Consider the following 55467-nt stretch of genomic DNA (forward strand, 5'->3'; position numbering starts at 1 on the left):
GAAATCCCCGGTTCAGGCGTCGCGACGCAACGCGCTGGATTCTCGAATCACCAGGTCAGGCTGGAAGATGACCTGCCGATGCCGATGCTGTTCAGGCTCGGCCACCTCCTCCAGCAACAGATCGATCGCGGTCCGCCCCAGCAACTCCCGGGGCTGCCTGATCGAGGACAGAGGCACGGCCGCCGCGGCCGCGAAGTCGATGTCGTCGTACCCGATGATCGCCAGATCCTCGGGCACCCGGAGCCCGTGCGAGGCCATGGCCTGTAAGAACCCCAGCGCCATCATGTCGTTGGCGCAGAAGGCGGCGGTGGGCCGCTCGTCGGGGGGCAGCGCCGCCACCCGCTCCCCGATGGCCCGCCCCTCCGCCACGGTGAGCGTGTGCGCGCTGGAGGTGAGCAGTTCGACGGCGCCGTCGGCGGCGGCGACGGCGCTGGTCACGCCCGCGTGCCGGTCGGCCACCTGTTTGATGGACATCGGCCCGCCGACGAACATGATCCGCCGGTGCCCGCGTTCGATGAGGTGGGCGCCGGCGATCTGCCCGCCCAGCCGGTCGTCGACGGCGACCGAGCACTGCAGCCCGGTCGCCGGGCTGTCGACCAGCACGACGGGGGTGCCGCGGGCGATCAGCTCCTCCACCCAGGGGCTCTCCATCTCGACAGGGGTGATCAGTATGCCCATCACCCGCTGCTGTTCGAGCTGGTCGAGGTGGCGGCGCTCGCGCCCCGTGTCACCGGCGCTGTTGCAGAGCACCACCATCGAGTCGTGGTCGTCGGCGACGGATTCCGCGCCCTGGGCCACGTCCACGAAGAACGGGTTGGACACGTCGAGCACGACGAGCCCGACCGTCCTGCTGCGGCCCACCCGCAGGTGGCGGGCCACCTCATTGCGGACGAAGCCAAGTTTCTTGATCGCTTCGAAGACGCGTTCGCGTGTGGCGGGGGACACGATCTCCGGGCGGTTGAGTACATTGCTCACCGTCCCCACCGAGACGCGCGCCAGCTGCGCGACCTCCTTGATGTTCCTGGTCGCCATCGATCCTCACGAGGCCGTGCTGCTGAAAGTACGGAATCCAGACTGATAAAGCGCAGGACCCGCTGCGTACGAAGAACCGCCAACCGCGGTTCACCGTGAACTTCGGCTCATCATAGCGGCATTCAAGATTCTTTTGAATCGTCTCAAAGACTCGGGGTGGTCACGCTCCGGAAGGCGTGGCGGCGCCCGCCTTCATGCCGTCGAGCATCAGGCGCAGGTATCGCCCCGGGTCGGCGGCCACCGGCGCGGGGAGCTGCTCGGGGTGGCAGGTGAAGACGTTCAGCAGGTGGATCAGATCCTCCACGCCGACGTCGGGCCGCATCGAGCCCTCGGCCTGCGCCCGCCGTACGAGCTCGGCGAACCGCTCCACCCAGCCCGCCCGCACCCCGGCGAACTCGGGCCGCTCCGCGATCGCCTCCGCCGGGAGTACGGCCAGCGCCGTGGACAGCGCGGTGCGGCCGGGCGCGGCGGCCCAGGAGATGAACTCCCAGATCGCGCCCCAGGCGTCGGCGGAGCGCAGGGCCGCGGCGTCCAGCGCCTCCGCCATCGTGTGGATGTAGTGGTGACCGACGGCCGCGATCAGCGCCTCGCGGTCGGGGAAGCGGCGATAGAGCGTGCCGACGCCGACGCCGGCGCGTTTGGCGATGGCCTCCATGGGGGCGTTGACGCCGCGCTCGGCCACGACCTCGGCGGCCGCCTCGACGATCTTGGTCAGGTTCCGCCTGGCATCCGCGCGCACGTACGACTCCCAAGTGGACGACGAGATTCCGCTTAGTGTACCGTCGGGCAACCGGAATGCGATCGTCCACTTATCGTAGGAGGTCCCCGTGATCGTGGTAACCGGCGCCACCGGGTCCATCGGCCGCGCCCTTGTCGAGCGCCTGCGCGGCCACGACGTGCTGGCCGCCGTTCGCCGCCCTGCCGACGAGCTCGCCGCCCCTTACGCCTTGGCCGACTTCGAGCGCCCCGAGAGCATCGGCGAGCTGCTCTCCCCCGGCGACCGGCTCTTCCTCAACAGCTCCCTCTGGCCCGGCTTCGCCGACGCGCACCGCGCCGTCATCGACCTGGCCGCCCGGGCGGGCGTGGCACAGATCGTCGCGCTGTCGGTACGGGACGCCGCCCCCGGCTCCAGGCTCGGCTGGGGCATGCACGGCGTGGTGGACGCCCATCTACGCGAATCGGGCGTGCCCTGGGCGGTCCTGCAGCCGAGCGGCTTCATGCAGAACCTGCCGGGCGAGTTCGGCACCGGCACCATGTACGGCTCCTACGGCACCGGCCTGGTCAACTACATCGACACCCGCGACATCGCCGACGTCGCCGCCACCCTGCTGACCGGCCCCGTCGGTCAGGGCGGCGACTACGTGCTGAGCGGACCGGAGTCCCTGTCACACGACCGGATCGCCGAACGGATCACCGAGGTGACCGGCCGCGACGTCCGCTACGTGGACCTGACCGTCCCGGAGATGACCGCCCATCTGGAACGTCAGGGCCTTCCCGGCCCGCGGGCCGCCGAACTGGCCGTGCTCATGGCCGAGACCGGCGACGGGCGCTGGGCGCCGGCCACGGACACGGTGATGGAGCTGACCGGCCGTCCGCCCCGCTCGCTGGCGGACTTCCTCACCGACCACAAGGACGCGTTCGCCTGAGCCGCCTCAGACGAAGCCCCCGACGCGAAGCGCCTGCCGGATCAGCCTGGGTCGATGACGCGGACGCGTACCGCCCTGAACTGCGCGGGCGTGTCCCGCAGCACCGCCAGCCGCGGGTCCGGCACCACCAGGAACGGCTCGGTCTCCAGCGCCAGCAGCGGCGCCAGCCGCCGGTCGGGCCGCAGCGCGTCCATCGCCCTGCGGTCGCCGCCGAGCACGACGCCGTCCAGTTCCCCCAGGTACGGCGTCAGCACCCGCACCGCGGTCTCCACCGCGTCGTCGAACGCCTGGGCCGCCTGGTTCCTGCGCCGCCTGGCGAAGCGCTGCTGCGACCACCCGCCGGCCGCCGTGCGCCCCTGCACCAGCCGCGACCCCACCTTGGACGCCACCAGTGAGCCGCCGTGGAAGATGCCCGCCGCGTACCCGCCGAGCCGCACCAGGAACACCCCGACCCGCCGCTCCCGGCCGGCGTGCGCGACGAGCCTGGTCACGTGCGGCGGGCCCGGCGGCGTCATGGGCGGGAACGGCACGTGCAGCTCGGCCACCGCGCCGTCGCCGGCCAGCAGCCGCACCACCCGCCCGTCCCCGCTCGCCGAGAAGGGCCCGTGACGCCGGGCGAACCCGTCGATCCACGGATGCAGGCGCTCCGGCGGCACGGTGACCCACCGGCCGCCGCCCCTCGCCGGACGCGCGCTCATGCCCGCAGGCTAGCGGACCCGTGCCGGGAGCACTCACAAGGGAACCGAAGCGGAAATGTCGGTAAATTCTGTTTCGCGGGGCTTCTGATGCGGCTGTGGCAGGAGCACCATCTGTACGTGTCCTCCCTGCTCACGAGTCCCATGGTGGATCTCGACACCGGGGCCGTCATCGCGCACCCCGCCATCGTGGACGCCAACGGCGTCCTCCGGGCCGCGCCGCTGCCCATGGTGCTCGAACTGCCTGTGCACGTGGTGCTGTCGGGCGCGGGCGCCCTGGCGCCCCTGCACGAGGCGCTGAGAAGGGCGGGCAGGCATCCGCGCGAGGCGATCCTGCTGCTCACCGGACCGTGCCACGAGCAGGACAGGCCGCTGCTCAAGGTGGGCCTCGACGGCCTGCGCACGATCGGTTACCTGCTCGGGTTCGCCGACGTGGGCACCGTGGGCGCGGCCCTGGACCTGATCACCGACTCCTCCCCGTACCTGCTCGCCCTCGACCCGGAGGTGGCGACGCGCATCCCCGGCGACCACCGGGCGATCGCGGTGGCGCGGGCGGTGGTGACGCTGGCGCGCGGCATCGGCGCCCACGTCATGGCGCCGGGCGTGGAGCGCGAGGCGCAGGTGGCCATGGTCCGCGGCCTGGGCGTGCGCCTGGCGCACGGCCCGCTGCTGGCGCCGGGCCCCGACGGCAAGGTACGGGTGCCGCTGCCGATCGCCGACGAGTCCCCCGCCTCGGTCATGCTCGGCCCGCGCGTGCAGGAGCTGCTGCTGCCGGCCGTGACGCTGCCGGTGGAGGCGAAGGCCGAGGAGGCCGTGGCGGCGTTCGGGCACGAGCCGACGATCACCAGCGTGATCCTGGTGGACGAGTTCCAGCGGCCCAAGGGCAGCCTGGACCGCAGCCGTTTCCTGCTGTCGTTCGCCGCCCGCTACGGACACGCGCTGCACGGGTCGAAGCCGGCGCAGCGGCTGGCCGACCCACCGCGCACGGTGCCGCGCACCACCCCGGCCGTCGCCGCCATGCAGGCGGCGGGCAGGGACGCGACCCGCGTCTACGACGACCTGGTGGTCACCGACGAGCTGAACCGCTGCCTGGGCATCGTCCGCGTCTCCGACCTGATCAGGCAGATCACCGCGATCAGAGGCTGACGCGGGCGGGCAGGAAGCGGAGCATGCCGAACCGGCGCGCGCGGGCAGGAACCACGGCATGCCGAACCGGCGCGGGCGGGTAGGAAGCGGAGCATGCTGAACAGACGCGCCCTGCTCGGCGCCGGACTGCTCGCCGGCGTGCCGGCCGGGGCGTCGGCGTGCACCGCCGGGTCACCGCCGCCCAGGAGCTTCGACCCGGCCGACTGGGCGTCGGTGCGGTCCCAGTTCACCCTCGACCCGGCGTACGGGCAGTTCGCCGCGTTCGTCCTGGCCCCGGCGCCGGCGCAGGTGCGGGAGGCGATCAGGACGCACCGCGACGCGCTGGACGCCGACCCCGAGTACACGCCTCCCGGCGGCCCTTCCGGCAGGTCCCCCGACCAGGCCGTACGCGAGGCCGCCGCCCGCTACCTGGGCGCCGAGCCGGACGCGATCGCGCTGACCGACAGCACCACGATGGGCCTGGCGCTGCTCTACTCCGGCCTCGTCCTGCGCCCCGGCCAGGACGTGCTGACCACCGAGCACGACTTCCTGGCCACCCACGAGGGCCTGCGGCTGCTGGCGGGACGCACGGGCGCGAAGGTGCGCAGGGTCAGGCTGTACGACGACCCGGCCCGCGCCTCGGCCGACCGCATGGTGTCGGCGATCAAGGACGGCCTCGGCCCGCGCACCCGCGTGGTCGCGGTCACCTGGGTGCACTCCAGCACCGGCGTGCGCGTGCCGGTCCGGGCCATCGCCGACATGCTGGCCGAGGCGAACCGGGGCCGCGCCGCGCACGACAGGGCGCTGCTGTGCGTGGACGGGGTGCACGGGTTCGGCGCGATGGCCGACGGCGTGGCGGACCTGGGCTGCGACTTCCTGGCCAGCGGCACGCACAAGTGGCTGTTCGGGCCGCGCGGCACCGGCATCGTGTGGGGGCGCGCCTGGGACGCGGTGGCCCCGATCGTGCCCAGTTTCAGCCAGGCCGCCTTCGCCGCCTGGCAGAACGGCGGATCCCCCGGCGCCACCACGGCGGAGCTGGTCACGCCGGGCGGATACAAGGCGTTCGAGCACCGGTGGGCGATGCCGCAGGCGTTCGCGTTCATGACGGCGATCGGCAAGGACCGCGTGCGGGCGCGCACCCAGGAGCTGGCCACCCGGCTGAAGGCGGGCCTGGCCGAGATCCCGCACATCACCCTCGCCACCCCGCAGGCCCCCGACCTGTCGGCGGGGCTGGTGTGCTGCTCGGTCGCCGGCATGGAGCCGTTCGAGGCGGTGGAGCGGCTGCGGGAGCGGAAGGTGATCGCGAGCGTGACGCCGTACAACCTCTCGCTGCTGCGCTTCGGCACGAGTATCGTGACGGGCCCCGAGCAGGTGGATCAGGCGGTCAAGGCGGTGGAGGGGCTGAAATGAACTGGGCGGAGCCGTACGGGCCGCTGATCGGCACCGGCGTGCGCGTACTGACCTGGAACGTGTGGGGCGAGCAGGGCCCGTACGCCGAGCGGGCAGGGCGGATCGAGAAGGTCGTGCGCGATCTGGCGCCCGACGTGGTGGCGTTACAGGAGTGGGCCGGTCAGCGGCTCGGCTTCGAGCACACGACGGCGGTCCGGGCGGAGGCGCCGGTCGCCGTGCTGTCCCGCTGGCCGATCATCCGGCAGGAGGACCGTCTGCTGCCGGGCGGGCCCCCGCCGCGGGAGAAGGGTGGCGTGCTGCCGGGCCGCGCACTGTTCTGCGAGCTGGACGGGCCGCGCGGGCCGTTACAGGTGTTCAGCGTGATGATCGGGGCCTACCGGCTGGGCGACTCGCAGGCACGGCAGGAGCAGGTGCGGGCGCTGGCCGCGTTCGTGCAGGAGGTGAGCTCCCGCCGGCATCCCACGCTGGTGTGCGGCGACTTCAACGCGCCGCCCGACAGCGACGAGATGCGGATGTTGACCGGGCGCAGCGCCACCCCTGTGCCTGGGCTGGTCTTCTACGACGCGTGGGAGGTCGCCGGCGGCGGCGGCCCCGGATGCACGTGGAGCAACGCCAACCCGTGGGCCCGGCCCGGCCTGTATCCCGACCGGCGCTTCGACTACGTGCTGAGCGCCTGGCCGAGGGCGGGCGGCGCGGGGCATCCGGTGCGCTGCGAGGTGGTGGGCGACGGCCCCGAGCCCGCCTCCGACCACTACGGGGTGCTGGCGGAGCTGCGCTACTGAACCAGGTGCCCACGGCCCGGAGGCCGCGGCCGGAGCACGACGGTCGTGCCCCGGCCGGGCATCGATCAGACCGGGCAGGAGCGCGGTCACGCCGGGCTGGTCAGACCGGGCAGGAGCGCGGTCACGCCGGGCTGGTCAGACCGGGCAGGAGCGCGGTCACGCCGGGCTGGTCAGCTCACGCGGCTCACCAGCCCCGTGTCCAGGCTGTAGTGGGCGCCGATGACGGTGGCGCTGCCGTGCAGGAGGGGGTCGGCTCTCAGGCGCGAGACGGTCCGGCGGATGTGGGCGTGGACCATGGGCTCGACCCGGCCGTTGGAGGTGGCGTAGGCGGGCTCGAGCGCCGCGACGATGGCGGGCAGCTCGCCGGGCAGGACGACCTGCCTGCGTAACGCCCGGGCGGCCGCCGTGACCGCGCCGCAGCGCTGGTGACCGAGGACGACGACGAGGCTGGCCCGCAGGTCCTGCGGGCCGTACTGGACGGCGGCCGTGACGAGGGAGTCGAGGGTGTGGGCGGCGGTGCGGACGACCAGCAGGTCGCCGAGGCCGACGTCGAAGATCACCTCGGGCGGCACCCGGGAGTCGATGCACGACAGCACGACCGCCCGGGGCTCCTGCCCGGAGGCGACCTGCCTCCGGCGTCGCGGGTCCTGGTGCGGGTGGGCGGACTTGCCCGCCGCCCAGCGCCGGTTGCCCTGTTCGAGTAAGGACCACATCTGCCTGGCACAACCACGCCAGGCGACCGCTTCGTTACGCACGGCTGCGATATGCCCGCCAGCCCCGTGACCTAGCGGGCAGATCTCACAGGCGGCAGGCGTAGATGTCGGTGACCAGGATGGCCCTTGCGCCGATGTCCCACAGCTGATCCATCACCTGCTGGTGGCCCTTGCGCCGGACCATGGCGCGCACGGCGACCCAGCCCTCGCGGTGCAGCGGCGAGACCGTGGGGCCCTCCATGCCGGGCGTCAGGGCGATGGCCTCCTCGATGCGCTCGGCGCGGATGTCGTAGTCCATCATGACGTAGTCGCGGGCCTGCACGACGCCCTGGAAGCGGCGTACGAGCTGGCCGACGCCCGGCGTGTCGGGCGCGCTCTGCCGCTTGATCAGCACGGCCTCCGACTTCATGATCGGGTCGCCGAACACCTCCAGGCCGACGTTGCGCAGCGTGGTGCCGGTCTCGACGACGTCGGCCACGGCGTCGGCCACGCCGAGCCTGATGGCCGTCTCGACGGCCCCGTCGAGCTTGATCACGCGGGCGTCGACGCCCTCGTCGGAGAGGTACTTGTCGAGCAGGCCGGCGTAGGAGGTGGCGATGCGCCTGCCGTTGAGGTCGTGCACCGACGACATGGAACCCGCCGTGGCGGCCAGCCGGAAGGTGGAGGCGCCGAAGCCGAGCGACATGATCTCCTCGACCGGCGCGCCGGAGTCGATCAGCATGTCCCTGCCGGTGATGCCCACGTCGAGGGTGCCCTCGCCGACGTAGACCGCGATGTCGCGGGGCCGCAGGAAGAACAGCTCCCAGCCGTTGGCGTCGTCGACGACGACGAGTTCCTTGCTGTCCCTGCGAGACCGGTAGCCGGCCTCTTTCAGCATGGCTTGGGCGGCCTCGCTGAGCGAGCCCTTGTTGGGTACTGCCAGACGCAGCATGTCTTCAGGTCCTTACGTGTGTCTGCCTTCCGCTATCTCCTGGTGGCGGGCGCGCCGCGGCGCCCTAGAGATGCTTGTAGACCTGGTCGAGGCCGATGCCTTTGGCGATCATCAGCACCTGCACGTGGTAGAGGAGCTGGGAGATCTCCTCCGCGGCCCTGTCGTCTGACTCGTACTCGGCGGCCATCCAGCTCTCGGCGGCCTCCTCGACGACCTTCTTGCCGATGGCATGGACGCCGGCGTCGAGCGCGGCCACGGTGCCCGAGCCCGCGGGCCGGGTGGTGGCCTTCTCTGACAGCTCGGCGAACAGCTCTTCGAAGGTCTTCATGGTCTCTCTCGTCGGTCGGATGACGTGCTTGTTAAGCCTAGTCTGCGTCACGGGGTGACGCCGCCCCGCGTCCGCCACGCGAGACGGCGCCGTCGGCTGTTCACCCCAGCGCCTTCTTCGCCCTGGCCACCCGCTCCATGACGTGCGCCGACTCGCCGCCCTCGTGCCCGTTGTACGGGTACACCCTGATGTCCTTCTCCCCCGCGTAGTGGTTGTAGGCGGCGAACACCGTGGACGGCGGCGTGATCCCGTCCTGCAGCCCCACGGAGAACAGCGCGGGCGTGCGGGCCCTGGCGGCGAAGTTCACGCCGTCGAAGTAGGCCAGCGTCCGGAAGACCTGCTCCACCTGGTCCTTGAACGCCCGGCAGTAGGCCGCGAGCTCGGCGTACGGGTGCTCGGGCGTGATCTGCGTGGCGTGCCTGATGTGGCACATGAACGGCACGTCCACCAGCGCGCAGGCCAGATCGGGCACCAGCGCCGACACGGCCAGCGCGATCGCCCCGCCCTGGCTCGCGCCGCCGACCGCGACCGCCCCGATGCCCGGATGCGACCTGGCGGTCTCGACCGCGCGCACGGCGTCGGTGTAGAGCCGCCGGTAGTAGTAGGCGGCCGGGTCGTGGATGCCGCTGGTCATGACGCCGGGCGTCTGCGGCCCCGTGCCGGGGTACGGGTCGGCGGTGTCGCCGCGCCGCCACCCGCCGGCGCCCTGGCCGCGGCTGTCCATGGCGAGCACGGCGTAGCCGAAGCTGGGCCACAGCAGCCAGTCGATCGGCAACCCGCGCCCGCCGCCGTACCCCTGGTACTCGACCACGCACGGCACCGGCCCCGGGACGTGCCGCGGCAGCAGCAGCCAGCCCTTGATCGGGTGCCCGCCGAACCCCGCGAACGTCACGTCGAACACCTCGGCCACGGTCAGCTCGGCCGGCACGGGGGCGAACTCGGGGGCGAGGTCGTGGGCGCGGGCCTCGCCGAGCGTCCGCTGCCAGAACGCGTCGAAGTCGGCGGGCTCGGCCCGCTCGGGACGGTACTCGCGCAGTTGCGGCAGGGGCATGTCGACGAACACGGATGGCTCCTTCCGGGGGGCAAGGTGCTCGCCACGGTACGCGGGAAGCCCCTCGGAGCACGAGCCCTGGCCGCCGCTCTGGTTCCCTGAACCGGGAAAGCCACCTCGCGCCCAACCCATGAATCGTGCCAAAACACCATTCCGACAGGCCAGCGCGGCGCAGCGGACAAGGCGATGAAACTTACATGACTGAGAGTTGTCACTTACCCGTTTAAGTGATGAGATCCGCTCAACAGGCGGCGATAGATCGGATGGCTTTCATGCGACGTACGACGGCGGCATGCGGAACGGTCCTGCTCGCGCTCGTGAGCGCGGCCTGCGCCACCAGCGGCCAGGCCCCCGCCGAACAGGCAGACCGCGACGCCCCCGCGACCCTGTCGTTCTGGTCCACGGGCGGGGACGACGAGACCGCGATCTTCCAGAAGGCGGCCGACCTCTACCACCGGAAGAACCCGAACGTGACGGTCAAGGTGCAGACCCTGTCGTGGGACGACGCCTACGCCAAGCTCCTGGCGGCGGCCACCAGCCGCAGCGGCCCCGACGTCATCTCCGGCGGCATGACCTGGACCATCCAGTTCGGCGCCAGGGGCGCCATGGTGGACCTGCGCAAGCACGGCCTGGACTCGCTCAAGGCGCAGGCCCAGCCCGCGCAGTGGGAGTCGGCGATCTCCCCCGACGGCTCGGTGTACGGCGTGCCGCTGGACATGTCCACGCTCGCCCTCTACTACCGCACCGACCTGCTGGCCAAGGCCGGCCTCGACGCACCGCCGAAGACGTGGGAGGAGCTGACCGCGGCCATCGGCAAGCTCAAGGCGGCCGGGGTGGCCAAGCCGTACAGCCAGGACTGGGGCAACCTCGACTGGATCGGCTACTTCAACTACCTCTACCAGGCGGGAGGCACGTTCTACACGCCCGACTGCAAGCCCTCGCTGAACACCCCGCAGGCCGAGCAGGCGCTGGCGTTCTGGGTGGACCTCTACCGCGAGCACGGCGCGCCCACCGCCAGCGTGGAGGCCTCCGACGCGCTCGACACCGGCACCGCCCTGGTGGTGGGCGGCAACTGGATCGCCAAGGGCATCGACGTCAACAAGCCGGAGCTGAAGGGCAAGTGGGCGATGACCACGCTGCCGGCGGGCCCCGCCGGGCCGACCACGTTCATCGGCGGGCGCGCGATCGGCGTGACCTCCTTCAGCAAGCACGCCCGGACGGGCGCGGACTTCGTCAGGTTCATGTACAGCGACGAGGCCATCGCCGCGATCGTGGACGAGGCCAGGAAACGGAACCTGCCCTACATCCCGCCGCGCCCCGACAAGGTGGTGGACTCCTCGTCGTTCACGCCGGACCAGGCCCGGGTCTTCGAGCAGGCGTTCAGCACGGGCAAGGCGGCCCCCGGCTGCCCGGGCTGGGACGAGAGCGCTCCGGACGTCTCCAAGCAGCTGCAGTCGGCCATCCTCGGCAAGGCGGACGTCAGGACCGCGCTGGCCGAGGCCGCCAAGGTCATGGAGCGCAACGCCGGCTGACAGGAGTACCGACATGGCGAACCCCGCGCCGCCGCTGCGCAGCCGGCTGCGCCGCTACGGCACCTCGTACGCGATGCTGCTGCCCTTCCTGGGGCTGTTCGCGGCGTTCCTGATCTGGCCGCTGGCCAACTCGCTCTACCTGAGCTTCACCTCGTTCGACGGCATCAACCCGGCCGCCTTCACCGGCCTGGAGAACTTCCAGCGGCTGATGGAGGACGCGAGATTTCTGCACGCGCTGCGCAACACGAGCCTGTACGTGGTGGCGTCCGTCCTGATCGGCACCCTGCTGTCGCTGGGCCTCGCGCTGGCCTTCAACGGCTCGGGATGGGCGCACCGCGTCATGCGCACGGTGTTCTTCCTGCCCTCCGTGACCTCCTCCATCGCGCTCATGCTGATGTGGAAGTGGGTGCTGTTCCCCAGCGACGTGGGGCTGGCCAACACGATCGTGCGCTGGTTCGGCGGCACGGCCGTCGCCTGGCTGGCCACGCCGGGGCTGACGATCCCGATCCTGGTGCTGATGGCGGTGTGGGGCGGCATGGGCTACGGCATGGTGCTGTACGTCGCCGGGCTCGGGTCGATCCCCCAGGAGTACTACGAGGCGGCCGAGATCGACGGCGCCTCCGCCTGGCGGCGTTTCCGGCACATCACCCTGCCGCTGCTGCGCCCGGTCACCACGTACGTGGTGGTGACCGGCCTGATCGGCGCCTTCCAGGTGTTCGAGTCGGTCTACATCGTCTTCCGCGCCACCAACAACGTCGGCGGCGTGCTCGACTCCGGCCTGATGATCGTCCCCTACCTCTACGACCAGGGGTTCACCCACTTCCGGCTGGGCTACGCCTCGGCCGTCGCCTGGGTGCTCTTCCTGATCATCTTCGTGCTCAGCCTGGTCAACCTGCGCCTGGGCCGCGCGCTGAAGGAGCTGTGATGGCCCGGGTCAACGGTCACCTGCTGCGCCTGCCGTTCTACCTGCTGTCGCTGACCATGGTGATCCCGTTCTACTGGCTGCTCATCACGGTCTTCAAACCGCCGTCCGAGCTGGCCAGGACTCCCCCGTCGTTCGTGCCGCAGTCGCCCACCGTCGCCAACTTCTACGACGCCGAGTGGTCGCCCGAGCGGATCAACCCGGGCCATCTCCAGGGCGTCTTCCAGCGCTTCCAGGTGGACTTCGGGTTCTGGCGGTTCCTGTTCAACAGCCTGTTCATCACCAGCGCCATCACCGTCGGGTCGCTGCTGATCTGCTCGCTGGCGGCGTACGTGATCGCCAAGCACGACATCAAGGGGCGCCGGATCGTCTTCCTGCTGGTCATCGCCTCGATGATGGTGCCCTGGCAGACCACGCTGATCCCGAACTACGTCATCATGCGGAACCTGGGCTGGCTGGACAGCTACGCCGCCTACATCGTCCCCGCGCTGGCCAAGGCGTTCGTGCTGTTCTTCCTGGTGCAGTTCCTGCAGTCGCTGCCGAACGAGCTCATCCAGGCCGCCAGGGTGGACGGGGCCGGGGAGTGGCGGATCTGGTGGCGGATCGTGCTGCCGCTGCTGCGCCCGGCGCTCGCCGCGATGTCGATCTTCATCGTGCTCGCGGAGTGGAACAACTTCCTCTGGCCGCTCATCATCGTGCAGAGCGACGAGATGGCCAACCTGCCGGTCGCGCTGGCCAGGCTCAACTCCTACTATGCCGGGCCCGACCACCAGGGCGCCATCATGGCGGGCGGACTGCTGGCGTCGGTACCGACGATCGTCTTCTTCCTGATCTTCCAGCGGTACTTCGTCCGGGGCATAGCGCTCAGCGGCCTCAAGGGCTGAGGCGAGCGCGGGGCTGGGAACGGCGCTGCCCGCCGCACCGGGAAGGTGCGACGGGCAGCGGGGAACAGCAGGTCAGCGCTCGTAGCGGCGGCCGGAGTTGCGGCGGAAGCCGCCGTTGCCGCGCTCGTCGGAGCGGCCGGCACCGGAACGGTAACCGTCACGGGCCGCCGGACGGTCACCGGAGCGGAAGCCGTCACGCGCCGGGCGGTCGCCGGAGCGGTAACCGTCACGCGCGGGGCGGTCGTCGGGACGGAAACCGCGGTCGCGGTCGCCCGAGAACGGGCGGCCACGGTCGGAGTTGTAGCGGGGGCCACGGTCGCCGCCGCGGTCGTCCTGGCGGATCGGGCGGTCGTCCTGGCGGAACGGCCTGTCGTCCTGGCGGAACGGGCGGTCGTCGGAGCGGTAGCCACCGCGTCCCTGGCCGTCACGCCGGCGGTCGTCGCCGAACGTGCGCGGCTCCTGCGGGCGCCCGAACGGCCGCTCGCCCTCGCCGTGCCGGCGCGGGCGGCGGTCGTCACCGGCGCTGATCGAGCGGTTGCCGTCCTCGTGCCTGCGCGGGCGGCGGTCCTCGAACGGGCGGTCCCCGTCCTCGTGGCGGCGCGGGCGGCGCTCGCCGTCGAAGTCGCGGCGGCCGCGGCGGCCACGGCGCTCCGAGACGCCGCCGTCACGGCGGGGCCGCAGCGGCTTGCGCACGTCCGGCTCCCACACGGGGATGGACTCGCCGCTCGGCGTGCGGGCCCCGGTCACCTCGGCGACCCTGGGGTGGCCGGGCGTGGCCTTCAGGCGGTACGGGTGGATGCCGGCGCGGCGGGTGAGCGCGTCGGTCGAGCGGCGCTCGTTCGGCAGCACCAGCGTGACGACCGTGCCCTTCTCGCCGGCGCGGGCCGTGCGGCCACCCCTGTGCAGGTAGCTCTTGTGGTCCTGCGGCGGGTCGACGTGCAGCACCAGGCTGATGTTGTCGACGTGGATGCCGCGCGCCGCGACGTCCGTGCAGACCAGCACGTTGATGGAGCCCTCGCGGAACTCCGACAGGATGCGGGTGCGCTGGTTCTGGCGCTTGCCGCCGTGCAGGCCGCCCGACTTGACGCCGACCCTGGCCAGCTGCTTGCACAGCCGGTCCACGCCGTGCTGGGTGCGGACGAAGATGATGGTCCGGCCCTCGCGGTTGGCGATCTCGGCGATCACGTCGAACTTGTCGTCGCGCGTGACCTGCATCACGTGGTGCTCCATGGTGTCGACCGGCGAGGTCGCCGGAGCCACGGAGTGCGTGATCGGGTCCTTGAGGAAGCGCTGCACCAGCTTGTCGACGTCGCCGTCGAGCGTGGCGGAGAACAGCAGCCGCTGCCCGTCGGCCGGGGTCTGCGCGAGCAGGTCGGTGACGACGGGGAAGAAGCCGAGGTCGCACATGTGGTCGGCCTCGTCGAGCACGGAGACCTCGACGTCGCCGAGCGAGCACTCGCCCTGCCTGATCAGGTCGCCCAGGCGGCCCGGGGTGGCGATGACGACGTCCACGCCGCGACGCAGCGCCTCGATCTGCTTGCCCATGGACATGCCGCCGACGATGACCTTCATGCGCAGCCCGAGGCCGCGCCCGAGGGGCTCGAGGGCGTCGTGCACCTGGAGGGCGAGCTCGCGGGTGGGCACCAGGATCATCGCGCGGGGGCGGCCGGGAGCGGGCCGCACGCCGGCGATGCGCGCCATGGTGGGCAGGCCGAACGCGAGCGTCTTGCCGGAGCCGGTCTGGCCGCGGCCGAGCACGTCGTTGCCGGCGAGCACGTCGGGGATCGTCGCGCTCTGGATGGGGAACGGGCTGTCGAAGCCCAGCTTGGCCAGTCCGTTGACGAGCGGCTTGGGCAGGCCCAGGAGCTCGAACTCGGACGGGCCCGGCTCGGCGGCGGGAGCTTCCGCAGCAGCGGAGGTGTCGCCGAGCGCGGGCATGACAGCGTCAAGCATGGTCACGAAAGTCGTGCCTTTCCGTCGAAGTGGCGCGTCACTTCTGCGAAAGGACGAGCCAGGGCGTACGACCCCGAAGGTCGCACAAGGTTCAAGGGCACCCGCCGCTATGAGGGCGGGGTGAAGATGAGGGGGGACACACCCGGGCACCGGCCGCAGGCGATGCGAGACGCGTGATGAGACGTCAGGTGTTCCTGTAATCCAACGCCGGGGATGTTATCGGATATTCCTCGGCGATGGGTCCGGACTTTCCGAAACCCGCAAGTCATGCTGAACCCCCTGACGTTTACCGTCAGGGGTGACAGCAGAAAGATCAGACGTTGAAGCCTAGCATACGGAGCTGCTCGCGACCCTCGTCGGTGATCTTGTCGGGGCCCCACGGCGGCAGCCAGACCCAGTTGATCTTGACGTCGGAGACCATGCCGTCGAGCGCCGAGTGCGCCTGGTCCTCGATCACGTCGGTCAGCGGGCAGGCCGCGCTGGTCAGCGTCATGTCGATGGTCGCCACGGGCTGCGCGCCGTCGGCCGGGTCGAGGTTGAGCCCGTAGATCAGGCCCAGGTCCACGACGTTGATGCCGAGCTCGGGGTCCACGACGTCCTTGAGCGCCTCCATGACCTCATCGACGGTCGTGTCACCGTCGTAGCCGGTAGGCGTCTCCGTCGGCTTGCTCATTGCCCAGCACTCCTCACAACAGCGTCCTTGTAGGCCATCCACGAAAGCAACGCACATTTGACGCGCGCCGGGAACTTGGCCACTCCCGCGAACGCGACCGCGTCGCCGAGGACCTCCTCGTCGGCCTCCACCTGTCCCCTGCCCTGCATCAGCCGGGTGAACTCGTCGACGACCGAGAGCGTCTCGTCCACCGTGGAGCCGGTGGCCAGCTCGTGCAGCACCGAGGCGGCGGCCTGGCTGATCGAACAGCCCTGCCCCTCGTAGGACACGTCCAGGATCTTGCCGGCGTCGTCCACCTTGACCCTGAGCGTGATCTCGTCGCCGCACGTCGGGTTCACGTGGTGAACCTCGGCGTCGTACGGCTCGCGCAGCCCCCGCCCCTGCGGGTGCTTGTAGTGCTCCAGGATCAGCTCCTGGTACATCGACTCGCCGATCATGGCTATGCGAACACCTTCTGAACGTGATGCAGGCCGCGCACCAGGGCATCGATCTCGCCCGTGGTGTTGTACAGGTAGAACGACGCCCGCGTGGTCGCGGGTATTCCGAACCGCAGGTGCAGCGGGCGCGCGCAGTGGTGCCCCACGCGTACAGCCACGCCGAACTGGTCGTCCAGGATCTGCCCGACGTCGTGCGGGTGGATGCCCTCCAGGGTGAAGGACACCGTGCCCCCGCGCTGCTCCAGCGTCTGCGGGCCGATCACGCGCAGCGTCGGCACCTCGCGCAGGGCCTCCAGCGCGTACGCCGTCAGCTCCCGCTCGTGCGCCTCGATGGCGTCGAGCCCGATCTCGGTGAGGTAGTCGACCGCCGCGCCGAGCCCGATGGCCTCGACGATCGGCGGCGTGCCCGCCTCGAACTTGTGCGGGATCGGCGCGTACGTCGAGCGGTCCATCCAGACCGCCTCGATCATCTCGCCGCCGCCCAGGAACGGCGGCATGGCCTCCAGCAGCTCGGCCCGCCCCCACAGCACGCCAATGCCGGAGGGGCCGACCATCTTGTGGCCGGTGAAGGCCACGAAGTCGGCGTCCAGCTCGGTCACGTTCACGGGGTGGTGCGGCACGGACTGGGAGGCGTCGAGCGCGATCAGCGCCCCGACCTCGTGCGCCCGTGCGGCCACCGCGGCCACCGGGTTGACCGTGCCCAGCACGTTCGACTGGTGGGCGATCGAGACGATCTTCGTCCGCTCGGTGATCACGGCGGGGTCATAGTCGAGCCGCCCCTCGTCGGTGACGCCGAACCACTTCAGGCTCGCCCCGGTGCGCTGCGCGAGCAGCTGCCACGGCACGATGTTGGAGTGGTGCTCCATCTCGGAGATGACGATCTCGTCACCGGGGCCGAGGGTGAAGCGCGGGTCGGTGTTGGCGGGGTTCCCGAAGGAGTACGCCAGCAGGTTGAGGGCCTCGGAGGCGTTCTTGGTGAAGATCACCTCGTCGCGCGACGGCGCCCCCACGAAGCCCGCGATCTTGTCGCGGGCGCTCTCGAAGGCGTCGGTCGACTCGGCGCCGAGCACGTGCATGGCGCGCCCGACGTTGCTGTAGTGCAGCGCCAGGTGCTCCCGCATGGTCTCGATGACCTGGTTGGGCTTCTGTGAGGAGTTGCCCGAGTCGAGATAGACGAGCGGTCGCCCGTCGGGCAGCTCGCGGGAGAAGACCGGGAAGTCCTTCCTGATCTTCTCCACATCGAAGCTGTTCGAAGTCATGCAGATGCCTTCGTGTACTGCTCGTAGCCCTCGGCTTCGAGCTTGTCGGCCAGTTCGGGGCCGCCCTCCTCGACGATGCGGCCGGCGGCGAAGACGTGCACGAAGTCCGGCTTCACGTAACGCAGGATGCGGGTGTAGTGCGTGATCAGCAGCACGCCGGTCTCGCCGGAGGCGCGGAAGCGGTTGATGCCCTCCGACACCACGCGCAGCGCGTCGACGTCGAGGCCGGAGTCGGTCTCGTCGAGCACCGCGATCTTCGGCTTGAGCAGCTCCATCTGGAGGATCTCGTGGCGCTTCTTCTCGCCGCCGGAGAAGCCCTCGTTCAGGTTGCGCTGGGCGAAGGCGGGGTCGATGGACAGCGCGTCCATGCCGGCCTTCAGGTCCTTGGCGAACTCGCGCAGCTTCGGCGCCTCGCCGCGGACGGAGGTGACGGCCGAGCGCAGGAAGTTGGACACCGAGACGCCGGGCACCTCGACGGGGTACTGCATGGCCAGGAACAGGCCGGCGCGGGCGCGCTCGTCGACGGACAGCTCAAGCAGGTCCACGCCGTCGAGCAGCACCTGGCCGCCGGTGATCGTGTATTTCGGGTGGCCGGCGATCGCGTAGGCGAGCGTCGACTTGCCCGAGCCGTTCGGGCCCATGATGGCGTGGGTCTGCCCGGCCTTCACGGTCAGGTTGACGCCGCGCAGGATTTCCTTGTCCTCGACGGCGACCTGGAGGTCACGGATCTCAAGGGTGGACATGTGCTTAGGACTCCTTCGAGAGCGAGACGAGGACGTCATCGCCGTCGATCTTCACTGAGTAGACGTTCACGGGTTGGGTGGCGGGCGGCCCGGTGGGCTTGCCGGTGTTGATGTCGAAGCACGAGCCGTGCAGCCAGCACTCCAGGGTGCCGTCGTACACCTCGCCCTCGCTGAGCTTGACCTCGGCGTGGGAGCAGACGTCGTGCAGGGCGCGGACCTCCCGGCCCTTGCGCACGAGCGCGACCGGTGTCTCGTCCGCGCCGACCTCGACGCCGATGACACCCCCGTCGGGGATGTCCTCGACCTTGCACACCTTCTCGAACGAGCTCATCGGGCGAGCTCCGCCTCCAGCGCGTTCATGACGCGCTCGCGGATCTCCTCGATCTGGACCTTCTCGACGAGCTGGCCGAGGAAGCCCCGCACGACCAGGCGGCGCGCCTCGTCGTAGGGGATGCCGCGGGCCTGGAGGTAGAAGATGTGCTCGTCGTCGAGGCGGCCGGAGGCGGAGGCGTGCCCCGCTCCAGCGACCTCGCCGGTGAGGATCTCCAGGTTGGGCACCGAGTCGGCGCGGGCGCCGTCGGTGAGGATGAGGTTGCGGTTGAGCTCGTAGGTGTCGGTGCCCTCGGCCTCGACCCTGATGATCACGTCGCCGATCCAGACGGCGTGCGCCTCCTCGCCCTGCAGGGCGCCGCGGTAGTCGACGTTGCTCTTGCAGTTGGGCTGCGAGTGGTCGACCAGCAGGCGGTGCTCCAGGTGCTGCCCGGCGTCCACGAAGTAGACGCCCGACATGTCGGCGTCGCCGCCCGGCGCGGTGTAGGTGACGCTGGGCGACAGGCGTACCAGGTCGCCGCCGAACGTCGCCACGAAGCTGCGGAAGGTGGCGTCCTTGGCGAGCTGCGCGTGGTGGTGGGAGACGTGGACCGCGTCGTCGTCCCAGTCCTGCAGGCTGACGACCTTGAGGCTGGCCCCGTCGCCGACGACGAACTCGATGTTGTCGGCGTAGACGGCGCTGCCCTTGTGGTCGAGCACGAGCACGGCCTCGGCCATCGGCTCCACCTTGACCACGATGTGGCCGTAGGTCGCGCCGTCGCCCTCGCCCGTCAGCGTCAGCACGGTCGGCTTGGAGGTGACGGCCTCGCGCGGCACCGTGATCACGGTGGCCTTCTCGAAGCTGTTCCAGGCCTGGGCGCTGACCCGGTCGGTCGGCATGAACGCCTTGCCCACGCGGGCGTCGTCGCGGCCGACCGTCTCGACGGTGACCTCCGGGGCGGCGTCCACGTCCACGCGGACGTGCCCGACCGGCTCGGCCTTGCCGTTGTGCAGGCCCTTCAGGCGGGACAGCGGCGTGAAGCGCCACGCCTCCTCCCGCCCGGTCGGGACCTCGAAGTCGCCCAGTTCGTAGGACGCCCTCTCGTGCAGGGTCGACAGGGGCTTCTCGTTCAGGCCCATCAGCCGACGGCTCCTTCCATCTGCAGCTCGATCAGCCGGTTCAGCTCGAGCGCGTACTCCATGGGCAGCTCACGCGCGATCGGCTCCACGAAGCCGCGCACGATCATCGCCATCGCCTCGTCCTCGCCGAGCCCGCGGCTCATGAGGTAGAACAGCTGGTCCTCGCTGACCTTGGAGACCGTGGCCTCGTGGCCCATCGAGACGTCGTCCTCGCGGACGTCGACGTAGGGGTAGGTGTCGGAGCGGCTGATCTGGTCGACCAGCAGGGCGTCGCACTTGACGGTGCTGGCGCTGCCGTGGGCACCCTCCTCGATCTGCACCAGACCGCGGTAGGAGGTACGGCCGCCGCCGCGCGCCACCGACTTGGAGATGACGCTGGAGCTGGTGTTGGGCGCCAGGTGCACCATCTTGGAGCCGGCGTCCTGGTGCTGGCCCTCGCCGGCGAACGCGACGCTCAGCGTCTCGCCCTTGGCGTGCTCGCCCATCAGGTAGACGGCCGGGTACTTCATCGTGACCTTGGAGCCGATGTTGCCGTCGATCCACTCCATGGTCGCGCCCTCGTAGGCGACGGCGCGCTTGGTGACCAGGTTGTAGACGTTGTTCGACCAGTTCTGGATGGTCGTGTAACGGCAGCGGGCGTTCTTCTTCACGATGATCTCGACGACCGCGCTGTGCAGCGAGTCGGAGGAGTAGATCGGCGCGGTGCAGCCCTCGACGTAGTGCACGTAGCTGTTCTCGTCGACGATGATCAGGGTCCGCTCGAACTGACCCATGTTCTCGGTGTTGATCCGGAAGTAGGCCTGCAGCGGGATCTCGACCTCGACGTTCGGCGGCACGTAGATGAACGAGCCACCGGACCACACGGAGGTGTTGAGCGCGGCGAACTTGTTGTCGCCCACCGGGATCACCGAGCCGAAGTACTCCTTGAAGAGCTCCTCGTGCTCCTTCAGGCCCGTGTCGGTGTCGACGAAGATGACACCCTTCTCCTCGAGGTCCTCACGGATCTTGTGATAGACGACCTCGGACTCGTACTGGGCCGCGACGCCGGCGATGAGGCGCTGCTTCTCCGCCTCGGGGATGCCGAGCTTGTCGTAGGTGTTCTTGATGTCGGCGGGCAGCTCGTCCCAGGAGGCGGCCTGCTTCTCCGTCGAGCGCACGAAGTACTTGATGTTGTCGAAGTCGATGCCGGTGAGGTCGGAGCCCCAGGTGGGCAGCGGCTTCTTGTCGAACAGGCGGAGGCCCTTCAGGCGAAGGTCGAGCATCCACTCCGGCTCGCTCTTGAGCGCGGAGATGTTGCGGACGACCTCCTCGGACAGGCCTCGCTTGGCCGCCGCGCCCGCGGCATCCGGGTCGGCCCAGCCGAACTTGTAATTCCCGAGGCCTTCCAGCTCCGGGCGGTCGGTGACAGTCACCTTCCGGTCTCCTTGCTCTTGTCTCTATGTGCGGAATCGGCCAATGACTGCGGGGACACGTGCGTCGTGCACACCCCGTCGCCGTGGGCGATCGTGGCCAGGCGCTGCACCGGGGTGCCGAGCAGCTGCGCGAACGCCTCCGTCTCGGCCTCACACAGCTGCGGGAACTCCGCGGCCGCGTGCGCCACCGGGCAGTGGTGCTGGCAGAGCTGGTCGCCGCCCGACTTGGCCTTGGTGGCCGAGGCGGCATACCCCTCTGCCGACAGCGCCTGCGCCAGCACCTGTACGCGCTGGTCCGCGGGCACCGTCGCCATGACCGGCTCCAGCCGCTCCAGCAGGCTCGACACCTGCTCGCGGGCGAAGTCTGCCACGGCTTCTCGCCCCAGACGCTCGGCCAGGAAGCGCAGCGCGCTGCCGGCCAGGTCGTCATAGGCGTGCTCGAAAGCACTGCGCCCCGCGTCGGTGATCGCGAACAGCTTGGCCGGCCGTCCACGCCCGCGCTGTCCGCGCGGGCGAACCGTACGAGGCTCTATCATTCCGTCGGCCAGCAGCGCGTCGAGGTGACGCCGTACGGCGGCGGGCGTGAGCCCGAGCCGCTCGCCGAGAGCCGCGGCCGCGACGGGACCATGCTCAAGAATCAGCCTGGCCACGCGGGCGCGGGTGCCGCGCTCACCACCGGGCTCCATCGTGGGCATGTTTTTCACAACATCAGTGTGCCGTAATTCCTTCCCGCATCACAAACGGATCTGAGCAGGGGCGGGGATGGAATTTGTCACGCAGGGTAGCCTTACCTAACTTTTGCCCGGCCCAGGATCGTGAACGCCAGGGCCGAGCAGATGAAGAGCCCGAGCATGACACATGCCATGGGCACCGCGGAGCCGGTTCCGGCAAGTCCGACCAGCGGGGCCGCGGCCGCGCCGAGCGCGAACTGCAGCACGCCCGTGAGCGCCGAGGCGCTGCCCGCGACCTGCGCGGGCTGGGAGCCGAGCGCCAGCGCGCCGGTGCCGGGCAGGACGAGGCCCTGCCCCAGCATGATGACGGCCAGCCCGCTCACGATGCCCCACAGGCCGAGGCCGGCCAGCGCGGCGGTCATCAGCAGGACCGCGCCGACCAGGGCCACGCCGAGCCCGGCGCGCACGAGCAGGACGGGCCGCACCCGCCCCGACAGCCGGCCGCCGAGCTGGGAGGTGGCGATCAGGGCCAGGGCGTTCAAGGCGAAGATGAGGGAGTACTGCTGGGGCGTGGCGCCGTACACCTCCTGGAGCACGAACGGCGAGCCCGAGATGTAGCCGAACATGGCCGCGAACGACAGGCCGCCGGTCAGGGCGAAGCCCATGAACGAGCGGTCGCGCAGGAGGTGCCAGAACGTGCTCACGGTGTGCTTGAGCCCGCCGCTCTCGCGTTCCCCGGCGGGCAGCGTCTCGCGCACGCCCGCCACCACGGCCAGCAGCAGCACGATCCCCGCGATGCTGAGCGCCACGAACACGCCCCGCCACGAGGTGAACTCCAGCAGCTGTGCGCCGGCGATGGGCGCCAGGATCGGGGCCAGGCCGCTGACGAGCATCAGCGTGGCGAAGATGCGCGCGATGGCGGCGCCGTCGTACAGGTCGCGGACGACGGCCCGCACGATGACCAGCGCCGCGCCGCCCAGCATGCCCTGCAGCAGGCGGAAGGCGATGAGCATCGGCACCGAGGGCGCGAAGGCGCACAGCAGCGAGGAGAGCATGAACCCGGCCACGCCGACCATCAGCGGCACCCGCCGGCCGCGCACGTCGCTGAGCGGGCCGGCGATCACCTGGCCGAGCGACACGCCGATGAGACAGGCGGTGAGCGTGAGCTGGACCTGCGCCTCCCCGCTGAGCATCTCGGCGGTGATGGAGGGCAGGGCGGGGAGGTACATGTCGATGGACAGCGGCCCGATCGCCGACAGCGCGCCGAGGATCAGCAGCAACAGTCCGCGGCGGCTCTTCTGACTCTGCTGGACGACGGCGGACGTGGCGATCTCTGCCACGGACATGCGTGAACCCCTCTCCCTCGTAGGCCTGTGGCCCACGAGGGCCGAGAGATCAAACCATGTTTCGGTCCTCCGAATTCCCAGTCATCAGACATTTCCCGAAACTTCCTTAGATAGGGCGTCGAACCGGGTGAATGCGGTCATGGTCACCTGCGGCCCGGACTGCCTGCCGGAGTCCCTAAACTCGTGGCCATGGATTCCCCAGCCGTCGAGATCGTCGACCTGGTCAAACGTTACGGCGGCAGCACCGCCGTCGACGGCCTCACCTTCCGCGCCGAGCGGGGCGCGGTCACCGCGGTCCTCGGTCCCAACGGCGCCGGCAAGACGTCCACGGTGGAGATCTGCGAGGGGTTCCGCAAGGCCGACGGCGGCACGGTCAAGGTCCTCGGCCTGGCGCCCGCGCTGCCCGAGCTGCGCGCGCGGGTGGGGGTCATGCTGCAGGCGGGCGGCGTGCCGCCGGCGATGCGCTGCGCCGAGTGGCTGCGGCTGGTCTCGCGCTTCTACGCGCACCCGCTCGACCCGCGCGCCCTGCTGGAGCGGCTGGGGCTGACCGATCACGTACGCACCCCGTACCGCAGGCTGTCGGGCGGGCAGCAGCAGCGGCTGTCGCTGGCGGCGGCCGTGGTCGGGCGGCCGGAGCTGGTCTTCCTCGACGAGCCGACGGCCGGCCTCGACCCGCAGGCCAGGCACGCCTGCTGGGAGCTGGTGGGCGAGCTGCGCGAGGCCGGGGTGTCGGTGATGCTGACCACCCACCACATGGACGAGGCCGAGCGGCTGGCCGACCACGTCGTGATCATCGACAGGGGGCGCGTGGTGGCCGAGGGCAGCCCCGCCTCGCTGACCGGGGCCGAGCGGCAGCTCAGGTTCAGGGCGCGGCCGGGGCTGGCGCTGGAGGAGCTGCTCAACGCGCTCCCGGCGGGCAGCGCGGCCAAGGAGTCGCCGGCCGGGCACTACATCATCGAGGGCCTGGTGGGGCCCGAGCTGCTGGCCACGGTGACGGCCTGGTGCGCGGCCGAGGGCGTCACGGCCGACGACCTGCGCATCGAGCGCCGCACCCTCGAAGACGTCTTCCTCGAGCTGACCGGCAGGGAGCTGCGATGAGCGCGCCCGCCGAGATCACCGCGCACGGCCCGACCCACGGGGGATCCCGATGACCACGCTCGACTTCAGCCCCGCTCCCGGTGCGGCGCCGTTCCCGCGCATGGTGCTGGCGCAGGCGGGCGCGGAGATCCGCGCGATGCTGCGCAACGGCGAGCAGCTCCTGCTCACCCTGGTCATCCCGGTGCTGCTGCTGACCGGGTTCTCGCTGGCGCCGCTGATCGACGTCGGCGGCGGGCGGCGGGTCGACTTCCTGGCGCCGGGCGTGCTCGCGCTGGCCGTGATGTCCACGGCCTTCACCGGGCAGGCCATCGCCACGGGCTTCGAGCGCCGCTACGGCGTGCTCAAGCGGCTGGGCGCGACCCCGCTGTCCAGGAGCGGGCTCATGCTGGCCAAGACGGCCGCGGTCGCCGGCGTGGAGATCATCCAGGCCGTGGTCATCGTGGCCGTGGGGCTGGCGCTGGGGTGGCGGCCGCAGGGCTCGTTCCTGAGCGCGGCGCTGCTGATCGTGCTGGGCACCGCGGCCTTCAGCGGGCTGGGCCTGCTCATGGCCGGCACACTGCGCGCCGAGGCCACGCTGGCGGCGGCCAACCTGGTCTACCTGGTGCTGCTCGGGGCGGGCGGGGTGATGTTCCCGCTGAGCAAGTTCCCCGAGGGGGTGCGGCCCGTGCTGGAGGCGCTGCCCATCACCGCGCTGACCGGCGGCCTGCGCGCGGTGCTCGCCCAGGGCGCGGCACTCCCGCTGGTCCCGGTGGCCGTGCTCGCGGCCTGGGCGGTGGTGTCGCTGGCGCTGGTCTCGCGCACGTTCCGCTGGGAGTGAGGGTCCCGCTGGGAGTCAGGGGCCGCTAGGAGTGAGGGGTCAGCCGGCCGTGGCCGGCGGACCCGCATCGTCATTCCGGGTGCGGCGGTTCGGCTCGCAGGGCGCCGTAGCGGCGGCGGGTGAGGGCGGCCACCGCCGTCAGGGGGATGGCCGCGCCGGCCGCCAGGCCGAACAGCAGCCCGTACCGGCCGTCCTGCGCCAGCGGCCCGGCGGCCCACGACGCGACCGCGCTGCCCACGAACAGCGCGCAGGCGAAGAAGGCGATCGTGGTCCCCCGGGCCTCAGGCACGACCGAGGTGGCCCAGGTCTGCAGCGAGGAGTGCAGGAACGACCAGCCACCGCCCAGCAGCAGCGCCGTGACGGCCACGGCGGGCACGCTGACGTGCACGGTCACGATCGCGAACCCGGCACAGAGCTGCGCACCGCCCACGACCATCAGCAGCGGCGCGGGCCAGCGGCCCGACAGGTGCTTGACGAGCTTGGCGAAGCCCCACAGCCCCAGCCCGTACGCGGTGATCGACAGCCCCGCCACGGCGGCGGCCAGCCCCGTGTGCTGCAGCGCCGGGGCCAGGAACGGCATGGCCCCCAGCATGATCGCTCCCTCCGCGAAGGCGAGCGCGAACACCAGCAGCGCCCACCGCTGCCGCAGCACCTTCCCCAGGTGGCTCAGCACCCCGCTCCCGGCGTTCCCGTGCCGGGGCGGCTCGGGCAGCGTGCGCAGCGACAGCGCGCAGACCAGGGCGCAGGCGGCGGGCACGGTGAAGGCCACCCGCCAGTCCACCAGGCCGGCGACGACGCCGCCCAGGCCCGTGGCCAGCGCCGTGCCGAGGGCGGCGGCGGCCATGAGGTCGGTGAGGGCGCGCTGGCGTACCGACGGCTGGACGGTGTCGCCCACGTACGTCAGCCCCGTGGGGATCACGGCACCGAAGCAGGCGCCCGTGACGACCCTGGCCAGCACGAGCGCCCACAGCACGGGCATCAGCGCCGAGACCGCGCCCGCCAGCGCCGCGCCGAACAGGGCCCAGCGCATGACGCGAACGCGGCCGAACCGGTCGGACAGCAGGCCCCACAGCGGCTGGGTCAGCCCGTACGCCAGGTAGTAGCCGCTGGCGGCGGCGACCGAGGCCGACAGCGAGACGTCCAGGTCGGCGGCGATGAGCACGAGCATGGGGCTCACCGCGAAGCGGTCGAAGCTGCTGACGAACCCGGACACGGACAGAGCCAGCGGAGGGCGATCGAGACTCACGGGGAGCGCGGGGGCTTTCATACATCCATGGTGGATATGTCCCGGAATATGATCCAGTCGGCAGTGGTACCACCTTAATGGAGGTGATGTCGGTCGCGTTGAGTAGGCTCTGACGGTTGCTCTTCCTGCACCTGACGAGGAGTCCCGTGACCGCCTTCGCACTCGACGACCCCATCGGCCGGGGTCCTGGCCTGCCCAGGCCGGGGAACCTGCTCCGCACCGCGGCCGACTCCATCCCACCCTCGGGGCTCGTGCTGCTGGCCATCTTCTCGGTGCAGATCGGCGCCGGGTTCGCCAAGGAGCTGTTCGCGGCGCTGCCGCCGAGCGCGGTGGTGTTCCTGCGCATCGCGGCCGGGGCGCTCATCATGGGCGCCGTCGCGCGGCCCAAGCTGAAGGGGCTGGCCTGGCGCGACTGGGCGGTGGGGATCGGCTTCGGCCTGACGCTCGCCGTGATGAACCTGACCTTCTACGAGGCCCTGGCCCGGCTGCCGATGGGGATCGCGGTGGCGATCGAGTTCCTCGGGCCCCTGGGCGTGGCGGTGGCCGCCTCCCGGCGGCGGATCGACCTGCTGTGGATCGGGCTGGCCGGGATGGGCGTGGTGCTGCTGGCCCCGTGGGGCGACTCGTCGTCGGTGAGCTGGGTGGGCATCGGGTTCGCCATGGTGGCGGGGGCCTGCTGGGCGGCGTACATCCTGCTGTCGGCGGCCGCCGGGCGGCGCTTCCCCGGGACGAGCGGGCTGTCGTTCGCGATGATCGTCTCAGCGGTGGCGATCCTGCCGATCGGGGTCACCACCGGCGGGGCCGACCTGCTGCAGCCCGAGCTGCTGCTCATCGGGCTGGGCGTGGGGCTGCTGTCGTCGGTGATCCCGTACTCGCTGGAGCTGCAGGCGCTGCGGCGCATGCCCAAGCACGTGTTCGGCATTCTGATGAGCCTGGAGCCCGCCGTCGCGGCGCTGATCGGGGTGCTGCTGCTCAGCGAGATCCTGCACGCGCAGCAGTGGGCGGCGATCATCTGCATCGTGGCCGCCAGCCTGGGCTCGACCCGCAGGCGGAGATGAGGGCCGCCGCGCGCCCGTGGGATGGGGTCTCGGGCGCGCGGCGGGGGGCTCGGCTCGGTGGGCGGGGTGTGCCGAGCCCATGGAGGTCAGCGGAGTGCGGGTGTCCGCGTGACCAGGTATGTGCCGCAAGCAGCCGGTCCGTCGCGGACCGGGAACGGCGGAACCGGCGGCGTTCGCGCGAGGCGTCGCCCGGCCGGCCCGCATCGAGGTTACCTCCATCGGGGAGTGCCCGATCCCCGAATGTCAGAACTTAACGCTCAGTGCTCGGCCCAGATACCGCGTACGTGGCCGATGTGCTCCGCCATGAGATGGCCGACGGCGGCGCCGTCGCCGCTCTTGAGCGCGTCCAGCAGTTGCAGGTGCTCCCTGGCGGAGTCGCCCAGCGTGCCGCGCTCGGAGAGCTGGGACAGGCCGTAGAGCCGGGCCCTGTTGCGCAGGTCGCGCACCACCGTGACGAGGTGGACGTTGCCGCACAGCGACAGCAGCTCGACGTGGAAGCGCAGGTCGGCGTCCACGTACGCGAGCAGGTCGCCCCGCTCGCTGGCCGAGACGATCTCCTCGGCGATGGGCCGCAGCCGCTCGAACTCCTCGGCCCGCGAGCTGTCGGCCAGCCTGGCGACCGTGGGCACCTCGATGAGCTGACGGATCTCGGTCAGCTCGTCGAGGTCGCGGTCGGACAGCTCGGTCACCCGGAAGCCCTTGTTGCGCACGGCCTCGACCAGGCCCTCCTTGGCCAGGTCGAGCATGGCCTCGCGCACGGGCGTGGCAGAGACGCCGAACTGGGCGGCCAGCACCGGCGCGGAGTAGACCACCCCCGGCCGCATCTCGCCGGTGATCAGCGCGGCACGCAGCGCGTGCGCGACCTGCTCGCGCAGGCTCTGCCGCTCCCCCACCATCGGCAGGTCGAGCCGGTCCTCGGCAGCCATCGGCCCATCCCCTTCTCTGTCCACCCTCATGCCTGCGCCCTCGTTCGGGCCTCGTAGGCGGCAGCCGCAACCACGAGGTCCTCCCACGCCATGCCCGTGCTCTTGAACACGCGCGGCCCCGGACCGGTGACCACCCTTCCGGCGAGCAGGTCGGCAAGGTTACCGGCGAGATGATGAGAGGTGATCGTACCCTGGCGGATCGGGACGACGACGTCGCCCGCCTCCTCCAGGGCGGCCGCCCTGGCCTCGACGACCACGGTGGCGCGGGCGATCAGGTCGCCGTCGAGCTCACGGGCGTCGGGCTCGTGCGAGCCGACCGCGACGACGGTGACGCCGTCGCGGGCGAGCTTACCGGGGAACAGGGGATGCCTGGCCGTGGTGCAGCACGCGATCAGATCGGCCCCGCCCACCGCCTCAGCCACGGCCTCAGCCACGGCCTCAGTCACCGCCTCGGCCGCCGCCCCCGTCACCGCTTCTCCGGCGGCTTCCTCCGGCGGGACGGCCGGCGGGGCGGAAGACGGGGCGGAAGGCGCGGCGGAAGGTGGCGGGCCGGCGGGCAGGGCGCGGGCGGTCAGGCCGAGCGCGCGGCAGCGGGCGGCCAGCGCCTCGGCCCGGCCCGCGTCGCGGCCCACCACCGTGACGTCGTCCACCGGCCGCACCTCCCGCAGCGCCAGCACGTGCCCGTACGCCTGCGGCCCGCTCCCGAACACGACCAGCCGCCGCGCGCCGGGATCGGCGAGGTGGCGGACGGCGAGGGCGGAGACGGCGGGCGTGCGCAGCGAGGTGAGCGCGATCCCGTCCAGTGCCGCCAGCGGGGCCAGGGTGTCGCCGTCGAACAGCAGGTACGTGCCCTGGATCCGGGGCAGCCCCCGCTCCGGGTTGCGCGGCGCGATGCTGACGGCCTTGACGCCCGCGTACCGCCGGGTGGAGGCGGGCATGAGCAGCAGCTGCCCGGCGGGCAGGTCCACGATCGGCCGCCGCGGGGTCGTCTCGGGGTCGAGCCCCGCCCGCAGCGCCTCCTCCAGGACGTCCACGGCCCGGCCCATGGGCACCAGCCGCTCCACGGTGGCCGCGTCGAGGTACGGCAGCCCGCTCATCGCAGCGTGAACCCGGTCGGGAACGGGTCGGCGGGGTCGAGCTCGAAGGTGTGCCGCCCGGTGCGGTACGCCATGCCGTCGATCTCCACGATCACGCCCTCGTCCGTCGCCTCCCGCACGCGGGCGGTGAACACGCTGCCCACGACGCTCTCGTGCACGAGGCCGGCGACCTTCTCCTCGTCGTGCAGCAGCGCCATCCTGGCGGCGGTGCCGGAGCCGCACGGCGAGCGGTCCACCTCGCCGTCGGCGAACACGGTGACGTTGCGCTGCCGTCTGACCCCGTCCAGGTCCGGGAGCTCCTCGTGGTAGATCACCCCGTACACGCCGGACAGCCTCTCGTCGGACGGGTGCCTGGCGGCCGGGTGCCCCGCCAGGCCGGCCTTGATCCGCCGGGCGTGCTCGATGAGGGCGTTCACGTGCCGGGGCTCGACCCGCAGGCCGACGTCCTGCGCGCGTACCGACGCGTAGATGGCGCCGCCGTAGGAGACGTCGGCGCGCAGGCCCGCGACGGGCACGTCGCGGGCGATCACGAACGAGGGCACGTTGACGAAGGTGACGCCCTCGATCCTGCCTCCGGAGAGCCGCACCCTGGCCTGGACGCGGCCCGAGGGCACGTCGACGACGACGTCCGTCACGCCGTCGGGGGCGGCCTCGACCAGGCCCTCCCGTACGGCGTGCACGCCCAGCGCGATCGTGCCGTGCCCGCAGGCGGTGGAGAAGCCGTCCTTGTGCCAGAACAGCGCCCCGAGACGCGCACCCTGGTCGTCCGGGGGCACCAGGAAGCAGCCGTACATGTCGGCGTGGCCACGCGGCTCGTTGCACAGCAGCCGCCGCACGTCATCCAGCTCGGCCATCGCGGTGGTGCGGCGGTCGAGCACGGTGGAGCCGGGGATCTCGGGCACCCCGCCCGTCACGATCCTGAACGGCTCCCCCGCCGTGTGATAGTCGACCGTCGTCAGCATCAGAGCTCGAACCCCGCGGGGAACGGGTCGCGCGGGTCGAGGAAGTACTGGGCGGTGCCGGTGATCCAGGCCCGCCCGGTGATCGACGGCAGGACCGCCGGCCGGCCGCCCACCGTGGTCTCCTCCAGCAGCCGCCCGATGAAGTGGGTGCCGATGAACGACTCGTTCGTGAAGTCGCGGCCCAGCGGCAGCTCGCCCCTGGCGTGGAGCTGGGCCATGCGGGCGCTGGTGCCGGTGCCGCAGGGCGAGCGGTCGAACCAGCCCGGGTGGATGGCCATGGCGTGGCGCGAGTGGTGGGCGTCGGAGCCGGGGGCGGCGAAGTAGACGTGGTGGCAGCCGCGGATGCGGGAGTCCTCGCGGTGCACCGGCTCGTCGGCGGCGTTGATGGCCTCCATGGTGGCCAGGCCGGCCGCGATGATCTCGTTCTTGGCCTTGCGGTCGAAGGGCAGGCCGTAGTGGTCGAGGTCGACGACGGCGTAGAAGTTGCCGCCGTACGCGAGGTCGTACGGGATCTCCCCGAACGCCGGCACGGTCACCGTGGCGCCCAGCCGGTCACAGTAGGACGGCACGTTGCGCAGCGTCACCGACATGGCCATGCCGTCCTCGACGGCCACGTCCACCTCGACGAGCCCGGCGGGCACCTCCAGGCGCACGGTCGTGACGGGCTCGACCACCTCCACCATGCCGGTCTCCACCAGCACGGTGGCCACGCCGATCGTGCCGTGCCCGCACATCGGCAGCAGCCCGGACACCTCGATGAACAGCACGCCGTAGTCGGCGTCCGGCCTGGTCGGCGGCTGCAGGATGGCGCCGCTCATGGCCGAGTGGCCGCGCGGCTCCGTCATCAGCAGGGTGCGGATGTGGTCGAGATTGTCTCGGAAGTACACGCGCCGCTCCGCCATGCTCGCGCCGGGGATCACGCCGATGCCACCGGTGATGACCCGGGTGGGCATACCCTCGGTGTGGGAGTCGACGGCGTGGAATACGCGCTTGGTCCTCATCGCAGCCCCTCTGCCAGTGCCTTCTCGGTCGCCGCACGCACGATAGCGGCCTGCTCGCCCGTCAGCGGCTCCCTGGGGTGCCTGCACGGGCCGCCGCGACGGCCGGCCACGTCCATGGACAGCTTGATGGCCTGCACGAACTCGGTCTTGGAGTCCCAGCGCAGCAACGGGTGCAGGGCCCGGTACAGCGGCAGCGCGGTCTCCAGGTCGCCCGCCACCGCCGCGCGGTAGAGGGCGGTGCTGGAGGCGGGCAGCGCGTTCGGGTAGCCGGCGATCCAGCCGACGGCTCCGGCCACGGCCAGCTCCAGCAGCACGTCGTCGGAGCCGACCAGCAGGTCGAGCTCGGGCGCCAGCTCCGCGAGCTCGTAGGCCCTGCGCACGTCGCCGCTGAACTCCTTGACCGCCACGATCAGCCCCTCCTCGTGCAGCCTGGCCAGCAGCGCGGGGGTCAGGTCCACCTTGGTGTCGTAGGGGTTGTTGTAGGCCACGATCGGCACGCCGGCCCTGGCCACCTCACGATAGTGCGCCACGACGGCCCGCTTGTCGGCCCGGTAGGTGTTGGGCGGCAGCAGGAGGACCGAGCCGCAGCCCGCCTCGCCCGCCTGCTCGGCCCAGCGGCGCGACTCGGCGGCGCCGTACGCGCCCGCCCCGGCCATCACGTTCCCGCCGCCGACTGCCGCGACGGCGGTCTCGATCACCTTCGTCCGCTCCTGCGGGGTGAGCGTCTGGTACTCGCCGAGCGAGCCGTTCGGCACGACGCCGTCGCAGCCGTTCGCGACCAGCCAGCGGCAGTGCTCCGCGAAGCCGTCGTAGTCGACGGACAGGTCCTCGCGCAGGGGCAGCGCGGTGGCGACCATGACGCCCTGCCAGGGCTTGCTGCGGTGTTCCATGGGGAAGTCCTCCAGGTGTCGGGGGTTCAGTGAGCGAGGTCGTCGTCGGGCGCCGTCGCCCCACCGGAGCTGCCGTCGGGCACTGTCGCTCCGCCGGAGCTGCCGTCGGGCGCTGTCGCTCCGCCGGAGCCGCCGCCGGAGCCGCCGTCGGGTGCCGTGAGTGAGGCCAGCGCGCCGAGGGTGACGGGCTGGGCGATCGGGCGGCGGGGCGGCTGGGGCCGCTCTCCCGCCAGGCAGGACACGGCGTAGCCGCAGATGCGGCCCTGGCACCAGCCCATGCCGGGGCGGGCCAGCAGCTTGACCGAGCGCGCGTCGGTGGCGCCGAGCGCCTGCGCCTCGCGTACCCGGGCCAGCGGCACCTCCTCGCACCGGCACACGAGCGTGTCGTCGCGCAGCCACCCCTGCCAGCCGGACTTGACCGGGTACGCGCGCTGCAGCGCCTCCCCGAACGCCCGCCACCGCTCCCGCCTGCGCGCGAACAGCGGCGGCACGACCGCCGCCGCACCACCGGAAACCGGCACGCCCTCCGGCCCCGCACGACCATCAGCCGCCGCACCCGTGCGAAGGTCCGCAGCCGCACCCGTGCGAGGGCCGGTCGCCGCATCCGTGCGGACGCCGCTGTCCGGGCCTGTGCGGGCGCCGGGCGCCGCGCCCGTGCGGGCGTCGGCCACGATGGCGCGGCCGGCGAGGCGGCCCTCCAGTTCGGCGAGCCGCCAGCCGCCCACGCCGACGGGCTCGCCCGCCGCCCACACCCCGGGCACGGTGGTGCGGAGGGTGGCGTCCACGCTCAGCACCGGGCTGCCGTCCACGTCGTGGCGGGTCCGGCAGCCGAGCTGCGTCCCCAGCTCGATCTGCGGCACGAAGCCGTACCCCACGGCCACGGCGTCGCACTCGACGACGTGGGCCGCCGTGACGTTCCAGTCGTGGTCGAGGCGGGCGATGGTGACGGCCTCCACCTCGCGCTCCCCGTGGGCGGCCACGACCGCCTGGCGCGTCCGGTACGGCACCCGATGCCGGGCCAGGGCGGCCGCGTACCCCGCCGCCTCCCCGGCCTTGCCCAGGGCCAGCACCGGGTTCCTGGCCAGCCCGAGCCCGCCGTTGGCCTCGTACACGCCGAGCACCCGCGCCCCCGCCCCGGCCAGCCCCGAGGCGACGGGCAGCAGGAACGGCCCGGTGCCGGACACCACGATCCGCCGCCCCGCCACGACGCCGCCACCCTTGAGCAGCGCCTGCGCGCCACCGGCGGTGAGCACCCCGGGCAGGTCCCAGCCGGGGAACGGCAGCGGCCTGTCGTGCGCGCCGGTCGCGATCAGCAGCCGCCGCGCCCGCAACACCACCGCCCGCTCGTCCCCTGTACCGGACCGGCCTGTGGGCGCCGCCGTGTCCCTGGTCGCGCAGTGCACCAGCAGGTCGCCGTCCGGCTCGCGGGAAACGGCCCACACCTGGTGCCGCAGCAGCACGTCGGCGCGCGCGTCCAGGGCCCGCGCCTGCCGCAGGAACCGGTCGAGCCCGGGCGCCGGCTTGGGGTCGGCGGCGTGCCGGAAGTACTGCCCGCCGAGCCGCAGGCCCGAGTCCACGAGCGCCACCCGCAGCCCGGCCAGCGCCGCCGTGAGCGCGCCCGCCACGCCGGCGGGCCCGCCGCCGACCACCACGAGGTCGTACGTCACGCCGTCGTCACCTCGTCCCCCGGCTCGGCCTCCAGCAGGCAGGCCCGCTCGGGCGGCCGCCCGTTCACCGAGATCAGGCAGTCGAAGCAGACCCCGATCCCGCAGAACAGCCCGCGCGGCCGCCCGCCGAAGCGGGTGGAGCGCCACGACCGCACCCCGGCCGCGTGCAGGGCCGCGCCGATGGTCTGCCCCGGCACGACCGGCACGGAGCGGCCGTCGACGGTGATGTGGAAGGTCACAGGGCCTCCTCAGGGAAGCGGTCCGGGCGGAAGGGCTGCAGGTCGAGGTCGGGCCGCCGGCCGGCGAGGAGCTGGGCGAGCAGGTGACCGGTGGCCGGGGCGAGCCCGATGCCGGCACCCTCGTGGCCGCACGCGTGATACAGCCCGGACACGCGCGGATCGGCCCCGATGACGGGCAGGTGATCGGGGCAGTACGGCCGGAACCCGCAGTAGGACCGGATGGCCCGGACGTCCCGCAGCGCGGGGAAGAGGGCGACCGCCTGCTCGGCCAGCCGCGTCAGCACCGGCACCGACGTCGTCCTGTCGAACCCGACGCGCTCCCTGCTGGCCCCGATGAGCACGGTCCCGGCGGGCGTGCCCTCCACCACGGCCGAGGTCTCCAGGCCGGCGGAGTCGCTGGCCACGTTCGTCACGTAGGCGGCGGTGTAGACCTTGTGCCTGATCAGCGGCTCCGGCAGCGGCTCGGTGACGAGGATGAATCCCCGCCTGGGCAGCACCGGCAGGTGCACGCCCGCCAGCGCGGCCACCTCGCCGCCCCAGGTGCCCGCCGCGTTGACGACCGCGTCGCCGAGCACGTCGCCCTGGGAGGTGCGCACGCCCGTGACGCGGTCCCCCGAGCGGATGATCCCGGTCACGGTGGCGCCGAGCCGCAGCCGCAGCGTGCCGTGGCCGAAGCTCTCCGCGCCGTGCCTGAGCAGGGTGGCGGCGGCGAGCATGGGCTGCACTTGGGCGTCCTGGGGATAGAACACCCCTCCGGCCAGGCCCTCGGCCAGGTGCGGCTCGTAGCCGCGCAGCTCGGAGGCCGGCACGAGGGTGTGCTCGACGCCCTGCTTGCCGGCCAGCTCGGTGAGCTGCCGCTGCACCTGCTCGGTCTCGGCGACGACCAGCCCGCCCTTCGGCTCGAACTCGAACCCGCCGAGCCCGGCCAGCGAGCGCCACAGCCGGTTCGACAGCACGGCCAGCTCCAGCTCGGGTCCCGGCTCCTTGTCGGACACCAGCACGTTGCCCTCGCCCGAGCCCGTCGTGCCGCCGGCCACGGGGCCACGGTCGATCACGGTCACGTCGAGGCCCGCGCGCGCGGCGTAGTAGGCGCAGGCCGCCCCCACCACACCCGCGCCGACGACGATCACGTCGGACATCACCACCTCCTCTCAGTAATATGTCACATACCTTCACCCTTGAGAAGCCCGGCCCCAGGGAAGCCGGTTCCCGATGGCGGGACCGGCCGGTGCGGCCCCTACCATCGATGACGTGAAGCTACCCACGGACAATCCCCACCTCGTCGCGCGTTTCATCCGGTCGTTCTGGGCACCGACCACCCGCTCGATGCGTGGCTGGGCGTTGGCCTCCGTGGTGGTCAACGCCGGCATCACGGTGACGGGCGCGGGCGTGCGCGTGACGGAGTCGGGGCTCGGCTGCCCGACCTGGCCGAGGTGCACGCCCACCAGCTTCATCCCGGTCGCGCATCCCGAGGTCTCGCCGCTGCACATGGCCGTCGAGTTCGGCAACCGGCTGCTCACGTTCCTGGTGCTGGCGGTGGGCATCGCCTGCTGGCTGGCCGCCGTGCGGATGCGGCCCCGCCGGGTCTCCCTGGTCCGCCTGGCCTGGCTGCAGCCGATCGGGATCATCGCGCAGGCCCTGTGGGGCGGGCTGGTGGTCAACACCATGCTCAACCCGTTCACCGTCGGCATGCACTACCTCCTGTCCAGCGGGCTGATCGCCGCCTGCTGGATGTTGTACGCGCGCGCGGGCGAGGGCGACGGGCCCGTACGGAAGATCACCCACCGCGACGTCCGCCGGCTCGGCCACGCGCTGCTGGCGGCCGTGTTCGCGCTGCTGGTGGTGGGGGTCGTGGTCAGCGGCACCGGGCCGCACTCGGGTGACGAGATGGCCTCGCGCTTCGACCTCGACATCGAGACCGTCGCCCGGTTGCACGCCGACATCGCCTACGTGGTGGTGGGGCTGACGTTCGCGCTGCTGTTCGCGCTGCACGTGACCAACGCCCCGCGCTCCGCCCGGCGGGCCGCGCTGGCCCTGTTCGGCGTGGAGCTGCTGCAGGGCGTGATCGGCTACACGCAGTGGTTCCTGGCCGTCCCTGCCGCGCTGGTGCTGCTGCACGTCCTCGGCTCGACCCTGGTCTGGATCGCCGCGCTGCGGGTCGCCACGTCGCTGCGTTCCCGCGACCCCGAGCCCTCCTCCGTGGACCACTCCCCCACCGAAGCAGCCGCCATCGTCTGAGCGGATATGCCAGGGTATGTGGTGTTAGATGCGCCACTCCCCCGGCCCGGAAGAGGTGTGCTTTGCGGGGAAAAGTCCGCCTCTCGCGGAAGGTGCTGCGCCGCTCGTACCAGGGGCTGGTGCTGGCCAGCGTGCTCGCGCTGGCGCCCATGACGTGGGCCTGGCTCGGCAGCTCGGGACACCGCGCGACGGCCGAGGACGAGGGCTGGGTCCGGCAGGTGCCCGAGACGCAGGCCGCGCTGGTGCTCGGCGCCGGCCTGTACGCCGGGCGGCCCTCCCCGATGCTGGCCCGCAGGCTCGACATCGCCGCCGAGCTGTACCTGTCGGGCAAGGTGAAGGCGCTGCTGCTGTCGGGCGACAACAGCCGCAAGGAGTACGACGAGCCCACCGCCATGCGCGACTACCTGCGCGCCAAGGGCGTGCCCGACGCGGTGATGGTGCTCGACTACGCCGGGTTCGACACGTGGGACTCCTGCGTGCGGGCACGCAAGGTGTTCGGGGCCGAGCGCGTGACGGTGGTCACCCAGGAGTTCCACATCCCCAGGGCCGTGACGTTGTGCAGGACTGCGGGGCTGGAGGCGTTCGGGACGGGTGACGACTCGGCCAGGCGCTGGGCCGCGACCACGTACGCCTATGCCGCCCGCGAGCTGTTCGCCACCGCCAAGGCGTTCGCCGACGCCATGATCCTGCACTCCGACCCGGTGTACCCGGGCCCGCGCGAGGTCTCGCTCACCCGCATCCTCGCCGAGCCGCGACCTCAGCCGGGCGCGCCGGGCGCGTAGCCGGGCGGCGGCGATCCCCTGGCCACCGAACGGGCGTGCATCTCCGGCACGGGGAAGTCGGCGCGGGCGGTGCTCATGCACTCCAGCAGCGCTCGCTGCTCCTCGTGGAAGGTGTGTTCGTCGACCATGTGGCGGGCCGCCCGCTCGTGCAGCAGCCCCAGCTCGGTGGCGGCGAGCTGGTAGTCGCGCATCGCCCGCAGCCCCGGCTTGCCGCCGTGGGCGCGGGCCCACTGCCGGGCCTGGCGGCGCCGGGCGAAGGCCGAGAGCATGTAGATGTCGGCCTGGGTGACCAGCTTGGTCGGCTCGTACGCCGGCAGGTACCGCTGGATGAGCGCCACGATGCGCCGCCGGTCCCTGAACACCACGCCGATCAGCATCACCAGCACGACCAGCAGCGTCAGGTAGGCCACCACGAGCCCGGGGAACCCGCCGTAGGAGGCCAGGCCGTTCCACAGGCCGTGCAGGATCATCGCCGCCGTCCAGCCCGCCAGCACGTACGTGCTGCGCTCGGAGCCCTGCCGCTGGGCCGCGTACGCCACGGCGACCCCGATCATGGAGCTGAACAGCGGATGCGCCAGCGGCGACAGGATGCCGCGCAGCACCACCGTGACGGCCAGCCCCTTGACGCCCGAGGTGGACAGCGCGCCGAGGTAGTAGCTGACGTTCTCGCTCATGGCGAAGCCGAGGCCGACCATGCTGGCGTAGATGACGCCGTCGGTCGGCCCGTCGAGCTCGGCCCTGCGGAACTTGAGCAGGCCCAGCAGCACCAGGCCCTTCATCGTCTCCTCCACCACCGGCGCGCCGAACGTGGCCGCGAGGTTGCGGGCGCTGGCCTCCGACAGCTTGGCGGTGTCGATGATGTAGTGCAGGTTGAGCGAGTTGATCACACCGGCCACGAGCACGGCGATGCCCGCGCCCCAGGCGAAGGCGAAGATCAGGTTGCTGCGCGGCTCCGGCTCCATCCGGTCGAGCGCCAGCACGGCCGCCAGCAGCAGCGGCACCGGCGCCAGTGCCAGCATGAGCGCGATGAAGAACTGCACCGGCGCGCCGTTGAACACGTCGAAGGAGAACGAGACCAGGGCGCAGATGCCGGTGAGGACCAACCCGATGATCAACGCGAATGACGGGCGGTCCTTCAACACCCAGCGTGGATCACGGGTCGCCATAGGGTGACTTTAACGGATCAGAGTGCCGGGGTCCGTGCGGGTCTTCGCGCCGCCGGTCGAGGCCGGGGACGCCATGGCCGGAGTGGAGGGTGGTGCGGCCGATCCGGAACGGCTCGTGCAGCAGGTCGGCGAGCCGCGTGCGCACCCGGTGGCAGCCGGCGCCGCGCGCCACGATCACGCGGGCCGACAGGGTCGGATAGCCACTCGTCACCGTCCGGACATGAAGGCCGCGCACCTGCACTCTCAGGGGTCAGGCGAGCAGCGGGTCGATCGCCACGGCCAGGAACAGCAGCGCCAGGTAGGCGTTCGACCAGTGGAAGAAGCGCATGGGACGCAGGTCGACCCCGCTCTTGCCGGCGTTGAGCCGGGCCAGCAGGCGGTGCGCCTCCACCAGACACATCACGCCGAGCGCGGCGGCCACGATCGGGTAGAACAGCGTGGTGCCCGCCACCGGCCACAGCGCCAGCGAGCAGAACACGGTGGCCCAGGTGTAGGCGATGGACTCCAGGATGACCCGCCGCTCGGTGGCCACCACGGGCAGCATCGGCACCTTGGCCGCCGCGTAGTCCTCCTTGTACCGCATGGCCAGCGTCCAGGTGTGCGGCGGCGTCCAGAAGAACACCACGCCGAACAGCACCAGCGGCGCCCAGTCGAGCCGCTCGGTGATGCCCGCCCAGCCGATCATCACCGGCATGCAGCCCGCGATGCCGCCCCACACGATGTTCTGGGCCGTGCGCCGCTTGAGCACCAGCGAGTAGACCAGCACGTAGAACAGGATCGCGCCGAGCGACAACATCGAGGCCAGCCAGTTGGTGGTCACCCACAGGCCCACCGTGGAGATGACGCCCAGCACGAGGCCGAAGACCAGCGCGGCGCGCGGCGAGACCTGGTGCCTGGCCAGCGGCCTGCGGCGGGTGCGGCGCATCTTCTGGTCGATGTCACGGTCGATGTAGCAGTTGAGCGCGTTGGCGCTGCCTGCCGATAGGGTGCCGAACACCATGACCCAGATCGACTCCCACAGCGGTGGCAGGCCACCCGCTGCGAGGAACATCACCGGCAGTGTCGTGATCAGCAGCAGCTCGATGACCCGCGGCTTGGTGAGCGCGATGTAGGCCTTGACGATCATGCCGATCGAGCGCGGCGCCTCCACCTGCCGTGATGGGGCCGTCGCCTGCCTGTTGGTCAGCACCGTCAAGGCGCTTCCAGCCTGTCGGAAGTCAACGCGTAACCTCTGATAAGAGCGGATCCATGGGCGGGCGCCGGTGACGCCCCTGCGAACAAACAAACTGTAGTCGCAGGGGCGGCCGGTCCGGCCAATGGGGGGCTTGCGCCGTACCTGGACACGCGAGGACGGAATGGGAATCGATCACCAGTCCCACTCGGTTAGGGTCCGGTGTAGGCGCGGGCGCGCAACCTGCGGCAGGCCGCCGCGACGCGGCCGGCCTCGGGCGGGACAGCCACATCCAATGACAACTAGATTCCGGAGATCGAGCACTTGAGCACCGAACTCGTGCCAGCCCTTGAATGGACCGACCTGGACAAGCAGGCGGTCGATGTCGTTCGAGCCCTGGCGATGGACGCAGTGGAGAAGGCGGGCTCGGGTCACCCCGGCACCGCCATGAGCCTGGCCCCCGCCGCATACCTGCTCTTCCAGCGTGTGATGCGCCACGACCCGACCGACCCCGGCTGGCTCGGGCGTGACCGGTTCGTGCTGTCGTGCGGCCACAGCAGCCTGACGCTCTACATCCAGCTCTACCTTTCCGGTTACGGCCTGACTTTGGACGACCTCAGGCGCCTGCGCCAGTGGGACAGCCTCACGCCGGGTCACCCCGAGCACGGGCACACCGCCGGAGTGGAGACCACGACGGGCCCCCTGGGCCAGGGCATCGCCAACGCCGTCGGCATGGCCATGGCGGCCCGCCGCGAGCGCGGCCTGTTCGACCCCGAGGCCGAGCCGGGCACCTCCCCGTTCGACCACCACATCTGGTGCATCGTCAGCGACGGCGACATCGAGGAGGGCATCAGCCACGAGGCCAGCTCCCTCGCCGGCCACCAGAAGCTGGGCAACCTCGTCGTCGTCTACGACGACAACCACATCTCCATCGAGGACGACACGGCGATCGCGCTCTCCGAGGACGTGGTCAAGCGCTACGAGGCCTACGGCTGGCACACCCAGAGCGTCGACTGGACCGAGACCGGCGAGTACGTCGAGGACGTCCAGGCCCTCTACGACGCCCTGCAGGCGGCCAAGGCGGAGACCGACCGGCCGTCGTTCATCCGGCTGCGCACGATCATCGGCTACCCCGCGCCGAACAAGCAGAACACCGGCAAGATCCACGGCTCCGCCCTGGGCGAGGCCGAGGTCGCCGCCACCAAGGAAGTGCTGGGCATGGACCCGGCCAAGACGTTCGACGTGCCGGCCGCGGTGCTGGAGCACGCCCGCGGCGTCGCCCAGCGCGGCCGCGCCGACCACGCCGAGTGGGAGAAGTCCTACGCCGAGTGGCGGCTGGCCAACGACGAGCGCGCCGCCGAGCTCGACCGCATCTCCCGGCGCGAGCTGCCGGCCGGCTGGGCCACCGCGCTGCCGTCGTTCGAGAAGGGCACCTCCATCGCCACGCGCAAGGCGTCCGGCGAGGTGCTCAACGCGCTGGCCCCGGTGCTGCCCGAGCTGTGGGGCGGCTCGGCCGACCTGGCCGAGTCCAACCTCACCACGATGAAGGGCGAGCCGTCCTTCATCCCCGAGGAGTTCCAGACCAAGGACTTCAAGGGCAACCGCTTCGGCCGCACGCTGCACTTCGGCATCCGCGAGCACGCCATGGGCGCCATCCTGAACGGCATCGCGCTGCACGGCGGCACCCGCCCGTACGGCGGCACGTTCCTGGTCTTCTCCGACTACATGCGGCCCGCGGTGCGGCTGGCCGCGCTGATGAAGCTGCCGGTCACGTACGTGTGGACGCACGACTCGATCGGCCTCGGCGAGGACGGCCCCACCCACCAGCCGATCGAGCACCTGTGGGCGCTGCGCGCGATCCCCGGCCTCGACGTGGTGCGCCCGGCCGACGCCAACGAGACGGCGTACGCGTGGAAGGCCGTGCTGGAGCACACCGACCGCCCCGCCGCCCTGGCGCTGACCAGGCAGAACCTGCCGGTCGTGGAGGGCACCAGCGCCGAGGGCGTGGCCCGCGGCGGCTACGTGCTGCGCGAGGCGTCCAACGGCCAGCCGAAGGTCATCGTCATCGCCACGGGCAGCGAGGTGGAGATCGCGCTGAACGGCCGGGAACTGCTGGAGTCGCAGGGCATCCCCACGCGGGTGGTCTCGATGCCGTGTGTCGAGTGGTTCAACGGGCAGGACACCGCATATAAGCAGACGGTTCTGCCCTCGTCGAACAGGGCTCGGGTGGCGGTCGAGGCGGGCATCGCGCTCGGCTGGCACGAGTACGTCGGCGAGTGTGGTGAGGTGGTCAGCCTCGAACACTTCGGTGCCTCTGCGCCGTACAAGACTTTGTACGAGCAGTTCGGGCTGACGGCTGAGCGCGTGGCGGCGGCGGCCAGGGCGAGCCTGGCCAAGCTGGGTCAGGACAAGGGCGAGACGACGGGAAACTGAAGCAGAGATGAGCGAGATCCTCAACAAGCTGTCCGGCCAGGGCGTTGCCATCTGGCTCGACGACATCAGCCGTGAGCGCCTGCGCACCGGCAACCTCGAGCAGGTGATCCGGGAGAAGAACGTGGTCGGGGTGACCTCCAACCCGACCATCTTCGCCAACGCGCTCAGCAAGGGCGACGCGTACAACTCCCAGCTCCACGACCTGGCCGTGCGCGGCGTCGATGTGGGCGAGGCCGTGCGCGCCATCACCACCTACGACATCCGCTGGGCCGCCGACGTGCTGCGCCCGGTCTACGACGCCAGCGGCGGCGTCGACGGCCGCGTGTCGCTGGAGGTGGACCCGCGCCTGGCCCGCGAGAGCGAGAAGACGATCGCCGAGGCCCGCGCGCTGTGGTGGATGGTCGACCGTCCGAACCTCATGATCAAGATCCCGGCCACGGTGGAGGGCCTGCCCGCGATCACGCAGGCGCTGTCCGAGGGCATCAGCGTCAACGTCACGCTGATCTTCTCCCTCGAGCGGTACCGCGCGGTCATGGACGCCTGGCTCGCCGGTCTGGAGGCCGCGCAGGCCAAGGGCCTCAACCTGGCCTCGATCGAGTCGGTGGCCTCGTTCTTCGTCAGCCGCGTCGACACCGAGATCGACAAGCGCCTCGACAAGCTCGGCAAGCCGGAGCTGAAGGGCAAGGCGGGCATCGCCAACGCGCGCCTGGCGTACGCGGCGTTCGAGGAGGTCATGAACTCCGAGCGGTGGCAGCGCCTGCGCGCCGCCGGCGCACGCCCGCAGCGCCCGCTGTGGGCCTCGACCGGCGTCAAGAACCCCGAGTACTCCGACACCATGTACGTCGACCAGCTCGTCGCCCCCGGCACCGTCAACACGATGCCGGAGAAGACGCTCGACGCCACGGCCGACCACGCCAACATCACCGGCGACACCGTCCGCCCGTTCTACGAGCAGGCCTGGAACACCATGGCCGCGCTCAAGGACGCCGGCGTCGACTACGACGACGTGGTGAAGGTCCTGGAGGACGAGGGCGTGGAGAAGTTCGAGGCGTCCTGGAACGAGCTGCTCGAGAGCGTCACCAAGAACCTGGTTCCGTGATGGAGGTGTCCTACCGCGAGGAGGGGGTGGCCTCGGCCGCCTCCTCCGTCGCGGGGCGCCTCGTCGCCGACGGCGTGCCCGCGCGGCTCGCCGGCGGCGACCCCACGCTGTGGGGTGAGGACGCCGAAGCGGAGGCGGCGGTCAGGCTCGGCTGGCTGACCCTGCCCCGCTCCTCCCGCGAGCTGCTGCCCGCCCTGGGCGAGCTCGCGGCGAGGGCCCGCGCCGAGGGCCTGACGAACGTGGTCCTGGCCGGGATGGGCGGCTCGTCGCTGGCGGCGGAGGTCATCTGCGCCACCTGCGACGTGCCGCTCACCGTGCTCGACACGACCGACCCCGGCCAGGTCCGCCGCGCGCTGACCGACGGCCTGGAGGCCACGGTCGTGGTCGTGGCGAGCAAGAGCGGCTCGACCGTGGAGACCGACTGCCATCTGCGGATCTACGAGCGGCTCTTCGCGGACGCGGGCATCGACCCCGCGGGCCGCATCGTGGTCGTCACCGACCCCGGCTCGCCGCTGGCGCGGCGGGCCGCCGAGGCCGGCTTCCACCTGGTGCTCGGGCCCGAGGACGTGGGCGGCCGCTACTCGGCGCTGTCGGCGTTCGGGCTGGTGCCCGCCGCGCTGGCGGGGGCCGACGTGGCGCGGCTGCTCGACGAGGCCGAGGAGGTGCTGCCGCTGCTGTCGCTCGACAGCGGCAACCCCGGGCTCGACCTGGGCGCGGCGCTCGGCGGCGCGGCGCTGGCCGGGCGCGACAAGCTGGTCCTGGAGGACCAGCTCTCGCCCATCTTCGGGCTGCCCGACTGGATCGAGCAGCTCGTCGCCGAGTCCACCGGCAAGCAGGGCAGGGGCATCCTGCCGGTCGTCGGCGCCGACCCCAACAGGTCGGGCGACGAGCTGGTCGTGGCGATCGAGTCCGACGTCGGCGACGTGCGCGTGGACGGTCCGCTGGGCGCGCAGTTCCTGGTCTGGGAGTACGCCACCGCCGTCGCCGGGCTGCTGCTGGAGGTCGACCCGTTCGACCAGCCGAACGTGGCCGAGTCGAAGGAGAACACCGCCGCCCTGCTGACCCTGCCCGACCTGCCGACCGGCGCGCCCGCGTTCGTGGACGGCCCGGTCGAGGTGTACGGGTCGGCGACGGCCAAGGACCTGCCGGGGCTGTTCGGCGAGCTGCTGCACGCGATCCCCGGCGACGGCTACCTGGCGATCACGGCTTATCTGGACCGGCTGGCCGCCTTCGACGCGCCGGTGCCCGACGGGGCCGACTTCGAGCAGATGACCGATGCGTGGATGATGGCCGATCCGCTGACGTTGCGGACGCTGCTCGCGCTGCGCACCGACCGGCCGGTGACGTTCGGCTGGGGGCCGCGGTTCCTGCACTCCACCGGGCAATATCACAAGGGCGGGCCGCAGAACGGCGTGTTCCTGCAGATCACGGGGGCGGTGACCGAGGACGTCGCCGTACCCGGCAGGCCGTACAGCCTGGGCCGGCTGCAGCTCGCCCAGGCGCTGGGGGACCTGGGGGCGCTGGAGACCCGCGGGCGCCCGGCCGTACGCCTGCATTTGACCGACCGCGCGGCGGGTGTCGCGCGTTTGCTCGAGGCCGCACAGGAGGCTTGAGATGACAGACCCGGCAGCACCCGCGGAGGAAGCCGCCACCGTGGCGGCGGCCGTCGCGGGCACCGCCACGACCGAGGCAGTGGCAGCCGCCAACCCGCTGCGCGACCCGCGCGACAAGCGGTTGCCCCGGGTGGCGGGACCGTGCGTGATGGTGTTGTTCGGCGTGACGGGTGACCTGGCCAAGCGCAAGCTGCTACCGGCGATTTACGACCTGGGGAACCGGGGGCTGCTGCCGCCCGGCTTCTCGCTGGTCGGGTTCGCCCGGCGCGATTGGAAAGACCAGGATTTCGCCCAGTTGACGCACGACGCCGTCAAGGCGCATGCCCGGACCCCCTTCCGCGAGGAGGTCTGGAAGCAGATCCGCGAGGGCATCCATTTCGTTCCCGGCGAGTTCTCGGACGACGGGGCGTTCGACGCGCTGGCCATGGCGTTGGCTGAGATCGACGAGACCCGCGGCACGGGCGGAAACTACGCTTTCTACCTGTCGGTGCCGCCGAAGTTCTTCCCCGTGGTGGTGGAGCAGCTCAAGCGCACCGGGCTGTCCGACGCGCCCGAGGGCTCGTGGCGGCGCGTGGTGATCGAGAAGCCGTTCGGGCACGACCTGCAGTCGGCCCACGAGCTGAACGAGATCACCACCTCGGCCTTCCCGGAGAGCTCGATCTTCCGGATCGACCACTACCTGGGCAAGGAGACCGTCCAGAACATCATGGCGCTGAGGTTCGCCAACAACCTCTACGAGCCGATCTGGAACCGCAGCTTCGTCGACCACGTGCAGATCACGATGGCCGAGGACATCGGCATCGGCGGCCGCGCCGGCTACTACGACGGCATCGGCGCCGCCCGCGACGTCATCCAGAACCACCTGCTCCAGCTCCTCGCGCTCGTCGCGATGGAGGACCCGACCTCCTTCGAGGCCAACTCGCTGCGGCGCGAGAAGGAGAAGGTGCTCAAGGCCGTGCGGCTGCCCGCCAACCTGGGCCTCAACACCGCGCGCGGCCAGTACTCCGCGGGCTGGCAGGGCGGCGAGAAGGTCGTCGGCTACCTGCAGGAGGAGGGCATCTCGCAGGAGTCCATCACCGAGACCTACGCCGCCGTCAAGCTGGAGATCGCCAACCGGCGCTGGGCCGGGGTGCCGTTCTACCTGCGCACCGGCAAGCGCCTGGGCCGCCGCGTCACCGAGGTGGCCGTGGTGTTCCAGCGGGCGCCGCACCTGCCGTTCAGCAAGGACGACACCGAGATCCTCGGCCAGAACGCGCTGGTGATCCGGGTCCAGCCGGACGAGGGCATCACGGTGCGGTTCGGCTCCAAGGTGCCGGGGACGGCGATGGAGGTGCGCGACGTCTCCATGGACTTCGCCTACGGCGAGTCGTTCCTGGAGTCGTCGCCGGAGGCGTACGAGCGGCTGCTGCTCGACGTGATGATCGGCGATCCGCCGCTCTTCCCGCACCAGCGGGAGGTGGAGCTGTCGTGGAACATCCTCGACCCGATCGAGGAGTTCTGGGCCACGCAGGGACAGCCGGAGCCGTACGAGTCCGGCTCGTGGGGGCCCGAGTCGGCCGACGCGATGATGGCCCGCGACGGCCGCGTGTGGAGGAGGCTCTAGATGACAACGTTCATGCTCACGGACACCACGGCCGGGAAGATCGCCGCCCAGCTCACGCACCTCCGTCACCAGATGGGCGCGCCCGCCATCGGCATGGTGCTCACGCTCGTCGTGGTCAGCGAGGAGCGCCACCAGTACGACGCGCTCCGCGCGGCCACCGAGGCGGCCCGCGAGCACCCCTCGCGCATCATCGTGGTGATCAAGCGTGAGCCGGAGGAGGCCATCAGGCTCGACGCCGAGCTGCGCATCGGCGAGAACACGCCCGGCGAGGTGGTGGTGCTGCGCCTGTACGGCGAGCTCACCGACCACGCCGACTCCGTGGTCAGCCCGCTGCTGCTGCCCGACACGCCCGTCGTGGCGTGGTGGCCGGGCGCGGCCCCCGACGCGCCGTCCAAGGACGCGATCGGGGCGCTGGCGCAACGGCGCATCACCGACGCCAAGGGCTTCGACGACGGCGGCGTCAAGTCGCTGGTCATCCGGGCCAAGGGGTACGCGCGCGGCGACACCGACCTGTCCTGGGCGCGGCTGACGCCGTGGCGCAGCCTGCTGGCCGCCGCGTTCGACCAGCCGGTGGGCAAGGTACGCAAGGGCACCGTGGAGGCCTCCCCCGGCCACCCGAGCGCGCCGCTGCTGGCCGCCTGGATGTCGGAGCGGCTCGGCGCCCCGATCAAGGTCGTCGACTCCCCCGGCCCCGGCCTGACCTCCGTACGCCTGCAGCTCGGCGACGGCGAGCTCGCGGTCGTCAGGACCGACGCCCGCCTGGCCACGCTCTCCCGCCCCGGCCAGCCCGACAGGAACGTGGCCCTGGCCAGGCGGCAGACCTCCGAGCTGATGGCCGAGGAGCTGCGCAGGCTCGACACCGACGAGATCTATGAGGCCGCGGTCAAGCGGTTCGCGAGGACGTACAAGGGATGACGGCAGTTCAAGGGGAGACGACCATGAGCGTTCCCGGCATCGTCGTTCACCGCGACGCCGACGTCCTGGCCAAGGCCGTCGCCGCGCGGATCATCACCCGGCTGGTCGACGCGCAGTCGGCCAAGGGCTCGGCGTCGATCGTGCTGACGGGCGGCACCGTCGGCATCGCCACCCTGGCGGCCATCGCCGCCACCCCCGCCAGGGACGCCGTCGACTGGCGGCGCCTGGACATCTGGTGGGGCGACGAACGCTTCCTCCCCACCGGCGACAAGGAACGCAACGAGACCGGCGCCCGCGAGGCCCTGCTGGATCACGTGGACGTGGACCCCGCACGGGTGCACGTCATGCGCGGCCCCGACTCCGGCATGACGGCCGAGGAGTCGGCCGACGCGTACGCCACCGAGCTGCGCCAGGCCGCCAGGCCCGAGGACCACGGGCCGGTGCCGAGCTTCGACGTGATGCTGCTCGGCATGGGCCCCGACTCCCACGTGGCCTCCCTCTTCCCCGGCATGCCCGCGCTCTACGACACCCGCCCGGTGGTGGCGGTGCACGGCTCCCCCAAGCCGCCGCCCACCCGCATCTCCCTGACCCTGCCCGCCATCCAGGCCTCCCGCGAGGTGTGGGTGGTGGCGGCGGGCGAGGAGAAGTCGGGCGCGGTCCGGCTCGCCCTGTCGGAGTCCGGGCCCGTCCAGGTGCCCGCGGCGGGGGCACGGGGGCGGAGGCGGACGTTGTTCCTGCTGGATCGGACGGCGGCGAGCAAGATCCCGCCGGGGCTGGGGCGGCTGGCGTCGCCGTGAGGCGCTAAGGGGGCGGCGGGGCGCCGAGGTCGCACGTGAACATCTCGGCGAACCGCCGCTGGGCGATTCTCATGAGCTGGACTAGGTCGTGGTCCTGGTCGCGGGCGGGGTTCCGTTTGACGTAGATGGTGATGAGCGGACGCCGGTCCCCGCACCGGAACCAGGCACCGGCCGCGCGGAAGGGATGGCCGCGAATCGTGTGGTCGCCCATCGAGCCCTTGCCGAGCTCCGCGGGCAGCTCCACCCGCCCCTCCCGCGCGGCGCTGCCCGCGAAGTTCGTCAGGTGCCTTTCCTCGGCGGATCGTTCGTAGCCGGTGATGAGAAGGCTCTGCTCGCCGTTCGAGATCACGCAGGTGTCGCCGATTTCGCTGCGCTGACCCGGCCCAGCCTTGATCGCGCCGTTGTACCCGGAGACCTCGGACACCACGGCCTGAGGGATGAAGCTGCACAGGTGTGGCGCGCTGTCGGTGATCGGACGTCGCTCCGGCTGCGTGGGGGACGCCGGAGTGCCGGAGCCACCCGGCGTGCAGGAGGCGACCGCGGCTGCGATCAGAACGGCCGGCCATCCCCTCGCGGCCCTCACTTCTTGTCCCCAAGCGCGCTCAGATCGGTCTTCAGAGCCTCCATGCCCTGTCTCGTGGCCATTTCCGCGTCGGTGTGATTGCTCGGAACCTTGGCGTGGATCTCCAGCCACGCGACAAAGGCGTCATATTCGTCCCTGGTCATCTGAAGCGGCGGCACGATCCGCGGAGGGTCACCGGTGACGAACGACCCGGTGAGCCCTTGACCGTCGTGATAGCCGTGACTCGCCATCGAGGACTCGAGCATCTGCTTCAGGAGGTTGTCGACGGCCTGCTCGTTGGACGAACCGGCGGCGTAACCCTTGGCCGCGTTTCCGCCGCCGTGCCCGCTCTGCTTCATCAGCCAGTCGCCGGCCTTGGCATGGCCGTCCTTGACGAAGCTCTCGTAGAGGCTCTCGAGCGCCTTGAACCCCAGCTGGCCCGCCTGTTTGGCGAAGGGCAGCGGGACCAGCCCGATGCCGTCCTGCACCAGCTTCGACAGCGACGCGTCGGCCTCGTCAGCCTCCTTGCCCCGTGCGACCAGGGCGTGCTGGCGGGCGCCGACGATGTGGCCGATCGCCTTGGCGTTCCATCCGATCACGTTGTTCAGCCAGTCGTTGTTCCTGGCCGCGATGGCCTGGTCCACCTTCATCCGCATGTGCGCGACCTCTCCCATGAGCAGCGCGTTGTAGGCGCGCTCGTCGGCAGCGACGTCGAGCAGCACCAGGTCGAGATCGGTCGGGTTGAACCGGGCGACGGGCCGCCCGTCCACGTTGCCGGTGACCTCGTCGGCCGGAAGCCGCGCGTAGTTCTTGTAGTACGAGGTGACGATGTCATCGGCGTGCTCGGCCAGAACACGCCCCATGTTGTCCCGCATGCCGGACATCAGGTCGAGCTCGGCGACGTCCTTCAGCTGGATCTGCCCGGTGCCGTCGAACGACACCCGCCGTCGCACGTCGTCGGCCAGCACCTGCGTCGCCAGGACCGTCAACCGTTTGGAGGTCTCGCCGGAGCCCTTCATCGCGGCTTCCAGCACTTCGCCGAGCGCTTCACCGCGGTCGCCGGCTCCCCACTGGGGTCGCCGCTCGGACAACAGGTACTTGAGATCTCCGCCGTCTCCCAGCAGCGCCTGGGCTGTGCCTCTGGAGGCGCCCGCCAGACGCATCAGCGCGCCGATCGGGTCGGCAGCGCCGATGTCCGGCGAGCCGGGGAACGGCCGCGTACCCGCCGGTGCGGCCAGCGCGTAGCGGTCGCTGTCGCGGATCAGCGGCATGATCGGGTGTTCCCGCCGGTAGTCGCGATCCCAGCGGATCATGTCACGGCCGATCGTGCTCATGAACCACTCGCTGTAGGGCGTCGGGGATGCCATGGCCAGGATCTGACCGAGCGCCCAGTATCCGGGATAGTCGATTCCTTCCCTTCCCGGCGTCTCGATGGACCGTCTGCACTGTCTCTTGAGCTCCTCCGCGAACCGCCTGCCGACCCGCGGTCCACCGCCGCCGCCGGTTCCGGCGGCGAGTGCCTGGCTCAGCATCGTGAGCACCTCGCCGTTCTCGCGCCGCATCGCCTCGACCGATTCCGGACCGGCGACGATCGCCTTGCGCACCCGCCGCCCCATCTCCGCGGGCAGGGTGACGAGGGCGTACGGGCCGAGCTCTTCGAGCAGGGCGGTGGCGAACGCCGGGTCGGGCAACCGATCCTGGTGAGCCGTCAACTGCCTGCGGGCATCGGCGTCCCCGCGGGCAGCGGACTCGATCAACGGCGCGGCGAGCTTCGCCGCGGCGCGGGTCTTCGCCGGGATCAGGCGAGACTCGTCGACGGACACCTTCCCCGGCGGCACGACCGCTCCGGCTGCTGGATTGCCGAACACGTCGGTGTCGACGTTCTCCGCCTCGTAGGCGAGATCGCGCCGCCGGTAGAGATCGGGTGCCTGATCGGTCAGCCATCGGCCTGCCCGATCGATGGCCGTGACCCCTGGATGGGTGATGCCGAGCATGTCCATGAGCCCGCGCAACTGCGCGGCGCAGTCGGCCAGGTCCCGGCCGGCGTTCTGCACACCGCTCCCGAGCCGGTGCATCTCCCGCGGATCGATGGAGGAGAAGGCCATGTCGCCTCACCCGTCCTCGGCGGGCATGCGGGCGAGCAGGTCGCGGATCTCACCGATGACGTCCCGCAACCCCTGCCACAGCTCCGACCGGCGGCGCACCAGCTCACCGGCGAAGAGGTCGGCGGCCGAGCCCGTCCAGGCGCTCCCGCCCGCCAGCTGACCGACCGGCTGGTCGAGGCAGTGCCAGTAGCGGTCGGACAGCTCCTGGGCGCGGCGCAGCGCTATCACGGCATCGTCTCGCGTTGCCATCAGGGCCTCCCACCGGCGTTGTGCGCGCCACCCCTCTCCCCGGATGCAACGCCTCTCCACGATGGTGTGCGAGGGACGGAAGTGTCACATGCCATAAGCAGACGGCATCACGTTCCGCTACAAACCCGGCTTCCCGGTCGCGACCAGCGCGTCGATCTCGGCAAGCAGTTCCTGTTTGCGCCCCTCCCCCAGATACGACGCCCGCACCCCGTTCCGCGCGAACTGCGCCAGTTCCTCCTTCCCGAACCCGAACACCCGGTGCGCCACCCGGTACTCCTCCGCCAGCGTCGTGGCGAACATGGGCGGGTCGTCGCTGTTCAGCGTCACGTACAGGCCCTCCTCCAGCATCCGGGGCAGCGGGTGGTCCTCGATGCGGGCGACCTGGCCGGTGCAGACGTTGGAGGTGGGGCACACGTCCAGCGGGAGCTGGGTGTCGCGGAGGTGGGACACCAGGCGGGGGTCCGGGAGGCAGTTGATGCCGTGGCCGATGCGCTCGGCGCCGTAGCCGTCGATGACCTCCCAGATCGTCTCCGGGCCGGTCATCTCGCCGCCGTGCGGGACGCTGTGGAGGCCGGCGGCGCGGGCGGCGGAGAAGGCGGAGCGGTAGATGTCGCGGTATTTCGGGCGTTCCTGTTCTATGCCGCCGATGCCGAAACCTACCAGGGCGGCGGGAGGTTCCTGGAGGGCGTGCTCCAGCGTCACCTTCGCGGCCTCCTCGCCGTACTCGCCCGGGATGTCGAAGATGTAGGCCATCTCCACCCCGTGATCGGTCAGGGAGCGGCGGGCGGCCAGGTCGAGGGCCTCGGTGACCTCGCGCATGGGCATGCCGACCATGCGGTGGGCGTACGGGGTGACCTGGAGTTCCACGTAGCGGGCACCCTGGGGGGCGAGGTCGCGGGCCAGGCCGAGGACGAGGGTGGCGACGTCCTCCGGCTCGCGTACGAGTGCGTTGACGGCCCGGTAGACGCGGGCGAAGTGGGGGAAGTCGACGAAGCGGTAGAACTCGCGCAGTTCCTCCTCCGTGGTGGGCACCGCGCTGTCGGGGTGGCGGCGCGACAGCTCCAGCACGGTCGTGACCGAGGCCGAGCCCACCAGGTGGACGTGCAGCTCGACCTTGGGGAGGGCGTCGATGAAGGCGTCGATGGTCATGCGGATGACCTTAGGGGTGATATTTCGCGAAAAAAAAAGGGTTGGGGCGGAATCTCACGTGAGATTGTCAAGTTCCGCGGCTAGGCTAGGCTGGGCCGGTGACCAACGCCGAAGCGTACGATCGCGGCTTCGCCCACCTCAGCTCCCACACCGTCGGCCCCCTCCTGGCCGCGGCCCGGGAGAGCCGCGCCCCGCGCCTGCTGGACGTCGGCTGCGGCACCGGTGTGGTGACGGCGGCGGCGCTCGCGCTGGGGGCCGAGGTCACGGCCGTCGACTGCGATCCGGTCATGCTGCGGCTGATCGCCCGGCGGCATCCGTACGCCACCATCCGCCAGGCCGCGCTGCCCGAGCTGCCGTTCGACGACGAGCAGTTCGACTGCGTCGCCGGGAATTTCGTCATCAACCACGTGCCCGACGCCGCCGCGTCGCTCCGGGAGCTGCGCCGCGTGCTGCGCCCGTCCGGCGCGCTCGCCCTGACCTGGTGGAAGGCCGACGAGATGACGGCCACGAGCGTCTTCACCGAGGCCATCGCCGCGACCGGGGTGCCCTACGACCCTCCGGCCCGTCCGTTCGCCGCCCATGCCACGCCGCCGTCGTTCATCGCCCTGCTGGAGGGGGCGGGGTTCAGGGAGGCGGCGGTGGAGGCGGTCCGGTGGCGCCACCAGGTGGATCTGGCGGCGTGGTGGGCGGATGTGGTGGAGGCGGGCGGGCCGAGGTTCGGGATGATCGGCGGCCAGCCGCCGGCGGTCGCGGAGCGCATCCGGGCCGAATATCTGCGGCTCGCGGCCCCGTACGCCGGGGAGGGGTTCCCCGTCTGCGCCTACCTGGCCCGGGCCACCAGATAGGCGGGCCGCGCCCGACGGGTCAGCGGTTCCAGCGCGCCCAGGCGGTGACCACCGGCATGAGCACGCCGTCCACCGACTCCGCCACGAACACCTCGTCGAACTGCGGCCCGGTGAAGATCATGCGATGCCACACCAGCGCCTCCGCGACGCCGAACAGCCGCCCGGCGTCGACGGGCCCGGCCAGTTCGCCCCGCTCGACGGCCCGCTCGAGCAGCGCGTCCACGTCGCCGAGGTTCCTGGCCGGCATGTGGGCGCGCAGGGTGCGGGCCGGCTCCTGGTCGGACACCAGCGTCGAGGACAGCCCGATGACGAGCGCGTGCTTGCGCTCCACCGCCTCGCACAGGCCGCGGAAGATGGAGGCCAGGTCGCCGCGGAGGGAGCCGGTGTCCTGCCCCGGCGGCGCGTCCGTGTCGAAGCGCCGGCAGATGACGTCGACGACCAGCTCCGGCTTGCCCGCCCAGCGCCGGTAGATGGTGGCCTTGCTGGCCCTGGCCCGTTTGGCGATCTGGTCGACGGTCATGCGGTCGTAGCCGACCTCGGACAGCAGCTCCACGGTGGCGTCGAGGATGGCCCTGTCACGGTCAGGGTCGAGGGGAGCCACGTGCACGTCCTTCAGCGGTTGGCCAGCTCGTCGAATCGTACGCCCGTCAGCTCCATGGACACCTCCCACAGCCGCGCCGCAAGCTCCTGCGAGCGGGCCTTCTCCGAGGGCCGTAGCAGCTTGGCCTTGGGCCCGACGTACTCGCCCCCGCGCACGTCCGGCGAGGTCGCGGCGTACAGCGAGGGCACGGCGCCGGCCGCGGCGGACCTCAGCAGCAGCCGCACGAGCGGCTGGAGCGGCCCGAGTTTCACGATGTTCGTGGCGGTCGTGCCGGGGTGGACCGCGATGCTCTTCAGGTCCACGCCGGCGCGCTCGGCCCGCCGCTGCAGCTCCAGCGCGAACAGCAGGTTGGCGAGCTTGGAGCGCCCGTACGCGGACATGCGCCCGTAGCCGCGCTCCAGGCCCAGGTCGTCGAAGTCGATCCGGCCGGCGGCGTGCGCGTCGCTGGACACCGTCACCACCCGCGCGCCGGGACGGGCGGCCAGCAGGGGCAGGAGCAGCCCCGTGAGCGCGAAATGCCCCAGGTGGTTGGTGCCGAGCTGCATCTCGAAGCCGTCCCTGGTCCGCTGCCTGGAGATCAGGGCGACGCCCGCGTTGTTGACGAGCAGGTCCAGCTCGCTCACTCCTGCGGCGAACCGCCTGACCGAGGCGAGGTCGGCCAGGTCGAGCCGGCCGAACTCGACCCGCGCGTCGGACGCCTCTCGCAGGATCAGCCGGACGGCCTCCGCGCCCTTGTCCGGGTCGCGCGCCGCCACGACGACGTGGGCGCCGTGCCGGGCCAGCTCCAGCGCGGTGGGCAGGCCGATGCCGCTGTTGGCGCCGGTCACGACCGCGGTCCTGCCGGTCAGGTCGGGCATGGAGGCGGGGCTCCACGTCGTCATCGCCACTCCTGGTGTACGAGACCGTTTCGTACACCATACCTCAGCGGAGCGCCGGCTCAAGATCCTCGTCGTCGTCCCCGAGAGGGCCGCCGTCCACCAGGCCGTGCTCGGTCAGCTCCCAGAAGTGGCGCCGGTCCGGCCTGGCGAGCTGCCACAACGCCTTGTAGGCGGCCACGCTCATCAGCGCCCAGTAGAGCGGGATGGACAACATCGCCCGGACCGCCGGGAAGAGCCCGCGCTCCAGGCAGCCGGCCATCATGCAGTAGACCATCAGGAAGTTGCCGATCACCATGGCCGCGGCGCCGCAGTAGAGCGAGACGGGCGGGAAGAACGCCTGCACGTACCGGGTGCCGGTGCACAGGTAGAGCAGCGTCAGCCCCCAGAAGAACGGGTTCGCCAGCGTGGTCAGCGTGGACAGGCCCATCGTGAGATGGAAGGCGAGGGTCCGCTTCGTCCCCAGTTGCCGCCACAGGCGCACCGGGTGCCGGGTGTGGACGAGCCAGGTCTGCAGGTAGCCCTTGATCCAGCGGCTGCGCTGGCGGATCCAGTTGCCCAGGCGGCTGTTGGCCTCCTCCTCGGTGACCGAGACCATCATGCGCACGTCCCAGCCGCGCCGGGCGATGCGGATGCCAAGGTCGGCGTCCTCGGTGACGTTGTACGGGTCCCAGCCGCCCAGCGCGAGCAGCGCGTCGGTGCGGAAGTGGTTGGAGGTGCCGCCCAGCGGGATCGGCAGCCGGTAGCGGTCGAGCCCGCGCAGCATGAGGCTGAAGTGGGTGGCGTACTCGGCGGAGAAGCAGCGGGTCAGCCAGTTCGTCCAGGGGTTCCAGTACTGGAGCTCGGCCTGGACGCAGACCACCCTGCCCGGCAGCGCCCGGAAGGCGAGCACGGCCTTGCGGAGCTGGTCGGGCTCTGGCCGGTCCTCGGCGTCGTAGACCACCACGAACTCGCCGCGCGCCCGGGCGAGCCCGATGTTGCACGCCTTCGGCTTGGTCCGCGGCGTGGACGGCGGCACGAGCACCACCTCGAACGGCGCGCCCAGCTCCGGCAGCGCCGCGCGGGTCTCGTCGTCGTCCTCCTCGATCAGCAGCAGGATCTGCAGGGACTCGGCCGGGTAGTCGAGCCTCGCCAGGCGCTCCAGCAGGAACGGCAGCACCGCGGCCTCGCGGTACAGCGGCACCAGCACCGTGTAGGACGGCAGTGACCCGCCGGACAGCCGGTGCAGGCCGGCCTCGTCCGGATCGATGACCGAGGCTCCCCACGCTC

The 55467-nt window shown here is 71.5% G+C and carries 55 protein-coding genes (1 of these 55 only partly in view); 19 read left to right on the forward strand and 36 right to left on the reverse strand.

The genetic code is table 11. From position 1 onward, the window contains the following. Window positions 1-12: 12 nt before the first annotated feature. Together AB0I79_RS29630 and AB0I79_RS29635 are read right to left on the reverse strand one after the other, a co-directional pair. Entirely contained in the window at window positions 13-1032 is a 1020-nt protein-coding gene (locus tag AB0I79_RS29630) for a LacI family DNA-binding transcriptional regulator (RefSeq protein WP_357879473.1), read from the reverse strand. 160 nt (window positions 1033-1192) lie between these two features. Next, on the reverse strand, window positions 1193-1771 hold the full coding sequence (locus tag AB0I79_RS29635; RefSeq protein ID WP_357879476.1) for a TetR/AcrR family transcriptional regulator: 579 nt from the start codon (window positions 1769-1771) through the stop codon (window positions 1193-1195). An 88-nt stretch (window positions 1772-1859) separates the two neighbouring features. On the opposite strand from AB0I79_RS29635, the gene AB0I79_RS29640 reads away from it, so the two are divergent. Then, the gene (locus tag AB0I79_RS29640; RefSeq protein ID WP_357879479.1) at window positions 1860-2678 is read left to right on the forward strand and encodes an NAD(P)H-binding protein; all 819 of its coding nucleotides are present in this window, start codon (window positions 1860-1862) and stop codon (window positions 2676-2678) included. Between the two features lie 41 nt (window positions 2679-2719). On the opposite strand, the gene AB0I79_RS29645 is transcribed toward AB0I79_RS29640, so the two are convergent. Beyond that, on the reverse strand, window positions 2720-3376 hold the full coding sequence (locus AB0I79_RS29645) for an acVLRF1 family peptidyl-tRNA hydrolase (protein WP_357879482.1): 657 nt from the start codon (window positions 3374-3376) through the stop codon (window positions 2720-2722). Window positions 3377-3493: 117 nt separating this feature from the next. Between AB0I79_RS29645 and AB0I79_RS29650 the strand changes: the two genes are divergently transcribed. From AB0I79_RS29650 to AB0I79_RS29660, 3 genes are all read left to right on the forward strand, one after another. After that, a complete protein-coding gene (locus AB0I79_RS29650; protein ID WP_357879485.1) occupies window positions 3494-4519 on the forward strand; it encodes an EAL domain-containing protein in 1026 nt (341 codons plus the stop codon). Window positions 4520-4612: 93 nt separating this feature from the next. Continuing rightward, window positions 4613-5908 carry an aminotransferase class V-fold PLP-dependent enzyme gene (locus AB0I79_RS29655; RefSeq protein ID WP_357879488.1) on the forward strand — a complete coding sequence of 432 codons (1296 nt, stop codon included), beginning with the start codon at window positions 4613-4615 and terminating at the stop codon, window positions 5906-5908. Further along, window positions 5905-6690 carry an endonuclease/exonuclease/phosphatase family protein gene (locus AB0I79_RS29660; RefSeq protein WP_357879491.1) on the forward strand — a complete coding sequence of 262 codons (786 nt, stop codon included), beginning with the start codon at window positions 5905-5907 and terminating at the stop codon, window positions 6688-6690. Before AB0I79_RS29655 ends, AB0I79_RS29660 begins: the two co-directional genes overlap by 4 nt. A gap of 170 nt (window positions 6691-6860) precedes the next feature. Here the strand turns inward: AB0I79_RS29660 and AB0I79_RS29665 are convergent, their stop codons facing one another. From AB0I79_RS29665 to AB0I79_RS29680, 4 genes are all read right to left on the reverse strand, one after another. Then, complete coding sequence (locus AB0I79_RS29665) at window positions 6861-7445, reverse strand: carbonic anhydrase (protein ID WP_357879493.1); 585 nt, start codon at window positions 7443-7445, stop codon at window positions 6861-6863. Between the two features lie 43 nt (window positions 7446-7488). Further along, the gene (hisG, locus tag AB0I79_RS29670; RefSeq protein ID WP_357879496.1) at window positions 7489-8334 is read right to left on the reverse strand and encodes an ATP phosphoribosyltransferase; all 846 of its coding nucleotides are present in this window, start codon (window positions 8332-8334) and stop codon (window positions 7489-7491) included. A gap of 64 nt (window positions 8335-8398) precedes the next feature. Then, window positions 8399-8662, reverse strand: a complete 264-nt coding sequence (locus AB0I79_RS29675) for a phosphoribosyl-ATP diphosphatase (protein ID WP_080037115.1) — start codon at window positions 8660-8662, stop codon at window positions 8399-8401. A gap of 100 nt (window positions 8663-8762) precedes the next feature. Further along, window positions 8763-9725, reverse strand: a complete 963-nt coding sequence (locus AB0I79_RS29680; RefSeq protein ID WP_357879500.1) for an acetylxylan esterase — start codon at window positions 9723-9725, stop codon at window positions 8763-8765. 260 nt (window positions 9726-9985) lie between these two features. Between AB0I79_RS29680 and AB0I79_RS29685 the strand changes: the two genes are divergently transcribed. Genes AB0I79_RS29685 through AB0I79_RS29695 form a run of 3 tightly spaced genes read left to right on the forward strand, consistent with a single transcriptional unit; the run spans window position 9986 to window position 13051 of the window. Then, a complete protein-coding gene (locus tag AB0I79_RS29685) occupies window positions 9986-11245 on the forward strand; it encodes an extracellular solute-binding protein (protein WP_357879504.1) in 1260 nt (419 codons plus the stop codon). Window positions 11246-11258: 13 nt separating this feature from the next. Further along, a complete protein-coding gene (locus tag AB0I79_RS29690) occupies window positions 11259-12170 on the forward strand; it encodes a sugar ABC transporter permease (protein ID WP_357879507.1) in 912 nt (303 codons plus the stop codon). Then, on the forward strand, window positions 12170-13051 hold the full coding sequence (locus AB0I79_RS29695; protein WP_357879510.1) for a carbohydrate ABC transporter permease: 882 nt from the start codon (window positions 12170-12172) through the stop codon (window positions 13049-13051). The genes AB0I79_RS29690 and AB0I79_RS29695 overlap by 1 nt, the downstream gene beginning before the upstream one ends. A gap of 72 nt (window positions 13052-13123) precedes the next feature. Here the strand turns inward: AB0I79_RS29695 and AB0I79_RS29700 are convergent, their stop codons facing one another. The 10 genes from AB0I79_RS29700 to AB0I79_RS29745 form a co-directional block, all read right to left on the reverse strand. Further along, entirely contained in the window at window positions 13124-15004 is a 1881-nt protein-coding gene (locus AB0I79_RS29700) for a DEAD/DEAH box helicase (RefSeq protein ID WP_357879513.1), read from the reverse strand. 313 nt (window positions 15005-15317) lie between these two features. Next, the gene (locus AB0I79_RS29705) at window positions 15318-15677 is read right to left on the reverse strand and encodes a metal-sulfur cluster assembly factor (RefSeq protein ID WP_357879516.1); all 360 of its coding nucleotides are present in this window, start codon (window positions 15675-15677) and stop codon (window positions 15318-15320) included. After that, window positions 15674-16114 carry a Fe-S cluster assembly sulfur transfer protein SufU gene (gene sufU, locus AB0I79_RS29710; RefSeq protein ID WP_357879519.1) on the reverse strand — a complete coding sequence of 147 codons (441 nt, stop codon included), beginning with the start codon at window positions 16112-16114 and terminating at the stop codon, window positions 15674-15676. The genes AB0I79_RS29705 and sufU overlap by 4 nt, the downstream gene beginning before the upstream one ends. 2 nt (window positions 16115-16116) lie before the next feature. Beyond that, window positions 16117-17373, reverse strand: a complete 1257-nt coding sequence (locus tag AB0I79_RS29715) for a cysteine desulfurase (RefSeq protein ID WP_357879522.1) — start codon at window positions 17371-17373, stop codon at window positions 16117-16119. Continuing rightward, window positions 17370-18116 carry a Fe-S cluster assembly ATPase SufC gene (sufC, locus tag AB0I79_RS29720; RefSeq protein WP_357879525.1) on the reverse strand — a complete coding sequence of 249 codons (747 nt, stop codon included), beginning with the start codon at window positions 18114-18116 and terminating at the stop codon, window positions 17370-17372. Before sufC ends, AB0I79_RS29715 begins: the two co-directional genes overlap by 4 nt. A 4-nt stretch (window positions 18117-18120) precedes the next feature. Further along, entirely contained in the window at window positions 18121-18447 is a 327-nt protein-coding gene (locus AB0I79_RS29725; protein ID WP_357879528.1) for a non-heme iron oxygenase ferredoxin subunit, read from the reverse strand. Continuing rightward, window positions 18444-19565, reverse strand: a complete 1122-nt coding sequence (gene sufD, locus AB0I79_RS29730) for a Fe-S cluster assembly protein SufD (protein ID WP_357879530.1) — start codon at window positions 19563-19565, stop codon at window positions 18444-18446. The genes AB0I79_RS29725 and sufD overlap by 4 nt, the downstream gene beginning before the upstream one ends. Beyond that, window positions 19565-20977, reverse strand: coding sequence for a Fe-S cluster assembly protein SufB (gene sufB / locus AB0I79_RS29735; RefSeq protein WP_357879532.1), 1413 nt, complete (start codon window positions 20975-20977; stop codon window positions 19565-19567). The genes sufD and sufB overlap by 1 nt, the downstream gene beginning before the upstream one ends. Then, window positions 20974-21672: a metalloregulator ArsR/SmtB family transcription factor gene (locus AB0I79_RS29740; RefSeq protein WP_357879535.1), complete on the reverse strand. Its 699-nt coding sequence runs from the start codon at window positions 21670-21672 to the stop codon at window positions 20974-20976. Before AB0I79_RS29740 ends, sufB begins: the two co-directional genes overlap by 4 nt. 92 nt (window positions 21673-21764) lie before the next feature. Next, window positions 21765-22994, reverse strand: a complete 1230-nt coding sequence (locus AB0I79_RS29745) for a multidrug effflux MFS transporter (protein ID WP_357879538.1) — start codon at window positions 22992-22994, stop codon at window positions 21765-21767. A gap of 189 nt (window positions 22995-23183) precedes the next feature. On the opposite strand from AB0I79_RS29745, the gene AB0I79_RS29750 reads away from it, so the two are divergent. Together AB0I79_RS29750 and AB0I79_RS29755 are read left to right on the forward strand one after the other, a co-directional pair. Beyond that, window positions 23184-24092 (forward strand): ABC transporter ATP-binding protein, encoded by a 909-nt coding sequence (locus AB0I79_RS29750; RefSeq protein ID WP_357879541.1) that lies wholly within the window; start codon window positions 23184-23186, stop codon window positions 24090-24092. 49 nt (window positions 24093-24141) lie between these two features. Then, window positions 24142-24909: an ABC transporter permease gene (locus AB0I79_RS29755; protein ID WP_357879544.1), complete on the forward strand. Its 768-nt coding sequence runs from the start codon at window positions 24142-24144 to the stop codon at window positions 24907-24909. Window positions 24910-24979: 70 nt separating this feature from the next. On the opposite strand, the gene AB0I79_RS29760 is transcribed toward AB0I79_RS29755, so the two are convergent. Further along, window positions 24980-26176, reverse strand: a complete 1197-nt coding sequence (locus AB0I79_RS29760) for an MFS transporter (protein WP_357879547.1) — start codon at window positions 26174-26176, stop codon at window positions 24980-24982. 125 nt (window positions 26177-26301) lie between these two features. On the opposite strand from AB0I79_RS29760, the gene AB0I79_RS29765 reads away from it, so the two are divergent. Next, window positions 26302-27213 carry an EamA family transporter gene (locus AB0I79_RS29765; RefSeq protein WP_357879550.1) on the forward strand — a complete coding sequence of 304 codons (912 nt, stop codon included), beginning with the start codon at window positions 26302-26304 and terminating at the stop codon, window positions 27211-27213. Between the two features lie 257 nt (window positions 27214-27470). Here AB0I79_RS29765 and AB0I79_RS29770 read toward each other — a convergent pair whose 3' ends face one another. Genes AB0I79_RS29770 through AB0I79_RS29805 form a run of 8 tightly spaced genes read right to left on the reverse strand, consistent with a single transcriptional unit; the run spans window position 27471 to window position 35134 of the window. Beyond that, the gene (locus tag AB0I79_RS29770; RefSeq protein ID WP_357879553.1) at window positions 27471-28139 is read right to left on the reverse strand and encodes a GntR family transcriptional regulator; all 669 of its coding nucleotides are present in this window, start codon (window positions 28137-28139) and stop codon (window positions 27471-27473) included. Between the two features lie 26 nt (window positions 28140-28165). After that, window positions 28166-29236: an ornithine cyclodeaminase family protein gene (locus AB0I79_RS29775; RefSeq protein WP_357879556.1), complete on the reverse strand. Its 1071-nt coding sequence runs from the start codon at window positions 29234-29236 to the stop codon at window positions 28166-28168. Further along, on the reverse strand, window positions 29233-30198 hold the full coding sequence (locus tag AB0I79_RS29780; RefSeq protein WP_357879559.1) for a proline racemase family protein: 966 nt from the start codon (window positions 30196-30198) through the stop codon (window positions 29233-29235). The genes AB0I79_RS29775 and AB0I79_RS29780 overlap by 4 nt, the downstream gene beginning before the upstream one ends. Next, on the reverse strand, window positions 30198-31199 hold the full coding sequence (locus AB0I79_RS29785; protein ID WP_357879562.1) for a proline racemase family protein: 1002 nt from the start codon (window positions 31197-31199) through the stop codon (window positions 30198-30200). The genes AB0I79_RS29780 and AB0I79_RS29785 overlap by 1 nt, the downstream gene beginning before the upstream one ends. Further along, on the reverse strand, window positions 31196-32089 hold the full coding sequence (locus AB0I79_RS29790; protein ID WP_357879565.1) for a dihydrodipicolinate synthase family protein: 894 nt from the start codon (window positions 32087-32089) through the stop codon (window positions 31196-31198). Before AB0I79_RS29790 ends, AB0I79_RS29785 begins: the two co-directional genes overlap by 4 nt. 26 nt (window positions 32090-32115) lie before the next feature. Continuing rightward, window positions 32116-33756: an NAD(P)/FAD-dependent oxidoreductase gene (locus AB0I79_RS29795; RefSeq protein ID WP_357879568.1), complete on the reverse strand. Its 1641-nt coding sequence runs from the start codon at window positions 33754-33756 to the stop codon at window positions 32116-32118. After that, window positions 33753-33995 (reverse strand): (2Fe-2S)-binding protein, encoded by a 243-nt coding sequence (locus tag AB0I79_RS29800; protein WP_357879571.1) that lies wholly within the window; start codon window positions 33993-33995, stop codon window positions 33753-33755. Before AB0I79_RS29800 ends, AB0I79_RS29795 begins: the two co-directional genes overlap by 4 nt. After that, window positions 33992-35134, reverse strand: a complete 1143-nt coding sequence (locus AB0I79_RS29805) for an FAD-binding oxidoreductase (protein ID WP_357879573.1) — start codon at window positions 35132-35134, stop codon at window positions 33992-33994. Before AB0I79_RS29805 ends, AB0I79_RS29800 begins: the two co-directional genes overlap by 4 nt. Before the next feature lie 112 nt (window positions 35135-35246). On the opposite strand from AB0I79_RS29805, the gene AB0I79_RS29810 reads away from it, so the two are divergent. Both AB0I79_RS29810 and AB0I79_RS29815 read left to right on the forward strand, forming a co-directional pair. Further along, complete coding sequence (locus AB0I79_RS29810) at window positions 35247-36233, forward strand: COX15/CtaA family protein (protein WP_357879576.1); 987 nt, start codon at window positions 35247-35249, stop codon at window positions 36231-36233. A gap of 62 nt (window positions 36234-36295) precedes the next feature. Further along, complete coding sequence (locus AB0I79_RS29815; protein ID WP_357879579.1) at window positions 36296-37015, forward strand: ElyC/SanA/YdcF family protein; 720 nt, start codon at window positions 36296-36298, stop codon at window positions 37013-37015. Here AB0I79_RS29815 and AB0I79_RS29820 read toward each other — a convergent pair. The 3 genes from AB0I79_RS29820 to AB0I79_RS29830 are packed head-to-tail and all read right to left on the reverse strand — an operon-like array spanning window position 36991 to window position 39376. Beyond that, entirely contained in the window at window positions 36991-38181 is a 1191-nt protein-coding gene (locus AB0I79_RS29820; protein WP_357879582.1) for a PrsW family intramembrane metalloprotease, read from the reverse strand. The genes AB0I79_RS29815 and AB0I79_RS29820 overlap by 25 nt on opposite strands. After that, entirely contained in the window at window positions 38168-38392 is a 225-nt protein-coding gene (locus AB0I79_RS29825) for a hypothetical protein (RefSeq protein WP_357879585.1), read from the reverse strand. The genes AB0I79_RS29820 and AB0I79_RS29825 overlap by 14 nt, the downstream gene beginning before the upstream one ends. A 39-nt stretch (window positions 38393-38431) precedes the next feature. Beyond that, on the reverse strand, window positions 38432-39376 hold the full coding sequence (locus tag AB0I79_RS29830) for a heme o synthase (RefSeq protein WP_357879588.1): 945 nt from the start codon (window positions 39374-39376) through the stop codon (window positions 38432-38434). Window positions 39377-39691: 315 nt separating this feature from the next. On the opposite strand from AB0I79_RS29830, the gene tkt reads away from it, so the two are divergent. The 6 genes from tkt to pgl are packed head-to-tail and all read left to right on the forward strand — an operon-like array spanning window position 39692 to window position 47812. Then, window positions 39692-41785 (forward strand): transketolase, encoded by a 2094-nt coding sequence (gene tkt, locus AB0I79_RS29835; RefSeq protein ID WP_357879591.1) that lies wholly within the window; start codon window positions 39692-39694, stop codon window positions 41783-41785. 7 nt (window positions 41786-41792) lie between these two features. Beyond that, a complete protein-coding gene (gene tal / locus AB0I79_RS29840; protein WP_357879594.1) occupies window positions 41793-42884 on the forward strand; it encodes a transaldolase in 1092 nt (363 codons plus the stop codon). Further along, window positions 42884-44497: a glucose-6-phosphate isomerase gene (locus tag AB0I79_RS29845; protein WP_357879761.1), complete on the forward strand. Its 1614-nt coding sequence runs from the start codon at window positions 42884-42886 to the stop codon at window positions 44495-44497. Before tal ends, AB0I79_RS29845 begins: the two co-directional genes overlap by 1 nt. A gap of 1 nt (window position 44498) precedes the next feature. Continuing rightward, window positions 44499-46100, forward strand: coding sequence for a glucose-6-phosphate dehydrogenase (zwf, locus tag AB0I79_RS29850; RefSeq protein WP_357879597.1), 1602 nt, complete (start codon window positions 44499-44501; stop codon window positions 46098-46100). Next, entirely contained in the window at window positions 46101-47015 is a 915-nt protein-coding gene (locus AB0I79_RS29855) for a glucose-6-phosphate dehydrogenase assembly protein OpcA (protein ID WP_357879599.1), read from the forward strand. A 23-nt stretch (window positions 47016-47038) separates the two neighbouring features. Then, on the forward strand, window positions 47039-47812 hold the full coding sequence (pgl, locus tag AB0I79_RS29860; protein ID WP_357879602.1) for a 6-phosphogluconolactonase: 774 nt from the start codon (window positions 47039-47041) through the stop codon (window positions 47810-47812). Window positions 47813-47816: 4 nt separating this feature from the next. On the opposite strand, the gene AB0I79_RS29865 is transcribed toward pgl, so the two are convergent. The 4 genes from AB0I79_RS29865 to add form a co-directional block, all read right to left on the reverse strand. Beyond that, window positions 47817-48239 carry a hypothetical protein gene (locus tag AB0I79_RS29865; protein ID WP_357879605.1) on the reverse strand — a complete coding sequence of 141 codons (423 nt, stop codon included), beginning with the start codon at window positions 48237-48239 and terminating at the stop codon, window positions 47817-47819. Window positions 48240-48391: 152 nt separating this feature from the next. After that, window positions 48392-50368: a DUF6571 family protein gene (locus AB0I79_RS29870; RefSeq protein ID WP_357879608.1), complete on the reverse strand. Its 1977-nt coding sequence runs from the start codon at window positions 50366-50368 to the stop codon at window positions 48392-48394. Window positions 50369-50485: 117 nt separating this feature from the next. Then, entirely contained in the window at window positions 50486-50728 is a 243-nt protein-coding gene (locus AB0I79_RS29875) for a hypothetical protein (RefSeq protein ID WP_357879611.1), read from the reverse strand. A gap of 117 nt (window positions 50729-50845) precedes the next feature. Continuing rightward, the gene (gene add / locus AB0I79_RS29880) at window positions 50846-51877 is read right to left on the reverse strand and encodes an adenosine deaminase (protein WP_357879614.1); all 1032 of its coding nucleotides are present in this window, start codon (window positions 51875-51877) and stop codon (window positions 50846-50848) included. 98 nt (window positions 51878-51975) lie between these two features. On the opposite strand from add, the gene AB0I79_RS29885 reads away from it, so the two are divergent. Further along, the gene (locus AB0I79_RS29885; RefSeq protein ID WP_357879616.1) at window positions 51976-52722 is read left to right on the forward strand and encodes a methyltransferase domain-containing protein; all 747 of its coding nucleotides are present in this window, start codon (window positions 51976-51978) and stop codon (window positions 52720-52722) included. A gap of 19 nt (window positions 52723-52741) precedes the next feature. Here the strand turns inward: AB0I79_RS29885 and AB0I79_RS29890 are convergent, their stop codons facing one another. The 3 genes in view from AB0I79_RS29890 to AB0I79_RS29900 are tightly spaced (at most 40 nt apart) and all read right to left on the reverse strand, a layout consistent with a single transcriptional unit that may run on beyond the window. Next, window positions 52742-53323, reverse strand: coding sequence for a TetR/AcrR family transcriptional regulator (locus AB0I79_RS29890; protein ID WP_357879619.1), 582 nt, complete (start codon window positions 53321-53323; stop codon window positions 52742-52744). Window positions 53324-53334: 11 nt separating this feature from the next. Next, window positions 53335-54204 carry an oxidoreductase gene (locus AB0I79_RS29895; RefSeq protein ID WP_357879622.1) on the reverse strand — a complete coding sequence of 290 codons (870 nt, stop codon included), beginning with the start codon at window positions 54202-54204 and terminating at the stop codon, window positions 53335-53337. A gap of 40 nt (window positions 54205-54244) precedes the next feature. After that, on the reverse strand, window positions 54245-55467 hold the 3' portion of the coding sequence (locus AB0I79_RS29900; RefSeq protein WP_357879625.1) for a glycosyltransferase. The gene runs 256 nt beyond the window's last position; 1223 of the gene's 1479 nt are visible here — the last part of the coding sequence; the start codon falls outside the window, past its right edge — the gene reads right to left on this strand; it ends in the stop codon at window positions 54245-54247.

This window comes from Nonomuraea sp. NPDC050202 (assembly GCF_040656115.1).
In the GTDB taxonomy this organism is placed as follows: domain Bacteria; phylum Actinomycetota; class Actinomycetes; order Streptosporangiales; family Streptosporangiaceae; genus Nonomuraea.

What these genes read in the sequence shown, in the direction of transcription:
- AB0I79_RS29690 (WP_357879507.1), top strand. Translation starts at nt 11,259, where the DNA reads ATGGCGAACCCCGCGCCGCCGCTGCGCAGCCGGCTGCGCCGCTACGGC.
- AB0I79_RS29875 (WP_357879611.1), bottom strand. Translation starts at nt 50,728, where the DNA reads ATGGCAACGCGAGACGATGCCGTGATAGCGCTGCGCCGCGCCCAGGAG.
- AB0I79_RS29895 (WP_357879622.1), bottom strand. Translation starts at nt 54,204, where the DNA reads ATGACGACGTGGAGCCCCGCCTCCATGCCCGACCTGACCGGCAGGACC.
- tal (WP_357879594.1), top strand. Translation starts at nt 41,793, where the DNA reads ATGAGCGAGATCCTCAACAAGCTGTCCGGCCAGGGCGTTGCCATCTGG.
- sufU (WP_357879519.1), bottom strand. Translation starts at nt 16,114, where the DNA reads ATGATCGGCGAGTCGATGTACCAGGAGCTGATCCTGGAGCACTACAAG.
- AB0I79_RS29870 (WP_357879608.1), bottom strand. Translation starts at nt 50,368, where the DNA reads ATGCTCGGCATCACCCATCCAGGGGTCACGGCCATCGATCGGGCAGGC.
- AB0I79_RS29770 (WP_357879553.1), bottom strand. Translation starts at nt 28,139, where the DNA reads ATGGCTGCCGAGGACCGGCTCGACCTGCCGATGGTGGGGGAGCGGCAG.
- AB0I79_RS29645 (WP_357879482.1), bottom strand. Translation starts at nt 3,376, where the DNA reads ATGAGCGCGCGTCCGGCGAGGGGCGGCGGCCGGTGGGTCACCGTGCCG.
- AB0I79_RS29805 (WP_357879573.1), bottom strand. Translation starts at nt 35,134, where the DNA reads ATGTCCGACGTGATCGTCGTCGGCGCGGGTGTGGTGGGGGCGGCCTGC.
- AB0I79_RS29700 (WP_357879513.1), bottom strand. Translation starts at nt 15,004, where the DNA reads ATGCTTGACGCTGTCATGCCCGCGCTCGGCGACACCTCCGCTGCTGCG.
- sufD (WP_357879530.1), bottom strand. Translation starts at nt 19,565, where the DNA reads ATGGGCCTGAACGAGAAGCCCCTGTCGACCCTGCACGAGAGGGCGTCC.
- AB0I79_RS29725 (WP_357879528.1), bottom strand. Translation starts at nt 18,447, where the DNA reads ATGAGCTCGTTCGAGAAGGTGTGCAAGGTCGAGGACATCCCCGACGGG.
- AB0I79_RS29790 (WP_357879565.1), bottom strand. Translation starts at nt 32,089, where the DNA reads ATGGAACACCGCAGCAAGCCCTGGCAGGGCGTCATGGTCGCCACCGCG.
- hisG (WP_357879496.1), bottom strand. Translation starts at nt 8,334, where the DNA reads ATGCTGCGTCTGGCAGTACCCAACAAGGGCTCGCTCAGCGAGGCCGCC.
- AB0I79_RS29760 (WP_357879547.1), bottom strand. Translation starts at nt 26,176, where the DNA reads ATGAAAGCCCCCGCGCTCCCCGTGAGTCTCGATCGCCCTCCGCTGGCT.
- AB0I79_RS29855 (WP_357879599.1), top strand. Translation starts at nt 46,101, where the DNA reads ATGACAACGTTCATGCTCACGGACACCACGGCCGGGAAGATCGCCGCC.
- AB0I79_RS29775 (WP_357879556.1), bottom strand. Translation starts at nt 29,236, where the DNA reads ATGAGCGGGCTGCCGTACCTCGACGCGGCCACCGTGGAGCGGCTGGTG.
- AB0I79_RS29755 (WP_357879544.1), top strand. Translation starts at nt 24,142, where the DNA reads ATGACCACGCTCGACTTCAGCCCCGCTCCCGGTGCGGCGCCGTTCCCG.
- AB0I79_RS29715 (WP_357879522.1), bottom strand. Translation starts at nt 17,373, where the DNA reads ATGACTTCGAACAGCTTCGATGTGGAGAAGATCAGGAAGGACTTCCCG.
- zwf (WP_357879597.1), top strand. Translation starts at nt 44,499, where the DNA reads ATGACAGACCCGGCAGCACCCGCGGAGGAAGCCGCCACCGTGGCGGCG.
- AB0I79_RS29660 (WP_357879491.1), top strand. Translation starts at nt 5,905, where the DNA reads ATGAACTGGGCGGAGCCGTACGGGCCGCTGATCGGCACCGGCGTGCGC.
- AB0I79_RS29685 (WP_357879504.1), top strand. Translation starts at nt 9,986, where the DNA reads ATGCGACGTACGACGGCGGCATGCGGAACGGTCCTGCTCGCGCTCGTG.
- add (WP_357879614.1), bottom strand. Translation starts at nt 51,877, where the DNA reads ATGACCATCGACGCCTTCATCGACGCCCTCCCCAAGGTCGAGCTGCAC.
- AB0I79_RS29820 (WP_357879582.1), bottom strand. Translation starts at nt 38,181, where the DNA reads ATGGCGACCCGTGATCCACGCTGGGTGTTGAAGGACCGCCCGTCATTC.
- AB0I79_RS29740 (WP_357879535.1), bottom strand. Translation starts at nt 21,672, where the DNA reads ATGCCCACGATGGAGCCCGGTGGTGAGCGCGGCACCCGCGCCCGCGTG.
- AB0I79_RS29655 (WP_357879488.1), top strand. Translation starts at nt 4,613, where the DNA reads ATGCTGAACAGACGCGCCCTGCTCGGCGCCGGACTGCTCGCCGGCGTG.
- pgl (WP_357879602.1), top strand. Translation starts at nt 47,039, where the DNA reads ATGAGCGTTCCCGGCATCGTCGTTCACCGCGACGCCGACGTCCTGGCC.
- AB0I79_RS29675 (WP_080037115.1), bottom strand. Translation starts at nt 8,662, where the DNA reads ATGAAGACCTTCGAAGAGCTGTTCGCCGAGCTGTCAGAGAAGGCCACC.
- AB0I79_RS29630 (WP_357879473.1), bottom strand. Translation starts at nt 1,032, where the DNA reads ATGGCGACCAGGAACATCAAGGAGGTCGCGCAGCTGGCGCGCGTCTCG.
- AB0I79_RS29785 (WP_357879562.1), bottom strand. Translation starts at nt 31,199, where the DNA reads ATGAGGACCAAGCGCGTATTCCACGCCGTCGACTCCCACACCGAGGGT.
- AB0I79_RS29780 (WP_357879559.1), bottom strand. Translation starts at nt 30,198, where the DNA reads ATGCTGACGACGGTCGACTATCACACGGCGGGGGAGCCGTTCAGGATC.
- AB0I79_RS29845 (WP_357879761.1), top strand. Translation starts at nt 42,884, where the DNA reads ATGGAGGTGTCCTACCGCGAGGAGGGGGTGGCCTCGGCCGCCTCCTCC.
- AB0I79_RS29745 (WP_357879538.1), bottom strand. Translation starts at nt 22,994, where the DNA reads ATGTCCGTGGCAGAGATCGCCACGTCCGCCGTCGTCCAGCAGAGTCAG.
- AB0I79_RS29750 (WP_357879541.1), top strand. Translation starts at nt 23,184, where the DNA reads ATGGATTCCCCAGCCGTCGAGATCGTCGACCTGGTCAAACGTTACGGC.
- sufC (WP_357879525.1), bottom strand. Translation starts at nt 18,116, where the DNA reads ATGTCCACCCTTGAGATCCGTGACCTCCAGGTCGCCGTCGAGGACAAG.
- AB0I79_RS29705 (WP_357879516.1), bottom strand. Translation starts at nt 15,677, where the DNA reads ATGAGCAAGCCGACGGAGACGCCTACCGGCTACGACGGTGACACGACC.
- AB0I79_RS29695 (WP_357879510.1), top strand. Translation starts at nt 12,170, where the DNA reads ATGGCCCGGGTCAACGGTCACCTGCTGCGCCTGCCGTTCTACCTGCTG.